The sequence below is a fragment of the Nitrincola sp. genome (genome assembly GCF_048264025.1).
GTDB lineage: Bacteria > Pseudomonadota > Gammaproteobacteria > Pseudomonadales > Balneatricaceae > Nitrincola.
In genome coordinates this window covers 115,344-173,014 of the sequence record NZ_JBLXDN010000004.1, presented here as the reverse complement: position 1 = coordinate 173,014, position 57,671 = coordinate 115,344, and the positions used below count along the sequence as shown (strand labels likewise).

Sequence of the window (57,671 nt, the reverse complement as noted above, 5' to 3'; positions counted from 1 at the left end):
CACGCGGTGAGCTGCCTTGGTTAGGTGAGTGGCTACCCGGCATCCTTAATCACCGGGGCTACACACTAGACCGTATTGCTGGCCAGCTGTATCTGGGCCAGGAAGGTATTTTTGGTCTCCCGCTGGGGGTTGCCGCCACCTTTGTGTTTATCTTCGTGTTATTTGGTGCGTTTCTGGAAGTTACCGGTGCAGGTAAGTTCTTTATTGACCTGGCGTTTGCCGGTACAGGACGTCAGCGCGGAGGACCGGCTAAAGCCGCAGTACTGGCATCAGCCAGCATGGGTTCGATCTCGGGGAGTTCGATTGCCAACGTGGTTACCACCGGTGCTTTCACCATTCCGCTAATGAAGCGCCTGGGCTACAAACCCGCACAGGCTGGGGGCATTGAAGCCGCCGCCAGTACCGGTGGCCAGATTATGCCACCGCTAATGGGGGCCGGTGCCTTCCTGATAGCGGAATACACCCGCGTACCCTATGTTGAAATCATAAAAGTCAGTGTGTTTCCGGCGCTGCTTTACTTCGCTACTGTCTATCTGTTTGTGCATATTATTGCGATCAAACAGGGCATGCACGGCATGGCCAAAAGTGAATTGCCGGTGCTGCGTGAAGTCATGAACCGTGGCTGGTTCTTCCTGCTTCCCTTGATCATGCTAGTGTATTTGCTGGTGACCGGCATTTCTCCCATGCGCGTGGGCTTCTATGCGGTAATGGGTATTATCGTGATCGCTGGCCTGAATGGACTATACCTGGCCTTCAAACGTGGCCAACAGAACAACAATTTATCTCAGGAACTGGTCGAAACAGCCAAATCCGGCGGACACAAAATGATGCTGGGTCTGGAGCTGGGTGCACGCAATGCAGTCTCCGTCAGTGTCGCCTGTGCTGTGGCCGGGATCGTTGTTGCTGTTGTCGGTCTGACAGGACTGGGGCTGAAGTTCTCCTCCATGATGATCGCTTTCTCTGGCGGTAATATTCTTCTGGCGTTGCTGCTGGTGATCATTGCCAGCTTGATTCTGGGCTTGGGTCTTCCGGTAACCGCCAGCTACATTGTCCTGATTGTATTGGTAGGCCCGGCGCTGACCAATGAGTTTGGCATTCCATTGCTGGTCGCACATCTGCTGGTGTTCTGGTACTCACAGGATTCCAATGTCACACCGCCGGTGGCATTGGCGGCATTTGCCGCCGCCGCCATAGCCGGGAGTAAAACCATGGAAACCAGTGTGCAATCCTGGAAATTTGCTAAAGGGCTGTACCTGATACCGCTGTACATGGTGTTTAATCCGGAAATCATCATGGGCGGCACCTGGCCGGTGCTGATCTGGAAAGGTGCCATGATTATCATCGCCCTGGTTGCCTTTGCCGCCGCGATTGAGGGCTTCCTGTTCACCTGGATAAAACACTGGATGCGCCTGATCCTGATAAGCTGTACCATTGCACTTTTCTTCCCGATTGCAATAGTCCAGGCAATCAGTGCCGCACTTGTGATCTTGCTGCTGTTGATCAATTACACACAGGAGCAACGTGCCACTGCTGTCAGCCAGCCACAATCGGGCTAAGCTATTACTGACAGAAGAGATGTTGATGAGCAAGGCACTGACAGCCGCTGAATTTCCGAAGCGCATGAAGCGCGCTGATCAAATCGTCGAGGCGGTCAAACGCTGGGTAGTCACCCAAGACATCCAGCCGGGTGACCGCCTACCGAACGAAAAGGCACTCACTGAACTCTTCGAATGCTCCAAGGGCACTGTCCGAGAAGCCCTGAAATCCCTCGAAGTTCAGGGGCTGATCACTGTACGCACCGGCCCCAACGGCGGTGCTATTCTGGCCGAAGTCCCCTACGGACATGCCTCGCAAATGCTGCGCAACTTCTTGCACTTCCAGCACACCAGTGGTCCGGATATTTATGGTCTACGCAAACTTATTGAGCCTGAAATTGCTGTACTGGCAACCGATAAACTCAACGAAGACGACCTGAACGAACTCCAACGCCTCACCGATCTTTGTGCCACCGCCCCCACAGATATCCAGCAACGCCTGGAACAACGCATGTCCGAACTGGACTTCCACATTCTGCTGGCTGATCGCTGCGGCAATCCGATTCTCGGCTTTATGGGTCGTTTTCTGAATGATCTGCTCAAGGATCTTGTGATATACAAGAAAGTACAACTGCCGGAGCAGATCGAGTTTTCAAAATCCAACCTCCAGTACCACCATGCACTGGTGAAGGCGTTCCACCAGCGTGATACCCAGCAGGTCCGCCAATTGATGCTGGAACACATGCAAGCGGCTGAAGCCTTCAACATAGAACTCGAAGCCCGGCTCTCAACACAATTTCTGTAGGAGCTCACTTGTAGGAGCTCGCTCCGCGAGCGAACATGAATCGCCCGGGGACCGGGCTCCTACAATAATAACACCCTGTAGGAGCTCCCACAGATCGAGCTCCCACAACCGGGCCCCTACAAAAATAACAATGGGATTCATCACCATGTTCGACCGCTTACCTATACGACTCAAAGGCTACCTGATCACCGGTGCCGGGGTTATCATGCTGTCCCCGGATGCCTTGATTGTTAAAGACACCCAGGTAGACATACCTGTGTTCGTGTTCTGGCGTGCGTTGCTAATGATCTGTGTACTGACCCTGCTGGCCTTCTGGCGCTATAAAACCCAGTTACCCGCCGCGATTAAACGCTGTGGCAGTGCACTGTGGATCTGCCCCTTGGCCATAGCGACCAGTTCCTGGGTATTTGTCGGCGCCAACCGGCTCACTGCCGCCGGAAACGTACTGGTCATCCAGAACATGGCGCCACTGATTGCCGGACTGCTGGGATTATTCTTCTTCCATCAGAAACTGCGGCTGCAAACCTGGATCGTTATCCTCCTATGTATTGCCGGTGCCATCATGATGCTGTCGGGTGAAATGGAAGCCGGTAACCCCATGGGCCTGCTGATCGCCGCCATCCTGCCCATATCCATGGCGATCAACACCACGGTCGCCAGTGCACAAAAGGGGATAGATACCACCGTACTCCTGCCTTTTGCTGGCATTGCTATGTTAGTTCCGGCCATTCTGATGGGTGGCGTGGCCATGCCCCCCTGGGACGACATGAAACGCATTCTACTGCTCGGGCTGATCTTTCTACCCGCGGCTTACTATTTGATTCAAAGCGGCCCTCGCTACATTACCGGCGCCGAAGTCAGCCTGATGCTGATCCTGGAAACCCTGCTCGGCACCCTGCTGGTCTGGTGGTGGGTCGGTGAATTACCAACGACCATGGCCTTCCTCGGTGGCGGCCTGATTCTGCTGGTACTCACCTCCAGCGCCCTGCTGGATCTCTACCGCATGAACCTGAAATCCCGACGAGGCGTGCCTGATCCCAGGGATCTGGAAAAACCCTCATAAAGCATCGGCATCACCCACCAGCTTTTGCAACAACCCCCTGGATCTTGGCAGCAATCCGACCTTTAGCCCCAGGGGTTTAAAAACTCGGTTCATAACCGTTAAGGTTAACTGTGCCTTATCACGCTCAATATCCGATAATGTACGACGACTGATACCTACCAGAGTCGCATACTGTTCCTGGGTCAGCCCAAGCACTTGCTTGCGTAACCGCTGCAATAACATGCCTTCTGTTATTTCATCCTTGTACAAGGCTTGTACCAACGCCAGCAAAAGCGCTTCTCGCTCATCGCCAGACAGGTTTTTCAAATTAACCTCCATCGCTTAAGTCGCGACTCAATACTTGCCATGCCCATAGCTGGAATAGTCAGTAATTGTTCTGAGACCCCACGTTTCTCCAGACGCTGTCGTAATCCAATAAGCTGTGCAGCCAGGCTACGAAGGTCATCCATAAGACGTTCAGGGTCTGCTATCGACTCCAACTCTGCAGTAATGCCGAGCCAGTTGAACTCCCCACCCTGCTCATAAGGCGCCCCCCATTTCATTGTCCTTATAATTCCTTCAGGATCAGCTTTCATGGGCGCAAAATCATAAACAGGTGCCAAGTTGATGCCATCTGGAGTCTTTAAAAAAGCGCTATTTCTGCCATGATTATCGGAGTTTGCAAATATCACATTTAGCAGATCACGTTGTAACCACTGACTGACAAAACGCTGCTGATCAAAGGGCTCTCCTCGTTCTACAACACGGTATTGGTCAACAAGCTTTGAAACCAACTGCTGCAGAACATCAAAATGATTTAAGAAGCTGCCGGCCTCTTTATTGAGTATTGAATAGACTGATTCCAGTCCAAACCGATGTATTTGCTTATTCTCAAACATCACATCAAAGCGGGGCAACCAAAGTGACGGATAGCGAGTACCCTCAATCAGACGCATCCCCTCGACTGAGATAGAATCCACTCCCAGTAATGCCAGTTCATGATAAAAATGAAACTCCGCACGAAGTATGTCGCAATCGATCAAGGACATCTTCCCTCTGGGAAACTTCACCAAATAGAAATTATCCGGCTGACCTGGATCATCTTGCCAAGTATCTATCCAGATTCTGTCATCCTTAGTGCAGCGCAAGATTAACTTGGGTGCCTCTCCCCCGGCCCCAGTTGCACCGCCACTTGCCGCCCCCATTTCCTGGGCATAATCGAGAAAATCGACCTGGCGCTCGACAACATCATCAATGTCAAATCGCCTATTTTCAAGCAAATCATAAGCTTCACGTGAGGGTAATGCATTACGAATACGCATATTGCCGACAGGTGCGATGGCGCCCTTTTCCAGCAACAAACTATCCTGCTCACCCCTAGATAAATGGCTTATTCCCAAACGCGTTATCCAATGCCGACGACTGGCCCCAGCCGGAACGATATCGTCCATAAACCCGAACCACCGATCAGCCGTATGGTGTAGCATCAACTCAACTGGCAGGTTCAGGCTGCAAGCATACTCATCATCCCTATACATCCAGTTAAGGGCATACACTTGATCATAAATTAACCTTACTGCGCCTTGGCGACCTTTATTGGCCTGTAACAGCTCTAATACTGCCGCCTGATGCCATTGACCAGAATGGTAAATTTCTATGTAAAGCTCCATCAGCCACCCTGTTTGAGTATATATTTGCTCAAAATATAGCAGAAGCCATGCATATTGTGAAATATTTTGCTCAAATCACATTTTTCACTACTTGGGCTGGCACTGACTTTAGAAAGAGCACCCCAAGAGAAAGCCAGGTAGTGCTATGGCTCCATTAAAAGAACTCGCCGAACGCAAGACTGAATCACACCGGCTTTCGTGGAGGCCTATTTCTTTGAGAGAATAAGGCTATGAAAAACTCTAACAGATACTCCCCCGAAGTTCGTGAGCGTGCCGTGCGTATGGTTCAAGAACACCTGAATGATTATCCATCTGAGTGGGCCGCTATTGAGTCCATTGCACCTAAGATTGGCTGTGTACCTCAGACCCTCCACGGCTGGTTACGCCGCCATCAGACGGATACAGGTCAGCGCTCTGGTCAAACCACTGATGAGCGTGAACGCATGAAAGCGCTTGAGCGTGAGAATCGAGAGCTGCGCAAAGCCAATGAAATTCTTCGACTAGCTAGTGCTTATTTTGCCAAGGCGGAGCTCGACCGCCGTACCAAACATTGATTGCTTTTGTTGATGAGTATCGTGACCAATACGGAGTCGAGCCGATCTGTCGAATCCTGCAGATTGCTCCGTCGGGTTACTACAAGCAGGTCGCCAGAGCTCGTGATCCTGAGTTGCGCCCTGACCGCAGTAAACGGGATGACCAGCTCTGTGTTGAAATCCAGCGTGTCTGGGATGACAACATGCAATGTTACGGTGTAGTCAAGGTCTGGAAGCAGCTTCTACGGGAGCAGGTTGAGGTGGCTCGATGCACCGTGAGGCGCCTGATGCAGCGTCTTGGCTTACAGGGTGTGCGTCGAGGCCAAGCTGTCCGCACCACGGTACCGGATGATAAAGCCGCCTACCCACAAGACAGGGTTCAGCGCTATTTCCATGCTGATCAGCCCAACCAGTTGTGGGTATCGGACTTCACGTATGTCTCGACCTGGCAGGGTTGGCTCTATGTGGCTTTTGTGATCGATGTCTTTGCACGTCGCATTGTGGGCTGGCGGGTCAGCAACCGTATGCAGACTGATTTCGTTCTGGATGCACTGGAGCAGGCCTTGCATGAACGTCAACCACATCGGGCCGGAGGGCTGATCCATCACAGTGACCGAGGTAGCCAGTATGTTTCCATCCGATACACTGAGCGCCTAGCCGAGGCCAATATAGAGCCTTCTGTGGGCAGTAAAGGAGACAGCTACGACAATGCATTGGCTGAGACCCTCAATGGCTTGTACAAGGCTGAGGTGATCCACCGCCAATCATGGAAGAGCCGTGAAGCCGTTGAGATGGCCACTCTGAAATGGGTGCATTGGTATAACCATCAGCGGCTACTGGGTTCGATTGGGTATATACCTCCAGCGGAAGCTGAGGCAAACTACTATCAGCACCAAACTGGTCAGGCTATAGCGGCCTGACTTAAAGCAAACTGCCTCCACAAAACCCGGTACGATTCACATACATGCTGTAGTAAAGAACGAGAACTTTCGTCATGTTGTTTCTCCTAAGGATTAACGTTGAGACAGATGAAGCTCAAGCTAGTCTGATGAACCGGTAGCGTCTGTATGTTATCGCACGGAGAGAGCCCGTAGGTTTATTTTTCATGATGCTGGTCAATATGGTCGGCACGCGATTTGGACGGCTGGTAGTCGGACCTACTGCTGGACCTGCTCAACCACCAGCGTTTACACTGCCAGCTTTTATAGAGTGCGGCGGAATAGCACATCATGGCCGGTGGTTTAATCAAAACAACGAATCAGTATGCATTGAAACAGGTCTCACTGGTTATCAAAATGGCTGGTCTGGGCTTGGTGATTGGTGTTACCGGAGCGATTCTGGCGATTGCTTTTGTAGCGGGTGTGCAGTGGTTAAATGATACGCTGCTGGTTGCTCTCCTGGGACAAGTAAAGGAAGAGTACAGCCTGTCTATTATTGTTGCAGCGACCATTGCGGTGCCCACGCTGGGTGGTCTACTGGTGGGAATTATACAGCAGTCACTTAAAGAGCATCGCTCACACACACCCGCGGATATCATTGCAGCGGTGCAAACCCGGCGTGGTCGCTTGCCTGCTCGGCCAGCCACCCTGTCCGGCCTTGCAGCACTGGTATCACTGGGCAGTGGTGCTTCAGTGGGTCAGTACGGCCCGTTGGTGCATATGGGCGGGTCTTTGGGATCAGTTTGGGCTCGGCTCTTTCGAGCCGATGTTACGCTGGATAATATAGCTATTGCTTGTGGTGTGGCTGTCGCAATTTCTACAGTTTTTAATGCACCAATTGCTGGCATTTTATTCGCCCATGAGGTGATTCTGCGTCACTATGCCTTGCGTGCTTTTGCTCCCGTTGCTGTTGCGTCTGTTGTCGGGTATTTGGCAACTAATGTTATGTTGCCACAACCTCCCCTGTTTTATATTGAAGCCGCTAGCGTGCTGCATCACTGGGAATATGGGCTGTTTCTGTTGCTGGGTGTTGCCAGTGCATTACTCGCCGTGGGTTATATGCAAGCGATACTCCTGGCCAGTCGTGTCGCGCAACACCTGTCCTTGCCCAGTGTATTTAAGCCCGCCTTCGCTGGGGCTTTGCTTGGATTGATGGCGCTATGGGTTCCCGAAATTCTAGGTGTCGGTGGCGAAACCTTGCGACTGATCTTTGTTGAAGGGTCTTTTGGTGCGGTTGATCTGCTGACCCTATTGGTGTTAAAGCTGATCGCTACCGCCTTGTGCCTGGGTTTTGGGTTTGCTGGCGGCGTGTTTAGCCCGGCTTTGCTCATTGGCAGTTTATTTGGTGCACTTTTTGCGACCTTGTTGGGTATGGTTTTGGGCGATACTCTTATGCTGTCGAGCCTTGCCGTCTATGCCATTTGTGGCATGATTGCGGTATCCGCTCCTGTTATTGGCGCCCCACTAACCACTGTAGTGATTGTTTTTGAACTGACAGGCAATTACGAATTAACTATCGCGGCCCTGGCCAGTGTCGCCTTAGCAAATCTGTTCGCTTCTCAATGGTTTGATAGGTCATTGTTTGACCGTCAGTTGCGTGATCGAGGCCTGGACTTGTCCGGCGGCCGCAGCAAGGCTTTGTTAATGTCACGTAGCATCCAGGACCTGACCAGTGATCACTATTTGTCATTACCTGAGCAAGTCACCGTGGGCGAAGCCTGTCGGTCTATGGCACAGTTTGGATCTTCCGATGCTTATATCGTCGATGCCAAGAAGTGTTATCAAGGTACCGTGCACCTGGCATCACTTACCGGCGTCGATTCCGAATTACTAGCCAAGTCCTTTGTTCAGGTTAAAGATTGTGCACTCCAGGCTGACACATCACTTTGGTCTGCCATGTATGTGCTACGTCACTTTATCGGTGAAGGTGTGCCGGTAATCGATGCGCAGCAGCATATAGTGGGCACCGTGTTTGAGTCGGACTTGATAAGTGCCTACCTGGACTTAATGGAAGAGATGCGCAAAGAAGAATATGCTACCCCTTAAGTTAATACCCTTAATGTGATGCAAGGAATAAATTTATGTCACTTATGCTTTGGTTATCGTTATTGCTGATCTGTGTACTGGGCGCCATGTCCCCGGGGCCCAGTCTTGCTGTAGTCTTGCGGCAGACGGTCAGCAATGGACGGGGGCACGGCATTGTTGCTGGCTGTGCTCATGCGTTGGGGGTTGGTGTTTGGGCAATTGCAACTGTCTGGGGGCTGGGTCTGCTGGTCAGCCAGCATCAGTTGGCTTATCAGTTGGTTAGCTGGCTGGGAGCCGGGTATCTGGCGTGGATTGGCTATAATGCGCTGCGTTATGCATCATCACCTACACTGGTGGCAGAAACCGGTGCCAGGGAAAGCTATTGGAAAGCGGCCGGATCCGGCGCGCTGATCTCATTACTTAATCCAAAACTGGCAGTGTTTTTTACTGCATTGTTTGCGCAATTCGTTAGTGTTGAACAGACCTTGCAGGATCAGATCATTATGGTGCTGACAGCAACACTGGTGGATGGCATTTGGTATTCACTTGTAGCAATGCTGTTCTCTCATGCTTACCTATTAACCTGGTTACGTCGGCACATGAAGCGTCTGGAACAACTGACGGGGGTGGTGTTGATTGGTCTTTCGATCCGGGTTGTGGCGGCTACCCAATAGTTGATAACACAACGACTGGGTAGGCTCGAAGACTAAATCAGCTGGTCAGAACAGGATAGCTTGTGTAACCCTCTGATCCGGATGCATAGAAGGTAGATGGATCAGGCGTATTCAGTTCAGCCTCATGCTCAAAGCGTGCTGGAAGATCCGGGTTGGCAATAAATGGCACACCAAAGGCTACGGCATCGGCTTTGCCAGAAGCGACCAAGTTTTCAGCGCTGGCTTTAGTCATGCCTTCATTAGCGATATACACCCCGCCAAAACAACTTTTCAACCAAGGGCCCAGGCTATCATCCCCTTCTGATTCACGTGCACAGATAAAGGCAATGTTACGCTCCCCCAGCTGTTTAGCCACGTAAGTGAAGGTTTCCTTGAGGTTGCTGTCAGACATATCATGTGCATTGGCGCGTGGAGACAAGTGCACACCAACACGATCAGCGCCCCATACTTCTACAACAGCATCAGTGACTTGCAACAGTAATTTTGCGCGGTTCTCCAAACTGCCACCATAGGCATCATCACGCTTGTTGGCACCGTCCAGCAGGAACTGCTCGAGCAAGTAGCCATTAGCTGCATGCACTTCCACGCCATCAAATCCGGCCTGTTTAGCATTGATTGCCGCCTGACGATAATCATCGATTACGCCGGATATTTCGGCGGTTTCAAGAGCGCGAGGTGTCACGAAAGGTTTTTCAGGACGTATCAGGCTGACATGCCCAGCCGGTGCAATAGCACTAGGAGCTACCGGTAATTTACCATCCAGGTACACAGGATCAGATACGCGACCCACATGCCAGAGCTGCAGCACAATCTGACCGCCCTCAGCATGTACGGTTTCAGTAATGCGTTTCCAGCCTAGGATTTGCGCTTCAGACCAAATGCCCGGTGTATTTGGATAACCCACGCCCATAGGCGTAATGGAGGTGGCTTCAGTCAGAATCATGCCGGCACTGACACGTTGACGATAGTATTCCAGCATTAACTCCCCTGGCACGCGGTCAGCTTCAGCGCGGCAGCGTGTTAAAGGCGCCATGATAATACGGTTTTTTAGTGTTAAAGCACCCACTTGAAGCGGGGTGAAAAGATTGCTCATACATAAACCCTTGCTGGTTATTAAATGTTACAGGGAACGACTGATGTAGTGCACAAATGCATCGATTACAGCTTCGTTACGTCGATAGTAGATCCACTGGCCAATGCGCTGAGTCGTGACTAAGTTAGCCCGTTGCAAGTTTGCCAGGTGCGCTGAAGTGGTTGACTGGGAAGATCCGGTCTTGCGATCAATCATCCCGGCACAGACGCCGTTATCCAGTGATGAGAGCTGATCAGAAAACCAGCGCTCAGGTTCCTTTAGCCAAGCCAGTATTTGCCGCCGCTGTGGGTGGCTAAGGGCTTTGACGATGGCATCTATATCAACTTGCTCAGACATGGGCACTCTCATTTCTATATATCGCGATATAACGAAATATATATCGTATTTTCACGATATGCAAGCAAGCAATAAAAAGGCTTAATACCATCCGGTTATTTACTGGTGTTTTTAACTACCCGAGAGATAGATACACAAGCACACAAATGTACTATTTAGTACATAATATGTATCGTGTATTAATATCTTGCACTAAACTCATCCCCCATGATCGGCTGATAAAATGGCATGATTACCAAAGGGTTTACGCCCTTCTCTTCCGGGTCTATGATTAATTCTGCAAAAGCCCATGGACCTTAAAAATGCCAACGCACTTAGATGACTTAACTCAGGGTGATAGCCTCTATAAAACCCTGCTGGAATCCACCAGAGCCATTCCCTGGAAAATTGACTGGGAAACACTGACCTTCGTCTACATTGGCCCGCAAATTGAAGAGCTTCTAGGCTGGAAACAAGACAGCTGGGTGGGCATTAATGATTGGGCTGAGCGTATGCATCCCGACGATCGTGAGCGTGTGGTAAATTTTTGCGTAGCACAATCCAAGGCAGGCGCCGATCATGAAGCTGACTATCGCGCCCTCACACCCGAAGGCGAATACATCTGGATTCGCGATGTGGTCCACGTGGTGCGCAACAGCGACGGGCAAGTGGAGTCACTGATAGGATTTATGTTCGACATCACTGAGCGTAAAAAGAATGAGCAAGAGTTGCTGCAGTTGCAGCAACAGCTGCAGGAGCTGTCCTTCAAGGATGCGCTCACCGGTATTGCCAATCGACGCATGTTTGATGAGCGTCTCGAAGCTGAATGGAGTGATGCTCAGCGTCATCAACAACCCTTGTCTTTGATTATGATAGATATAGATTTTTTTAAACAATACAATGATATATATGGCCATGTTAAAGGGGATTCTTGCCTTAAGAAAGTAGCCCAAACCCTGAACTCAGCGGCGTTACGTTCGGGTGATTTTCTTGCTAGATTCGGGGGCGAAGAGTTTGTCATGCTACTACCGAAAACAGATAATGATGCAGCAGCAAAGGTTGCTGAGCGCTGCCGTAAACTGATATTTAAGCAGCAGATTCCCCACCCTGCTTCTGATGCTAGTTCGGTTCTGACAATCAGTATCGGCGTTGGCACCCACACACCGGCGCGTACCGACCAGGCAAGTGATTTTATAGAAGCGGTTGATCGTCGCCTGTATCAATCCAAGCAGCAAGGTCGCAATTGCATAGTAAGGTAGCAGTTGCTATTCAGAGTGGGTCAGAAAGGACTGCCAACCCATAACCTTTTGCCACTGAATACTGTATTCTAGCGCACGAATAACTTCGTTTTAGAGCATCGCATGTCACAATTCTCAGAGCTTAACCTTTGTCCGGAGCTGCAGTTCACGCTGACGCAGATGGGCTATACCTCAGCCACCCCGATTCAGATGCAGGCTATCCCGCTGATTTTATCTGGAAAGGATCTGGTCGCCGAGGCTCAAACCGGCACAGGTAAAACCGCTGCCTTTGCCCTGCCCATGATTGAACGCCTGAAACAACCGGTGATTACCGAGGGTTATCATGCCATTCGTGGACTGGTACTGACGCCGACACGCGAGCTGGCCATTCAGGTGGGCGATAAAACCCTGGCCTATGGTGAGCATCTGGGTATGCGGGTAATCTCTATTTATGGCGGTGTTCGCTTTGACAATCAACTGCGTAAAATGAAATGTGGTGCCGACATACTGGTCGCTACGCCTGGGCGACTCCTGGACATGCTTAAACAGGGCAAGTTATCACTGGCACAGCTAGAGATACTAGTGCTGGATGAAGCTGATCGAATGCTTGATCTTGGCTTTATTGATGCCATTCGCCAACTAATGTCTTACATGCCCAGGCAGCGCCAAACCCTGCTGTTTTCTGCCACCCTGGATGCCTCTGTAGATGCATTGAGTGAAGCGCTACTGCAGTCGCCTGTACATATCAGCACCACGGAACGTAATAGTGCGGCAAAGTCTGTCCAGCAGCGCGCTTTTGCAGTAGATAATCAGGACAAATCCGATGTACTCAGCTACCTGATTGCTGGCTGTAACTGGTCACAAACCCTGGTATTCACCCGTACCCGCAAACGAGCCGACCTGGTGGCAGCCTATTTGAATCAGGAGAAGATCTCTGCGGTGGCAATTCACGGTGAAAAATTGCAACGGGAGCGCAATGCCGCCCTGGCTGCATTTACCCAGAACGAGGTGCGCGTCCTGGTGGCCACAGATGTAGCAGCGCGAGGGCTGGATATTGCCTCGCTGCCACAAGTAGTTAATTATGACCTGCCCAACCAGCCAGAAGCCTACATACATCGCATTGGGCGCACCGGACGTGCCGGCAAATCAGGACTCGCTCTTTCCTTGGTGGCACCCGATGAGCGCCGCTACCTGGATGCCATTTCCAGCTTGATCGGCAAGCTGATTGCACTAGAAGCCGTGCCAATGATTTCGCAGGGCAAGCTGCAGCAGGGCCGCAAAGCCAGCGCTCAGACTGATAAGCCGAGCAAAGCTGGGACTGGTAAGTCAGGCAAACACTCGGCGTCCTCAAAAAAAGCCGTAAGAGCGACCCCAGCCAAACAGCCAACCGGAAAAGCAGTTCGCCCCACTCCATCTCACGACAAGGCCGAGCCATCGGCAAAGGATAAGGCTGGGCGCGGCTCACTGTTTGGGCGTTAATAACGGGGACGTTAAAAAATAACCGGCAGACCCCCTGTGCGCTGGTTTTGCAGGCCTGTATACTAGTCGCCTTTTCGTTCCTGCGACATATTCGCACTCAGTCTGATAGGCCTGCCTTTGATCTCCACCGCTAATATTACCATGCAGTTTGGTGCCAAACCGCTATTTGAAAATGTCTCCGTGAAATTTGCTCAGGGCAATCGCTATGGTCTGATTGGCGCTAACGGCTGCGGAAAATCCACCTTTATGAAGATTCTTGGCGGTGATCTGGAACCCAGCGGCGGCCAGGTGATGCTGGATGCGCATGTGCGCCTGGGTAAGCTACGCCAGGATCAATTTGCCTATGAAGATTGCAGTGTCATTGATACAGTAATCATGGGGCATACCGAGCTGTGGAAGATCAAGGCTGAGCGTGATCGCATCTATAGTCTTGCCGACATGTCTGAAGCTGACGGCATGGCAGTTGCTGATCTGGAAGTGCAGTTTGCTGAACTGGACGGTTACACCGCTGAAGCACGTGCGGGTGAACTACTGCTAGGTCTGGATATTCCGATTGAGCAGCACTTTGGCCCGATGAGCGCATTAGCCCCAGGCTGGAAGCTTCGCGTACTACTGGCGCAAGCGCTGTTTTCTGATCCGGATGTATTACTTTTAGACGAACCGACTAACCACTTGGATATTAATACTATTCGCTGGTTGGAAAACATTCTGGTGTCACGTAACAGCACCATGATCATCATCTCCCATGACCGTCATTTCCTTAATCAGGTCTGTACCCACATGGCCGATCTGGACTATGGCGAGTTGCGCCTATTCCCTGGCAATTATGACGAATACATGACTGCTGCCACCCAGGCACGCGAACGACTACTGTCTGACAACGCCAAGAAAAAAGCCCAGATTGCTGAACTGCAAACCTTCGTCAGCCGCTTTTCGGCTAACGCATCTAAAGCCAAACAAGCCACCTCACGCGCAAAACAGATAGATAAAATTCAGCTAGCTGAAGTGAAACCTTCCAGCCGCGTGAGCCCCTTTATTCGTTTTGATCAACAGAAAAAACTGCACCGCCAAGCTGTTACCTTGAAAGAATTGACTAAAGGTTTCGATGGTATCCCACTGTTTAAGAAGCTTAATCTTCAGATTGAAGCGGGTGAGCGTGTCGCTATCATCGGCCCCAATGGTATAGGTAAAACCACCCTGCTGCAGTGTATGGCTGGCAACATGAAGCCTGACTCTGGCGAGGTTAAATGGACGGACAGCGCTGAAGTCGGCTACTTTGCTCAGGATCATTCGGATGACTTTGCCAACCCAGCCACGCTCATGGAATGGATGTCTCAGTGGACCCAGGGCGGTGAGCAGGTGATTCGCAGTGCACTCGGACGCATGCTATTTTCGGGTGACGAAATCAATAAGTCGGTCAAAGTGATTTCCGGTGGCGAACAAGGGCGCATGCTGTTTGGCAAACTGACACTAATCAAGCCCAATGTCATGCTGATGGATGAGCCAACCAACCATTTGGATATGGAGTCTATTGAAGCACTTAACCTGGCACTGGAAAACTATCCAGGCACGCTAATCTTTGTCAGCCACGACCGAGAATTTGTGTCGTCACTGGCTACGCGTATCGTTGAGCTAAGTGCTACAGGCATAACTGACTTCAGCGGCAGTTATGACGACTACCTGCGCAGCCAGGGTGTCGTATAAAAAATATAGAAGAATAGTTTAGAAAAGTAGCGTAAGTAGAAGCTGCTGACATCCGGTTAACGCGGTAACAAATAGCGATTTAACAGGGTGTCAGTACTGCGCCAATCCGGCATAAATTGCTCCACCAGCGCATGAAAGCGCCGGTTATGCAGGCGTTCCAGCAAATGCACCAACTCATGCAAAATAATATAGTCCAGACAGACTGGCGGTAATTTTACCAGTTCGGCATTCACCCAGATGCGCGCCGCACGAATATTACAGGTGCCCCAGCGTGTCTTCATCCGCTTGATACGCACCTCATTGGCACGCGTACCACTCACGACTTCCCAATAAGGCACCCGCTCTTCCAGGCGCTGCTGCAACTGTTGACGTAACCAGTTAGCCAGCAGCTTCTGTAACTGCTCGGGACTGCTATCTAGCCCACCAAAAACAACAACCTTCTCCTGATCAAACACCACCCTCGCCCGGCCACTGTGTGGATGTAATACCAAGGGATAGCGCTGCCCCCAGAGCAACACTTCGGTGGCACTAATATCCGAACCAGAAAGTTGGGATTTTTGTTGTAGCTGAGAACGCTTACGGACAATCCATTGCTGCTTACTCTGCAAAAAACGGGCTATGTCAGCATCACTCATTCGCTTGGGTGCCGACACCCTGACGCGTCCACCAGGCTGTTCGATACGTAGATAGAGGTGCTTGATTGCTTTACGCTCAACCACCAGATTGTCAATTGCCGCAATAGAAAAAGCACCGGTGTCTGGCAGGTGCTTTTCTTTTGAACCAAACAGAAAATTCCAGGTATCAGACCTGAACATCGATAATCTGCCCTACCGCACTGGTGGGGTCGGTTTTAACGCCGGCCGGATTATCAGGAATCAGGTTAAGAATCATCTCACCCTGTGTTTCAATCTGATCCAACACAACTTTATTCATTTTTGCGGCATGCTCTGTGTGAAAGCTTAATGCACTCAATGCTGTACCAGTTGCTGCTATATTCACATGGCCTCCTGTGAACCTGATTAAATCAGCTGAAAACTGTTTAAGGAAACCTATCTGGCAACCTATCTAAGCTTTCAACTTAGCCGTTAACCAGGATAATAGCATGATTAACGGCTGTTATTAAGGTCATCGGCCTTTAGGTAAAAATCTTTAATTAACTGCCACTACGGTTACCAAAAGGCGCTACGTAAGAAGCAACCCGCTGCGGCTGACAATTCAGAAACGCTGATGAATTAAGCCACTCCTGATCCGGATAGTAGGTAAACAGCAGCTGGCCACCCTTGAGGTTATCAACCACTAGCTCAACTACATCCTGACGCACGGCAGGACAGCCCTGGCTGCGACCAATACGCCCCTGCCGATCTACCCAGCTGGGATCAACATAGTCTGCTGCATGAATCACAATAGCTCGCTCGCGCGCTTTGTCGTTAACACCTGGTTCCAGGCCATCCATTCGTAGTGAATAGCCATGACGGCCTACATAACTCTCTTGTGTGCGGAACAATCCCAGACTGGACTGATGGCTACCGACTGTATTTGAAAAATCCGTGGCGAAATTGTCTCCGGAGCGATTACCATGCGCTACCAGATCTTCCAGTAACAAGCGCTGCTCATTGAGGTCAAAGATCCACAAACGCTTCTCTGAAGAAGGTAAGGAAAAATCAATCACCGCCAGACGCTCAGCACCTTCGAGGCCATTACTGGTAGCACACTGCATCGCAGCCAAAGCTTTGTTCAATACCTGCGGATTGAGGTCGGGAGCCTGGGCAAGGAGCCTATCAGATAAATTTGCAGGAAGAAGCTGGGCGTGAAGCGGTGAAGTGAGCGTGAGTAACGCGACGGCAACCAAGCCGATAAAACCGGTGGGATAACGCTTCATAGACTGTTCCTCATAGAAAACTCCTAGACATGGCGCACGAAATCGCTGTTACTGAGCGGCGATATGTCTATACTCAAATAAGTATTGAAAAATCAAATAGACGGAGTTTAGCAGGCAAATCATGGTAGGAAAACATCTGTATAAAAAAACATCAGTATATTTCACGTTTTTTTTCAGTCTACATGTGTTTATGGCGATTGATGTTTTGGCCGCAACCTCGATGGAGAGGCGCAACCTGTTGTCTGAATTTGAGCGACTTACTGCTGAAGCGCCACCCTGGCAAGACCTTGAGCGGCTGGAACGACTCTACTACAATCTGCAGGCCCTGGAAGATGATGGCCTGACACTCGCACATTACGACATTCCATTAGTCGCACAGCAAATACTGCATCTTGTTGATACAGAATCGCTTTATCCCGCCGTTCCAGATGAATCCGTTTTATCTGCCACTTACCTTAATGCGCTGATGGATCTGCACTTGGGACGCACCCACGGAAGCCGAGTAGAGAACTATTTAAATTATCGCCAGCAGACAGATGACCTACCGGCTTATATCATCAATTTAGCTATTGAAGGTCTAAGCGATATTGACCAGGCTTTCGAGCAGGCGCGCCCAGATACTCTCGCTTACACAAATCTTCGCAAAGCCTATCAGCAACTACGTAAACAAACAGCTGAGCAGACACCCTTGCCTCCAATTTATCCTGATCACCCTTCCCTCCGACCAGGCATGGTCGACGAGCGGGTACTGGTGTTACGCAAGCATTTAGCTTTAGCCATGCCAGAATTGGAACCGGCGCTCTACGATACGGAGGTAGAGGACGCAGTCAAAGCCTTTCAGCAAGCTGAAGGCCTACAAGCTGACGGTATCGCTGGACAGCAAACATTGCGCTATTTGAATCGCACACCACAGCAACGACTGGATCAGCTGCGGGTAAATCTGGAGCGCTGGCGTCGACTTGATAGGGTCCAGCAGGCAACACAGGTGATTGTTGATATAGCCGGAGCAACCTTGCGTTTTTACAATGAAGGGCAATTGATTCTGGATAAACGTACCCAGGTTGGACGATCTGACCGTCCAACTCCACTCATACTCAGTGACATAACCCATTTCACCTTTAATCCAACCTGGACCATTCCGCCGACTATTTATCGCAAGGATAAACTACCCGCAATACGTGCTAATCCAACTTATCTTGAATCCAATCGATTGAGTGTACTGGATCATCAGGGCAATCGGCTTGATCCGGAAAGCATCGATTGGAGTAACCCAGGCCCGATTTTGTTACGCCAGTCTTCCGGTCCTTATAATGCCCTGGGTCAAGTGGTCATCCGCTTTCCCAATCGTGAATCGATTTACCTGCATGACACCCCCAATAAACATCTTTTTGACCGAAATCAACGCTATTTCAGTTCAGGCTGTGTCAGAGTGGAAGATGCCACGAACCTGGTGGCCTTGCTATTACAATCAACCCATACTGAAGCGGCCAATCAGTTTGATCGCTTGATAAATTCAGGACACACCCGAAACGTAAACAGTCGTGTGCCTATAGCGATAATTCTAGGATACTGGACAGCTGAAGCCGATACACAAGGACAGGTGAATTATCATACTGACATATACAATCTCGATTCTGCGTTATTGCAGGAGTTAAATCGCTGATAATGAGTTAGATTGATATTCTACTCATGTACAACAAGCATTTAACTGAGCGTTAGAATCGGTTATTATTTGCCTTTTGCGCGGAGTTGGTGAGCTGTGAAGGAAGATGTCTGTACCAGTCGCAAAGCAGCCGAACTGCTTGGAGTCACTCCAAGAACCATTCAGTTATGGGCTGATGCGGGCATACTGGATAGCTGGAAAACACCGGGTGGCCATCGTCGCTTCTCTCTACAGACTGTAGAGCAACTCTCCTCCGATATTCTGAGTGGTCAGCATCAACAAGCTAATGATGGCTTGAACGGAACTCGCGCTAAAGCTACGTCAAAACCTTCTACAACCCTCAGTGTAGAACCGGTCCGGGTACTGGTTGTTGACGATGACAAAACCTTGCTGCGCCTCTATGAACTGACCCTGGCAAGTTGGGGATTGCCTGTTAACGTTGTGCTAGCCAATGATGGCTACCAGGGGTTAATTGAGGTGGGGCGCTTCAATCCGGAGTTACTGATTCTTGATCTGCAAATGCCCAACATTGATGGTTTTGCCGTCATAGAAGCTTTGCAGCAACAGAAGTTGCTGGATCAAATGTGTCTGATGGTTATTTCTGGCCTGGAAAGTGAAGAGATCAACCAGCGAATGTCTTTGCCCGAAAGCTGCACTCTAATCCAGAAGCCAATTCCCTTCTTGCGTATTCGTGACCAGGTAGAATCCATTTTACTGCAAAAATAGACCAATAATACCCAGGCCGAACAAGCCTATTGCATAGCCGCTAAACGGCTTTGTGCATAGGCTATTGCATTTGCAGGCACTTCACCCGGCGGCTGGTTTCTTAACCAGCGATTGATGCGCCCCACATCACCAATCGGCGTCCGGAGTCCCTGAGAGTCCAGCAGCACCATTGTCATCAGCTCACCGTCTATTTCCGCCACCATAATCAGACAACGCCCAGACTCGGACAAATAACCGGTCTTGCTCAACATGACTTTCCAGTTATCATTGCGTGTTAACGGGTTAGTATTAGTGTAAGCCAGCGAATAGCTCGGCGATCGGAAATGCATGTCAACCTTTCCCTGTGTAGACAGCTGCCGGATCAACGGGTACTGATACACCGCGGCACTGAGAATCAACAGATCCTGAGCGGTTGATAGATTATCCGGTGACAAGCCGGTCGGATCAGCAAAGCGGGTATTGCTCATACCCAGCAGCGCAGCCGTGGCATTCATTGCGCTGACAAACGCCGCTGAACCACCAGGGTAATTGGCAGCCAGGGTATAAGTCGCCAGGTTCTCAGAAGACATTAACGACATCTGCAGTAAATCCTGACGACTGACCCACGTTCCTGGCCGCAGTCGTGAGGGGGCGTTTTTGCCAAAGGTGTTACTGATACGGCTAACTTCCAGGCTCTCATCGAGAGGTAAGCCTGACTCCAGGATTACCAGTGCAGTCATTAATTTTGTCAGGGATGCGATAGGAACGACTTGTTCAGCATACTGACTGTAAATAGGCTCATCCGAGCCCAGTGGGGCTATGGCGACATAGATTGAAGCCAGAGGTAATTCCTGAGTAGGTCTTATATCAGCGAAAGAGGCTGAGCAAAATCCGAAAACAGCTAACAGCGATAACCCGATTAACACACGGCGCGCTGTTATAACGTAGATACATCTCATAAAAACTCTATCTGCACTTTAACGAGACCAGGCTTTGGCCTCTTTTAATAATCCGCTGATATCCAACCCTAAGGATTCCGCCAATTGTTCAGTACTATTATATCCAGGAGATACCGGCATTCTATAACCGTTGTTTTTTTCGGGCTGGGGTTGCTTTATAGCCGCCAGATGCTCTGACTGCTTATGTTTAGCGATGCTTTCAATCCTTTTTTCGACCTGACATAACTGGTCGTAGCTCAGCTGTCCCAGATAATCTGAAACGGGGTCTGTCATCTGTGGTTTTACCTCTGTAAACAACGAAATACGGCCAGGCTCTAAGATGAGCCTGTGCGCCAAAAAGACTATCTTTCGCGTGTATAGAAAAAATCTGCACCGCTGCCCATACTGCTGCTTTGCGTTTCGACTTTCCACATGGAAGAAAGACGATAGCTTAACGTTAATACATCCACCGATTCAAGCAAACTAACACCATAACGTATATAAAGTCTCGGGGTTAAATACTTACCGATGAAGAAAGCCGAATCGCCGGTGTCATCACTGGCAAAACCAAACTCATCAAGGCTTAACTCATCACGAAGCTGACCGGTGATGTTGTTGCCCCCCTGCATCGATAGCGACATGGCCGCCTGCAACATCATTGATTGTTCAGAGGCCGATGAGTCACCTGGACCACGACCCAGTACCAAATATGACATGATGCTGCTGTCAGGCATCGCCGGTGTTGAAAACAGTGTGAACTCAGGGACCTGTATCGTCCCCCCTATACGTGCACCGGCTACAACGGTATCAACTGTACGGGCAACACGCAGATCCAACCCCGGATTTTCAATCGGCCCCCCACTGAAAATAAGATTACCACGTTGGATAGTCATCTCCTGACCAAAGAGCCGGTAGTCGCCACTTTCCACCTGAATTGATCCTGAAGCTCTCGTTGCTGTAACGGCATCATCCTGTATCCGCAAACGACCCAACAGCCGGCCTTTAAAGCCAAAGGCGTCCACTCGCACTGAATCACCCAGAATAAGTTCTATATCAGTCAGTAGCGGCAAGTTTCGCTCTGTCAGAGGCTCATCCAGCTGATCGGTAAAGACCACATCATCAGAGGCCCTGACTACATTCTGCATCTGACTTCTGGGCGGGCTTATCAACGCATAAGGCACTGTTACACTTCCACCCACACGAATAGCATCATCGACGCGAATTGACAGGTCAGGTGATATCAGCAGTTGTATTTCTGTATTCATCGCCTGGAAGTCTTCACCCTGCAAGCTCAACTCTCCCTGCAAGCTCTCCAGGTTAAATTGCCCCTGCAGCTTTATTTCCCCCTCGCCCGATCCAACCAAACCCTCAAGCGTCAGTATTTCGGCCTGCTCACCCTCAGCCAGCAACTCGAACTGCAAGGGAGTCAGCGTAATGCCTTGTGCTGGCAAATCAACAGACCCATCATTCAATTGCAGCGAACCGCGCACAGCAGGATCAGGCAAGCTGCCACTGATAAACAGGCGCCCTTGCAAGTTGCCAGCAACGTTCTGGGCATTCGGTGCAAACACACTCACCAAGGTCAGATCATTGAGAGAAATATCCAACTCTCCATCCAGTAGCTGCTGCGACGACAATTGCTGAATGTTGAGATTCGCCAACACCCGCCCATCCATTTCACTAAAGTTAGCATTCAGATCGGCCCTCAGCTGATCTTTAGCCAAATTGACCCGTAACTCGATCGGATCCAGATCAAAATTCGGCTGATCATCTGCAGTCAGCAGGCGTCCAGCCGAAGTTGTAAGCAAAACCTCAGCTTCTGGATGTTGACTGCCCTGCTGAGAAAAACGTCCATTCAGACTCAACTCAGATTCAATCTGATTACCCTGTAGAAAGGGATCAAGCAAATCAAGTGAAAGCTGAGTGAGACTAAACTCGGCACTGAGTCGATCTGATGCATTGCGACTCACGCCTAAGCAGAGCTCAGCTGAACCGGCTTCTTGTAGAAGACAGGTTTGTGTCAGGCTGAATACTGGTGCTTCAAAGCTGATCTGGGACGCATCAGCTTGCGTCCAGCGTCCGGCTTCTTCACGAAAGATCTCCAGATCAGACAAGCGAGCCTGGTAACCTGGCTGCTCCCATGCACCACGCAAGGCCAATGATAAATCCAGCAGGTCACCCACTACATCAAGCCGAACATTGTGCGCTTCTGGACGACCACTTCCGCTGATCACTACACTATCAAGTGACTGACCTGCCAACATCAGATCATTTAGCTCCAGATCCAGCTCGGAAGCCTCGGAACCACTTAAGTCCGTACGTAGATGCCCTTCAAGCGTCAGCACACGATGCTGCTGAAAACGCAGATCGCGGCCCTCCAGGTCTGCACGGATGGCTGGCAGATTCATGGGTCCATTAACCTCTCCAGCTAAGTGAAATTCACCGGCGGCTTCAGGCAATAACAGGCTGAGGTCTGGCGCAGAAAGTTGCACACGCATCGCCAATTGTTCATTAATCAATGTGCCGTTGATTAGTGCTTGAGCACCACCCAATGAGACGTTTAGCTCATCAACCAGTATCTGCTCCGGGGTGTAGTTTACTCGACCCTGACCACTTAAAGACTGCTCACGCAACACGCCGTTAAGACTCAGTAGCTCGACACTGAGCGCAGGGCCTGATTCTGTCACTTTGCCCTGGCTTTGCAGTTCAAGGTTGATTAAGCCACTGAGCTCAGGATTAAAGAATTCAGGGTCAAAGTTACGCACCTCAATTCGGGTTTGCCATTCAGGCTGCTCCGACCAACCAGCCCGACCACTGACTTCAACCTCACCGCCGAGTAGGCTTGCTAACAGGTTTATATCCCGCATTGACTCGATATCACCTGTGGCGCTCATGGCCAGGTTCACATCGGGTAGATCAGCACCCTGTAAAACTGTGTCCAACTGCAAGGCGTAATCCGACAAACGACCCGCTAGCGTTATCTCGCCTTGTGGCGATGCAAACTGTGCCGGTTGCTCCTCTAGCAGAATGGGATAATGCAAATTATTCCAACCCAAGGTTAGCTCTAACTCAGGATCAGCCCAGTGTGCAACTTGACCGCTCAACAGGATAGCGGATTCGCTGTCAGGCAACGTCAACGCCAGACGTTCCAAGCTCAGCATTTCCCTGAAAGGCTGTACTTCAGCACGCAACTGAAGGGTTAGCGCACCGGTTATATCTGTGGCCGTTTGGGTATCTAGCGCCAGCTGCAAGTCTTGAAGACTGCCTGACAACCGTAATTGCCCGGTCACGGGCGCTGTCACAGGATGCGTTAATTCTTGATTTAATATTGTTTCAATATCAGTAAGTTCAATATGCCAGCTAATGTCAGATACAAGATTATAATCTGCGATAGGCTCGAGTTCGGCCTGCATCTCCAGCCGGGTATTACCCTGCAGCACCTGCAAGTCTTGCAGCACCAGCGTTTGATCCCGAGTAAATGCTGACGCAGAAAATTTTTCCAGATTGAACTGCTGTTCTCCTTGGTGCAATTCAATATCGGTAACCACCAGCGATTGTAACTCCAGTTGCACCGGCAGGGTAATTTCTGGCAACTCGGGCATGCCGGCTGAGGCTTCTTCACTGGTCTGCTGAGATGCAGGCAGTTGCACTGTTAGTTGATCGAGATGCAGGTTTTCTACGCATACTTTCATTTGCAACAGACAGGCAGGTTTCCAGTCCAGCGCCAACTGCTCCAGCGTTATGTGTGTTCCGTTCTGATCATAATCCACCTGCTCAACTCGCAGGTTGGTCAGGGCGCCAGAGACTGATCCGATTTTAACTGAGTCAGGCAGAAACCCCTGGCTTATCTTTAAACCCAGGCCTGCAACACCGGGTAGATACAATAAAGCCAGTAGCAGATAAACAATCAATAACACCACAAGCAGAGGGATCAGTAGCAGTCGTTTCAATCTCACAAATCTGGTCCTAAGGTAAAGTGAATCCTAAAGCCGCTATCACTGATGGGCTTGGCCAGATCCAGACGAATCGGGCCAACGGGCGACTGCCAACGTACACCCACACCCACACTGGTTTTGATCGGGTCACTGTAATCATCAAAGGCATTACCGGCATCGACAAAAGTTGCCAGTCTCCAGTCAGGACGAAACATATAGTCAGTCTCAAGACTACCGACCATAAGATATTGCCCCCCGACTACACTACCTTGATCACTGACGGGTCCGAGTTTTTGATAATCATAACCGCGTACACTGTTATCACCACCAGCATAAAAACGCAGACTGGCGGGTACCTGATCGAAACTACTACTGACCAGCGCACCCAAATCGAAACGTGATAATAACCGCCAATTCTCACCCATAGAGTCAACACGCTTGCCGCTCAATGTGAGCTGCAACAAGCTAACATCAGACAGCAAAGATTCCGATGCACCAGCAATTCCAAAGCTCAGGTTGTATCCTTTACGGGTATTAAAGCGGTCATCCGCCACCGTTTTGTTGAATTGAGCCCGCGGGATTAGTAACAGCTGGTCACGGGTTTCATCATCAAAGGTATATTGCTCCTGCTCCAGATCCAGAGACAGTACCCTCTCCCAATCACCAATCTGCTTCTGCCAGACACCACCAATAGCGTAGGTTCGTGACTCTATAGTGTCTGAATCCTCATCAGAATAACGACTGCGCAGCCCATACTGATCGTAGCGCGGATCTTCACCAGGAATCATGTAGCTCCCGGTCAGGTCGTTACGTATCTGAGACAGGCGCATACGCGCATCCATTTTGTGACCACGACTATTAACATAACGTCGCTCTACGCCCAGCTGCATTCTGGCACCGGTATCAGTACCAAAACCTATACCAGCCTGGTATAGGTTACGCGGTCGCGGAGTCAGTGAGATCTGAATAGGAATTTCACCCTCTTCAAGCTCATCAAGGAGCGGCAGAACCTCCACTTCGGCAAAATAATTGCTGTCTATCAGCGCACCCTGCAAATCGATGAGTCGTGCCACATTCACAGGATCACCTTCGCTGAAGCGAAGATAACGACGAAGCAGGTCTTCAGAAATTGGCGAGTCTGAAAAACGTATTTCACTGATTCGAGTACGTTGACCTGTAGCATAAGTGACTTCTACAACAGCGGTATTAGCCAGTCGATCTACGACGATACGCGAGCGTTCAAAAACAGCCCGGTAATAACCGCGCTCAGACGCAACAGATTGCAGGCGACCTTTCAAACTTTCATAGTCTGGATGGCGCAGCGGCGCTCCGGTTTGCAGTGGGGAGTTTTCGACCAAAGTCAGAAAAGCCGAGTCGCTAGCCCCCTCTCCAGTAATCTGAATATCAACGCGCTCTAGCTGTGTGCGTACACCGGCATCGACTTGATAGTGTGCTAACCAGTCACCGCCGGGTAGTTGTTCCAGCTCAGTTGTCACTGTCGGGTTGTAATAGCCAAAGGGCTCAAGTGATTGGCGCACCTCGTCTTCAGCACGACGATGCAGATAGCGCATACGGCTTTCATTGGTAATCGACTGGCTTTCCAGGGATCCGATACTTAGAAAGGCTTTAACATTACTGGCCAGATCCTCTGGAAGCCCTTCGATTTGCAGGGTTAATTCTGCACTCCAGACACGCGTAGCGCCCAGCAGTAAGCCAGCATAAAGCAACCCGCGAACGCGGCGTGAAAATCTATTCGATTGAATGGTGAAAATCTCCATACCTACACTGAACGGCTACCATCTAAGTAACCAAGTGTAAGAATGGCATAAAAGACCCTGAACGATCCAGCGAAGGACAGATAAAAACAGAAAAAGAAAGGCAGCCGAAGCTGCCTTGATCGATCCAGAGAGTAAATCAGCATATCAGGTTTTAGTAATCAACCCTTGCTGATTCATGATCTCTTCAATTTCCGAAAGGCTGGCTGGATCATCAATGGTTGAAGGTACAGTGTACTCTTTACCATCAGCAATCTGGCGCAGCAACTTACGGAGGATCTTTCCGGAGCGGGTCTTTGGCAGGCGCTGAACCACTATGGCACGGTTGAAACAGGCAATAGGACCTATCTCTTTACGAACCATTGCAATCAGCTCCTTTTCCAGTACCTCTTCTTCCGTTTCCACCCCATCTTTCAACAGAACCAGACCGATAGGAGCCTGTCCCTTGAGCGGATCGTTAACACCGATGACAGCACACTCGGCAACGGCCGGATGGGCTGCAACGATACCTTCCATTTCACCCGTCGATAAACGGTGTCCGGCCACGTTGATAACATCATCGGTACGCCCCATGATGAAGACATACCCTTCTTCATCCATGTAGCCGCCATCACCGGTGGTGTAATAACCAGGCGCCTCGGTCAGATAGCCAGTACGGAAGCGTTCAAAGTCTCCCCATACGGTTGCCAGACAACTGGGTGGCAGTGGAAGTTTAATCGCAATAGACCCCTGCTCACCCGGTGGCAGTTGATTACCTTCCGGATCAAGGATCTGAATGTTATAACCTGGAATCGGTAGTGTTGAAGAACCTGGCTTGGTGGGTTTAGGCTCAATCCCCATCAAATTACCGCAAATAGCCCAGCCGGTTTCAGTCTGCCACCAATGATCAACAACCGGCTTACCGGTTTTCTCAACAGTCCAATCGTAGGTAGGTGGATCCAGACGCTCACCCGCCATAAAGATAGTTTTCAGTGCCGAGGTGTCGTATTTTCCGAACTCAACCGCATCAGCATCTTCTTTCTTAATGGCACGGAAAGCGGTCGGTGCGGCAAACAGTGCTTTAACACCATAGTCCGCACACACACGCCAGAAAGCACCGGCATCCGGCGTGCGTACAGGCTTACCCTCGTAAACAACTGTGGTGCAACCCGCCAGCAGTGGCGCATAGACAATATAGGAGTGTCCCACTACCCAACCCACATCTGAAGCGGCCCAGAAGACTTCACCAGGGCTCATATCGTAAATGGCCTTCATGGAATATTTGAGTGCTACGGCATGGCCACCATTATCACGCTGCACTCCTTTAGGCTTTCCTGTCGTGCCCGAGGTATACAGAACATAGAGTGGATCAGTGCCTTTTACTGGCACACAATCAGCTGGCTCAGCCGTAGCCATGGCGTCATGCCAGTCGATATCCTGACCTTCAATCATTTCCGCTTTCGCTTGAGGGCGCTGCAGTATCACACAACACTCAGGTTTGTGTGCAGACAGACGCAAGGCTTCATCCAGCATGGGTTTGTATTCAATAACCTTTTTAACTTCCACACCACAGGAGGCCGAGACCACAACTTTAGGCTCGGCATCTTCAATGCGTACAGCCAGCTCATGCGGTGCAAACCCACCAAACACCACTGAGTGCACGGCACCCAATCTGGCTACGGCCAGCATGGCAATCAGTGCTTCCGGAACCATTGGCATGTAAAGAACAACACGATCGCCTTTTTCGACACCCTGCTGCTTAAGCACACCGGCAAATTTTGCCACCTGGTCACGCATCTCGCGGTAACTCAGCTTGCTGCGGGTATCCGTGACCGGGGAGTCGAAAATAACGGCGGCCTGATCGCCACGTCCCTGCTCTACGTGGTAATCCAGCGCCATATAGGCGGTATTCATCTCACCATCAGCAAACCAACGGTCGATACCGTTTTCATCCTTTGACAGAATCTGCTGTGGCTGCTTGTACCAGGGCAGGTCAGCCGCTTTTTCGGCCCAAAAGGTTTCCGGATTTTCGACAGATTTTGTGTATTCAGCATGATAGGACATAGAGCGGGTCCTTTGTATTGGGTTATTAAACGCGTTATTGAGGGGCTGGCCTTATTATTGTTGACACTTGGCCCTTACAAGAGTGCTCACTTTAACTAAACTTAACCATAATTTAACTAAGACAAAAGGATGATAAAGGCTATTAAATAGCAAAAAAGTGTCTATTTAGCCGTATTTACAGATAATAAATAAAATTACAAACAATCCAGGGTGTCGACAATCCTGGATGAAACACCCTTTAAACGATCGTTTGCAAACTTTATATTAATGCAGCAGAAGCACCTGCAACGTAAAAGTTTTTCATTCATACATGAATCAGACTCAGGCAAAACGGCATGAAATTCAGGTACAATCCTCTTCCCGCTTCAGGTTAATTTTCTAAGGCATATCCCGTGAGCAGATCCGCAGCATTTACATCTCTGGAACAGACCCTCAATCAGCGCATCATGATTCTGGATGGTGGTATGGGTACCATGATTCAGAATGAAAAGCTGGAAGAGGAGGATTACCGCGGTGAGCGATTCGCCGACTGGCACAGTGATGTTAAAGGCAACAATGATCTGCTGGTACTGTCTCAACCGGAGATGATCCGCCGCTTGCACACTGAGTACCTCAGAGCGGGCGCCGATATTATCGAAACCAACACTTTCAATGCGACTGTAATCGCTATGGCCGATTACGACATGCAAGCGCTCAGCCGCGAGATCAATGTTGCCGCGGCACGTCTTGCCCGAGAGGCCTGTGACGAGATCACCGCCGAAACACCTGATCGACCCCGTTATGTCGCCGGCGTTCTGGGACCAACCAACCGTACCGCTTCTATTTCACCTGACGTGAATGATCCGGGGTTTCGCAACGTTTCTTTTGATGAACTGGTGGAAGCCTATACCGAATCCATTGATGGCCTGATCGAAGGCGGCATAGATCTGATTCTGATCGAAACCATTTTTGATACCCTGAATGCCAAAGCGGCAATCTACGCGGTTGAGTTGTACTTTGATGAGCATCAACTGCGTCTGCCGGTGATGGTGTCTGGCACCATCACCGATGCTTCTGGCCGCACCCTGTCTGGCCAGACGACAGAAGCCTTCTGGAACTCCGTACGCCATGCCCGCCCGATTACTATCGGCCTTAACTGCGCACTGGGGCCTAAAGAACTGCGCCAGTATGTAGAAGAACTATCACGTATATCTGAAACCTATGTATCAGTTCACCCTAACGCCGGCCTGCCCAACGCCTTTGGCGAATACGATGAAACGCCGGAACAGATGGCAGCTGAAATCAAGGAATGGGCTGAGTCAGGGTTCGTCAATATAGTCGGTGGTTGCTGCGGCACCACACCGGAGCATATCCGGGTCATCCGTGAAGCTATAGAACACTGCGCCCCTCGCCCACTGCCGGAGATTCGCGTCGAATGCCGACTGGCCGGTCTGGAACCTTTGAACATCGGTGCCGAAACCCTGTTCGTCAACGTTGGCGAGCGCACCAACGTCACCGGCTCGGCGCGCTTTCGTCGCCTGATCAAGGAAGGTGATTACGAAACCGCTCTGGATGTTGCCCGACAGCAGGTAGAATCCGGCGCACAGATTATCGACATCAATATGGACGAAGGCATGCTCGATGCCGAAGCGGCGATGATCCGCTTCCTCAATCTGATCGCTTCCGAGCCGGATATCTCCCGGGTGCCGATCATGCTCGATTCATCCAAGTGGGAAATTCTTGAACAAGGCCTGAAGCGTATTCAGGGTAAAGGCATCGTCAATTCCATCAGCCTGAAAGAAGGTGAAGCGAACTTCATCGAACAGGCACGCAAGATCCGCCGCTATGGCGCCGCTGTGGTGGTGATGGCGTTTGATGAAACCGGTCAGGCCGATACTTATCAGCGCAAAATCGAAATCTGCGAACGCTCCTACAAGGTGCTCACCGAAGAGGTTGGCTTTCCACCGGAAGATATTATCTTCGATCCCAATATCTTCGCTATTGCCACCGGCATAGAAGAACACGACAACTACGCTGTCGACTTTATTCAGGCGACCCACTGGATCAAGCAGCACCTGCCCTACGCTATGGTATCGGGTGGTGTCTCTAACGTGTCCTTCTCTTTCCGCGGCAACGACAAGGTGCGTGAAGCCATCCATTGTGTGTTTCTCTATCACACCATTAAAAATGGTATGGACATGGGAATAGTGAACGCAGGGCAACTGGCGATCTATGACGATCTGCCAGACGAGCTACGTGAACATGTCCTGGACATCGTGCTTAACCGCCGTGCCGACGGTACCGAGCGTATGCTGGAGCTGGCAGAAAAATACCGGGGTGATGGCTCCGTCGCCGTTTCCACTCAGGATTTGGCCTGGCGCGAATTGAGTGTTGAGGAGCGTCTTGCACATGCCCTGGTTAAAGGCATTACCGATTACATTGATGAGGATGTCGAAGAATGCCGACAGAAGTTTGATCGACCCATTCAGGTAATTGAAGGCCCACTGATGGACGGCATGGGTATCGTTGGCGACCTGTTTGGCGCTGGCAAGATGTTCCTGCCGCAAGTGGTCAAGTCAGCGCGGGTGATGAAAAAAGCCGTCGCCTACCTGATGCCCTATATTGAAGCCGCCAAGGCCGACAATGCCAGCAGCTCGGCAGGCAAAGTGATCATGGCCACAGTGAAGGGTGATGTTCACGATATCGGTAAGAACATTGTTGGCGTGGTACTGCAGTGTAATAACTTTGAAGTGATCGATCTGGGCGTGATGGTGCCCTGCGAAACCATTCTAAGAACGGCGCGCGAACAACAAGCGGATATTATCGGTTTGTCCGGTTTGATTACGCCCTCACTGGATGAGATGGTGCATGTCGCCAAAGAGATGCAACGTCAGGACTTTCATATCCCACTGATGATCGGGGGTGCCACCACCTCCAAAGCCCATACCGCCGTCAAGATTGAGGCCCACTACAAAAACCATCAAGTGGTGCACGTTACCAATGCTTCACGCTCTGTAGGTGTGGCGTCTTCGCTGCTATCAAAAGAAAAGAAAGATAATTTTATCAAAGAGATAAAAGAAGAATATCAGGCGGTGCGCGAAAGACATGCCGAGCGTCAAAGTGATACACGCCGCATCACCCTGGAAGCGGCCCGCGCTAATCACTTTCCGATTGACTGGCAAGACTACACCCCACCCACCCCTTTGCAGCCCGGTATCCAGGTATTTGATAATTACGATCTGAACCGACTGCGGGAATATATCGACTGGACCCCCTTCTTCCAGGCCTGGGAACTGGCTGGACGTTTCCCCCGTATTCTCGATGATGCCGTTGTGGGTGTTGAAGCACGCAAACTGTTTATCGATGCTCAAGCGATGTTAACCGACCTGATCGACAATAAACGCCTGACCGCCCGCGCTGTCATCGGCCTGTTTCCGGCAAATCAGGTGGGTCACGATGATATTGAGCTCTACACGGACTCATCCCGTGAACAAGTATTGATGCGCACTCATCACCTGCGACAGCAGATGCAAAAAATTCCCGGCAAGGCCAACATGTGCCTGGCTGATTTTGTGGCACCCAAGGCCTCAGGCAAACAGGACTGGATTGGCGGCTTTGCGGTCTCCACCGGTTTTGGCACTGATGAACTGGTTGAGCAGTATGAAGCACAGCAGGACATCTACAACAGCATTATGGTCAAAGCCTTGGCCGACCGTCTGGCAGAAGCCTTTGCTGAGCACCTGCATGCCCGCATCAGACGTGAATTCTGGGGCTATGCAGCGGATGAGCAACTGGATAATGAGGCGCTGATCAAAGAAAAGTATCAGGGTATCCGGCCCGCACCCGGCTACCCGGCCTGCCCGGAGCACACCGAAAAAGGTCAGCTTTGGCAACTGCTCAATGTTGAAGAAAATATCGGCATTACCCTGACTGACAGTTACGCCATGCTACCCACGGCAGCCGTAAGTGGCTGGTACTTCAGCCACCCGGACTCACAGTACTTTGGTGTGGCCAAAGTCAGTGAAGACCAGGTCGAGAGCTATGCCAAACGCAAAGGCTGGTCCATGCAAGAAGCTGAACGCTGGCTGGCGCCAAACCTGGGTTATGAACCTGAGCAGAAATAAGCGTTGGTATTTTGCTGGGATATGACAAGAATTAAATTGTTTAAATAGATTATCTGGACTCAGGACTCATCAACTATGGAACATAAATTCTGGAATGATCGCTGGGAGCTGAATCAGATCGGCTTTCACCAGGAAGAGATTAATACCTATCTGGAAAGTCACTGGCAGGAACTCGGCCTGGGTGATAATGCACCGGTATTTGTGCCCTTGTGCGGCAAAAGTCTTGATATGCTTTGGTTACGTGAACAAGGCCACGCTGTTCTGGGAATCGAACTGAGTGAGATAGCGTTAGCGCAGTTTTTCACCGAAAACCAACTCCCCTTCACGCGTCAGCAACAGGGAGACTTTGTTTGCTTCCAAGCGGAACAATTGCGCTTACTTGCCGGTGACTTTTTTAAATTAACGCCAGCCGACATAGCACCGATAGACGCCGTCTACGACCGTGCTTCCTTAATCGCTCTCCCACCCGAAATGCGGGTCGATTATGCCCATCATATGGCGCGTCTACTGCCAGAAGGGGCTCACATCTTATTAATTTCATTGGAATATGAAGATGGAATGCTAAAAGGCCCTCCATTTTGCGTGCGCGAAGCAGAAGTGCAGCAACTATTTTCCGAATGGTTCGATGTGACACGAAAAGGCCGCTTTGAAGGGGTGTGGGCGAAGAAAAAACCGGCAACAGAGGTGGTGTATACCCTTACCCGAAACTCCGCTTACCCCGAAGCATAATCACCGCCGCCAAACACACTATTGCAATACCAATAAAGGTGAGCAGATTCACCACTTCCTGCCAGAGCAGCCACCCCATCAGCGTAGCAAAAATCACCGACGCATAGGTAAAGGGTCCGAGCTGACCCGCTGGTGCCAGTCCATAGGCACGAGTAAGCAGTAGCTGTGCCAGGGTCGATGTGGCCGCAAGGCCGAACAACCAAGCAAAATGTTCAGCGCTCGGCATCACCCAATTCAATGCAGCGGGAATAGCCGCTAACAAAGAACCAAAGAAGGCAAAGTAAAACACTATTTTTTGCGGTGACTCACTGCCGCGCATCGAACGAATGCTGACTTTAGCTAACGCACCCAGCATCGCCCCGAATAACCCGACAAAGACAGCAAGGTGCAGCACACCTTGATCAGGTTGAAGAATCAGTGCCACACCGGTAAAACCGACCAAAATAGCCACCTTAACTCGGTTCGATATGGGCTCTTTCAGCCACCAGAGTGCAATGAGGGGTAAAAAGAATGGCGCCGTTTGTTTCAGCATGGCCGCCTGCCCTAGTGGCAGATGGGCCCAGGAGTAAAACAGACAGCTCATGGCCGACACGCCAATCAAGGCACGGATGAAGTGCAGATGGATACGTTGTGTGGGTAGCTGCCGTTTACCATATCTTAGTATCCACGGCAGCATTAACACCAGGCTGAGCAAATTGCGCATCAGCACAATCACCTCAGTCGGCAGGTCTGCACTCACCTGCCGAATGATCATACCACTCCCTACCAGAAATATTTCTGACACAACAATAAGCAACGCACCACGCGTTAATGGAGTCATAAGATAGACGCTGATTATATTTCTATACGCTGATAATCATCCGATAACTCCGTAGATAGCTTGCTACTGGAAACCACCGCTACACTTTGCTTATCAGGGTTAAGCCAGGTTCTGGCCACACGCTGCAGATCTTCCTCTGTGACGGTCAAAATACGCTGACGAAAATGCAGACGCTCTTCCTGAGTACGGCCAAACAGGTTGGCGTGATAATCTTTTTTCGCTTCACCTGCAGGCGATCCTGGTTTATCTATAGAGCTGACCACACCCAGAATAGCTTCTTCCACTTTGGCCTTTTCCGGCAGGGTATTCAGCACCCAGTCTTTGGCCGCAAGGAAGTCCTGCAAGGTGGCTTCCAATCGCGGATCTCGGTAAGAGAAAAAGCGGAATACGGCATTGCCGTTATCCTGACCGGCACCGGCACCATAAGCCCCGCCCTGTTCACGTATGGCGCGGTGTAAAAAACCATTACGCAGATAATCACCCAACACCGTTAGCGCGGCCGCATCTGGATGCTGAGTCGGTACTGTCGGAAATGCCATGGCACAGAAATTTACTTGCGTATCCACCAACCAGACTTGCTTAACACCTTCACGCGTCTGAGGTAACTGCAAGGCACTGAAATTTTCAGCCTGTTCCGGCACGCCCTGCCAGATCTGTCGGCATACCTTATCCATCGACGCCTCAAACTCAGCCTCACCTACCAACAGAAAGTGTCGCGGTGCAACCCGAATCAAATCATGCAGGGTTTGTAACTGCTGTGCCAGATCCAACAGTGCTGCTTCATCGCCCATGGCTTTATCCAGCGCCTTCAAACGACGAATACCTTCCAGGCCAGTGGTTATGTGTGCCAAATTGCCAGCTGGGCTCAGTGCCGCACAAGCAGCCTGCATGGCCAGTCCGTGACCTCGGCCAGTAATTCCACTGACACGGCGTGAACGCATCTGCGCCACTATTTCTTTTATCCGCTTATGTTCATCAAAACGTGCTGAGGTTAGTGTTTCCGCCAAAAGTGCTGTGAGTTTTTCCTGATTCACAGCCAGCGCCTTGGCTGACAATACCAGATAACCGGTTACTTGCTGTTCATCATCTGGCGCACCCCGCACGCTTGTAGAGGCTGAAACACTACCGGAAATTTCACTTTGATAAGCCTGATTCTCTTTGTAGTCGCGCTCACCACAACCCAACTCAGTCAAGCAGTGACTATAGAGTGGCAGGAGCGCAAGCTGCGCTTCAGTCAGCTGTGGCAGGCCAACAATCACTTGCTGGTAGGATAAGCCATTGGTACCGGTTGAATACCAGCAGCCTTTACCCGCCAGTGATGGCAGACTAGAGGACTGGGGCAGATTCAAGGCTAAAGGCACATCTTCCAGGGTGACACAGGGAAGAATGCTGTCGTCATCCACCTGCAGTTGACGCGCCTCCAGTGCTTGAGCCTGTATCACTAATGCCTCAGCGTCGGCATCAGATAGTCCTGCCTTGATACTGGCCAACTTAGCCGCTTCTGCTGCATTTCGACGCTCTGCCAACTCAGCATCTGGGCGTAATGTCAGTCTGACACGGTGTGGATTATCCAATAACCAGCGATGAATCAGTTCAGGAATAAAATCCGGACTTTTAATTTTTTCGCGCAAGGCTTCCAGCGCCGGATCAATATTCAGCGCTTCTAACGGATCACCGCGATGAATTCCGGCAGATAAGCCAGCCAGAATCAACTGCAGACCAAAAGGCATGCCATCACCAGTAATTTCACGCTGAGACAGCTCTAATTGGTGTAGCTGAGCCTCAACCATGCGCGGGTCCACACCCTGTTCAGCAATCTGCTGCAGGGTTGTCAGCACCAGATTTTCAAAAGCTTCGGCCCGTTCTGGTTCACTGCCTTCAATGCCACACAAAAAACTCATTTCGCGATTGGAATCTTCCAGACCGCATAAGGGTGATGGACCACTGCCAAGCTCACTGGACTCCAACACGGAACGCAGCGGTGAGCTGGAATTGTCCAGCAGCACCTGAGTAAGAAGATGCGCTTCCATTAAGGCATTAGTATCAATAGAGCGAGGCAGCAACCACCCCATGACATGATGCGTATGCCCTTCCAGCGTCGGCTGATCACAGGCATAGGCTTCTTCAACACACATGGGTGCGAAATAACGCTTTTCATCTTTGACCTGAAGCTGCAGTCCACTGCGCTCAAAGCGTGACAAGGCCAGCGTATCCATACGCTCCTGCAACTCAGATGGAGGCAGATTGCCGAAGGTCATAAACACGGCATTACTGGGGTGATAGTGGCTTTTGTAAAAACTCAACAGCTGCTCATAGCTCAGATCAGGGATACAGCCAGGTTCACCGCCACTATTGTGGTGATAAGTGGTTTGCGGAAACAGATAGCAAGACAGGCTCTGCCAGAGGGTTGAAACAGTGGAGCTCATTGCCCCTTTCATCTCGTTGTACACCACCCCTTTATAGGTCAGCTCGGATGCAGGATTAGAAGCTTCGGTAAACTCCATCCGATGACCTTCCTGGGCAAAATCCAGCGGATCAAGACGGGAGAAAAATACCGCATCCAAGTATACATCCAGCAGATTGAAATAATCCTTGCGGTTCTGACTGGCAAATGGATAGGCCGTCCAGTCACTACTGGTAAAGGCATTCATGAAGGTGTTTAGCGAACGCCGTGTCATCATAAAAAACGGATCGCGTACCGGGTAACGCTCACTGCCGCAAAGCACGGTGTGTTCCAGAATATGTGCCACACCAGAGGAATCTTCCGGCATAGTTCTCAAGGCTACAAGAAATACATTTTCATCACTATCAGCATGAATATGATAATGTTTTGCGCCGGTTTTAATGTGCTCGAACTCACTAACCTCTACCGCCAATGACTGAATCCACTGGCAACGATTAAATTTAAAACTGGTATGAGCTTGCATAATAGGTGTAAATCCTGACACTGATCATTATTTAAGCAACACTTGTATGTTACTCTAGTGAGTCAATTGTACCTGTTCAATGTACGAATTTCTCTGCCTGTAACCTGCAATCCAGTGCTTAAGACGATAAACCTTCAAATCTAAAAACAATTGACAGAAATTAAAAGCGAAACTACATTAGCTTTAGTTGTTGCAATGCACAAATAATTCTCTCTTGAGGTGACCCCATGTACGATCAAATGAAAAGCTCCATGAAACCAATGATGGATATGGCTGAAATTAATAAAAAAACCGCCGAGAAGTTGATTACATTACAATCTCAGTATGTCAGCGAGTTTGTTAGCAGCAGCCTGTCACAAATGAAGTCCCTATCTGAAATTAAAGACCCTAAAACAGCCATCGAGGCACAAATTCGCTACATGAAAGAAATCGAAGCTAAAGCATCTGATGTTGCTCAGCAGGAAATTTCCGCATTGAGCGAAGCTAAGGCCCAATTGTCACTACTGATGGAAAAAACCCTGGAAGAAATGGGTGAAAGTGATTATCTGGCTGAAGTTCAGAAAATGATGCAGACCTACAAAAAGCAGTAAAGCCTTCATTGTTCAGTGCATAGGATTGCTTGACAACCTCTAGTCTTTGCTGTAGAAAGGGACAAATGCTGCACTGCACAATAAATTTAATTGATGCCTCGAGGAATAAATCATGACAGATCCAATGAAAGACCTGAAAAAAAGCTTTGAAGAAGCTATGAAGCCAGTTGCTGACAGCTTCACAGAAGCCATGAAGCCAATGACTGAAATGTCAGAAACGATGATGAAGAAAGCCGAAGAGCAGTTTGAGCCGGTTAAAGAAAAGTTTGCACCGGCGCTGGAAATGGCTGAAGTAAACCGCACCACAGCTGAAAAACTGATGGCAATCCAGGCTGAATACGTGTCTGACTTTGTTAATGCCAGTCTGGCACAGTTCAAGTCACTGGTAGACGCAAAAGATCCTAAAGAAGCCGTCAAGCTTCAGGTAGAGTTTCTAAAAACTCTGGATTCCAAGTTCACTGATGTTGCCGAGAAAGAACTGGCAACTCTGACCGATGCCAAAGACAAAATCACCGAGATCGTTGAAAAAAGCATGTCAGAGCTGGGTGATGCTCCGTTTATGTCTGAGTTCAAACAGTTTGATTTGAGTAAGTTTGATCTATCCAAACTGATTCCAGGAAACACCACAGCCAAGCCTAAAGCGGCTAGCAAGCCAGCTGCCACAGCGTCGGCTGCCGCAACAAAACCTGCCAGCAAGCCAGCAGCCAAACCCGCCACGGCGCGTAAAGCGGCTGCTCCAGCTGCAAAACCAGCAGTTCCAGCGAAACCAGCCGCAACCACCCCTGCCAAGCAAGAAGCGGCAGCTCCGGCGGCGACAAAACCTGCAGCTAAGCCAGCCGCTAAACCAGCTGACAAAGCCTGATTCTGTTGTAATTCAGCAGGGGCATTGGTCTTCGTGCGATTCTATCGCCGAGGGCCAGGCCCCTCTAGCTACCCTGCCTCACCTTACCTGCTTTTTTTACTACTTTCATAGTCATACTATCTGATAGGCTTCAATGCAGATCAGACTCTCGTTTGTGTTCGCTATTTAATAAAAACTTCACATTGGTTAAATATGATCTAATCTTGATGGATAACTCTACGTTTAATTAACATCAGGAACTTGCCATGACAGTCTCACGACGCAAATTTTTGAAAGGTGCGGCGGCTGCCGGCACCTTAGCAGCGGCTTCTCCGTTTTTTATTAACACCAGTCTGGCCGCGGCGAAAGAGCTGCGCATTTATGCCTGGGCTGGATATATTACTGACGAGATGCTCGCCGACTTTAAACAAAAAACCGGTATCAACGCTACCTTTACCCCCTACGGCACTAACGATGAGCTGATGAACTCACTGCGCGCTACTGATGGCACAGGCTTTGATATCATTATGCCAACGGTTGACCGAGTTCCTGGCTATGTTGAATATGATCTGGTTCAACCCTTGGATACCAGTCGTGTCAACTGGAATGGCGCACTGGACAGTGCCATTGAAGGCTCTGAGGTGGGTGGCATTGTCGATGGGAAACGCTACTTTGCTCCCTCTGACTGGGGCACTGAGGCCATCTGCTACAATAAAGAGCTAACCAGCATTGATCGTAACAACCTGAGCTATGGTGACCTTTGGACACCTGAACATGCGGATGGTGTAACGGTTCGCGGCCACTCGGCACTGGTCGGCATTGGTCTGTGGCTGGAAAAAGCAGGCAAGCTCCCCTTCCCGCTGCTGGACTCCTACAAAAACGAACAGGCTATGCGTGCCAACTTTGACGTGATCCTTAAAGTGGCTACCGAGCACAAACACATGATTGCGCAGTTCTGGTCTACCGAGAACGAAGCGCAAGGTGCCTTCCTGGCTAACGGTGCGGTGATTGGTCAGACCTGGGATAGCACAGCGTTTAATCTGATCAAAGAAGGCGAACCTATGGGTTATGCGGCCCCTAAAGAAGGCGCTATGGCCTGGATGGAAGGCTTCGTCATTCCGAAAAATGCCAATAATGTGGATGCCGTTTACGAATTCATTAACTGGTATTACACACCAGAAGCGGGTGCCATGTTTGTTAAAGCTACTGGCTATAATTCAACCTCCAAAGGAGCGTCTGATTTACTGCCAGAGGAAACCAAGCAGTTCTTCCTGGACTCTTACACAGAGCAGGATCTGAACAACCTCTGGTGGTGGCCGATTCAGGAGCCTTGGTACGTTGCCCTGCGCAATGAATACCAGGACCGCTACCTTTCCGCCTGATGCTAATCTGATCCCTCTGACGCATGACCCAGCACTGGGTCATGCGCACCGACTCACTGTGAGACTTTATGGATAGTAGTGTTCATCTTGATAATGTGATGATGCGATTTGATAACCTGGTCGCCGTTCAACCCACTGACTTGAAAATCGAATCGGGTGAATTTTTCAGTTTTCTCGGCCCATCAGGCTGCGGTAAAACGACCCTACTCAACATGATCAGTGGTTTTCTTGACCCGACTGAAGGTACGGTTCGTATCGGCGGTGAAGACATGCGCAAGGTGCCCGCCAACAAACGGCCAACTTCAATGATCTTTCAGAATCTGGCCCTGTTTCCATTAATGACTGTTGCAGAGAACATTGAATTTGGTCTGGAAGTCCGAGGAGTTAAAAAAGCGCAGCGCAAAAAGGTGTCGGATCGTCTGCTCAATCTGGTGGCCCTGCCTGAATGCCGTGATAAGCGCATCGCTGATCTCTCCGGCGGTCAGAAGCAGCGCATTGCCATTGCGCGCGCCCTTGCCGTTGAGCCCAGGGTGCTGCTGCTGGATGAACCCCTCTCCGCACTGGATCTGAAGCTGCGTCAGCACATGCGCACAGAGTTAAAAGCGATCCAGCGTAAAACCGGCATTACCTTTATCTACATTACCCATGATCAAGGTGAAGCACTGACCATGTCGGATCGAGTCGGCGTGATGTCCGCGGGCAAACTACAACAAGTGGCCGACCCCGTCACCCTCTATAGAGCCCCAACAACCCCCTTTACTGCATCCTTCGTCGGTGAGAATAACCGTATTGAGGGCAAGGTGGTCAGTCTTGCTGGCAACCAAGCCACCCTGGATTGTGGCGAGATGGGCTGGTTATCGGGCATACGAGTCGACGAGTTATCTATAGGCGAGCACGCCCTACTGTTTATCCGACCTGAGCTGCTGAACCGTCGTACCAGCAGCAGCGACAATTGTTTTACCGCACAGGTTCAGGAGCTTAGCTTTGAAGGCGCTTACCTGATGATGGAAGCCACATTGCTCAACAGCCAAAGTAGCATCCGCGCACAACTTCTCAGCGATGTGAATATTGGCGATCTGGCCATAGGTAATCAGGTTATCTTTGGGTTTAACCCCCAGGATGCCATCATCATGGCGGCAAAACGCGATGTATAAACAACTTTCAGACCGCTTCGGCCCTCTGGTTACGATCGGCATTCTACTGGTTATGCTGTTGTGGCTTGTGCTGTTAGTTATCCTGCCCCAGATTCTGATGATCGATTATTCATTGAAACCTAATCTGCCGCCAAGTCAGCTGGGTGGAATCAATGATAACTACACCCTAAGCAATTATGCGACCCTGCTTGATAACCAGATCCATCAGAGCATTTTTTTTAAGACTATCTGGTCAAGTGTACTGGTCACCGCCTGCACCCTGATGCTCTGCTATCCCTTGGCCTATTACCTGGCCAAGGTTGCCACACCCCGGCAAGCAGCTCTCTGCGTACTACTACTGATTATTCCGTTCTGGATCAATGAAATTCTGCGTACCTTTTCCTGGTTCATTATTCTTTCATATCGCGGCCCATTAAATGCCATGTTACTCGGTATAGGCTTGATTGATCGTCCGATACGCTTTTTATCTGGTGACGGTGGCGTCATCATCGGTATGGTTTACGCCTACATTTTGTTTATGGTATTCCCGCTTTATAATGCCATAGAAAGCCTGGACAGCAACCAGATCAAAGCGGCCAGAAATCTGGGTTCTGGTTGGATCAGAACGCATTATCGCATCATTATTCCGCATGCTAAGCCGGGTATCGCAACTGGTTGCATCATGGTGTTTATGCTCTCTGCGGGTAGCTATGCCGTCCCCGCATTGTTAGGCTCACCCGGCAGCCGATGGTTCACGCAAATTATCTACAATTGGTTCTTTGAAGGCGGTGACTGGAATCAGGGTGCTGCCTATGCCTTTATTTTATTGTTGCTCTGCATTGGCTTTATTGTCCTGGTGATGCGCCTGTTCAAGGTCGGTTTGGGAGATATCGCACGATGACCTCCAACACTATTCTAAAATGGGGTATTCGCTTCTATATCACCCTGTTTTTTCTTTATCTGTTTACCCCTCTGATTATCATGTCAGCAGCCACCTTTAATGACAGTCGCTTTCCCACCATCTCACCTTGGCGAGGTACCACCCTTAAATGGTTTGAGGAGCTCTGGAGCGACTCGGGTATGTGGCAAGCTTTGAGCAACAGCGCTGTGATTGCTGCAGGTGTTCTAGTGATTGCGGTTCCTATCGGCGTGGCCTGTGCGCTGTTTCTATCCACCTACCGTGGTGGTGGCAAGAATTTTATCTATGGCCTGATGCTGTCTCCCTTGCTCACACCCGGTGTTATTATCGGCATATCCACACTGATTTTTTGGCGCAGCCTAGGCGTCAGTGGTGGTATTTTTCTTACCATCATTGCCCAAACCACCTTCATTGCGGCCTATGTCATGTTGATGATTCTGGCACGCATGCAGCGTTTTGACCGAACCTTGGAGAATGCCGCCTTCAGCCTGGGTGCCAGCCACCTGCAAGTATTCAGACGCATTACCCTGCCCTACCTGATGCCAGCCATACTCTCAGCTGGTGTTATCGCTTTTTTACAGTCGTTTGAAAATTACAATACAACCCTGTTTGTTAAGGGTCATGATACAACGCTCACTGTCTATATCGCCTCTAAAGTCAGAACAGGCCTCACCCCCTCTGTTAATGCGCTGGGATTAGTCCTGATTGTCATTACTATTCTGCTCGCGGCAGCTTATGAGCTCAGGCGTCGACACGAAGTCAGAGTGGCTGAACAAGCCGCTTTACAGGTTGCACAAGACAACTGATATTCGATTAACTTGATGATCTACCTTTAGGAATCTCTATGCTCGCTAGTCGTTTAATTGCTCACCGTGGTTGCTCCTTGCTGGCACCTGAAAACACCTTAGCGGCCATGACGCTAAGCAAAAATCTCGGTATAGGCTGGGTCGAGCTGGATGCAAACCTCATGGGTGATGGAACCCTGGTGGTTTTTCATGATGACCGGCTTGAGCGCCTGACCAACGGTCAGGGCAATCTGATGGATCTAGGCGCCCAAGATTTAGCCGGTCTGGATGCCGGTAGCCATTTTTCAGCGGCTTACCAAGGGGAAACTATCCCGACACTGGAGCAGATGCTCAAACAGCTCGACCGGGATCAAATGGGACTGAACCTGGAAATCAAACGCTATCCAAGCTTCACGGCTGAGCAGATTGTTCTGCCTGTTATTGCATCGCTTGAGCGTCACTGGAAAGTGTTTGATCGTCTAATTATTTCCTGTTTTGATACAGAGGTGCTAGCCCTGATCCGCCAGCAAAAACCGGACTGGCCGCTAGGTCAGTTATGGGAAGAGTTACCCAGTGACTGGCAAACAACAGTAGAACAACTCAATGCGGTCAGTGTCCATCTGGATCATACATCCTTAACCAACACGCAAGCCAAAGCGATTAAACAAGCCGGCCTGGATTTATACGTCTATACCGTGAATGATAAAGCCACAGCAGAGCGCTTATTTGACATGGGCGTAGATGGTATTTTTACAGACGATCCCACCCTATTTTAGTTAACTATCTTTTCAGCAAGCCTGGTTGGAGCACAAATGCATGAATGAAAAAATTCATGATCTGGTGGTGATCGGCGGTGGTATCAATGGTGTAGGTATTGCGGCAGATGCAGCTGGACGTGGGCTGTCAGTGGCATTACTGGAGGCCGATGACCTTGCCAGCGGCACCTCATCCTGGAGCTCTAAGCTTATCCATGGGGGATTGCGCTACCTTGAATATTATCAATTTCGTTTGGTTAAGGAATCTTTGGCAGAGCGTGAAGTACTGCTAAAAATGGCGCCACACTTGGTGACACCACTGAGATTCAAAATGCCTCATCATCCGGGTCTACGTCCAGCCTGGATGATCAGTGCCGGTTTGTTTTTGTATGACCATTTAAGTAAACGGGTTTCTCTGCCAGGGTCTAAGCGTATTCATTTTTCAGCTGATAGCTGTCTTCAACCCGAGTTCAAGATCGGTTTTGAATACAGCGATTGTCGTGTAGATGACGCCCGTTTAGTAGTGATGAACGCCAAACTTGCTGAGCAGAAAGGAGCGTTAATCCTCACTCGCTGCCTAGTAACTGGCGCTGAACGTGACAACGGTATTTGGCTGATTTCAGTTACGACTGCTAAGGGTGAAACATCGACATTACAAGCCAAAACACTGGTGAATGCAGCAGGCCCTTGGGTAAGTCAGGTATTGAAACAAATACCTGATGGAAAAAGTCAGCATCAGGTGCGCTTAGTAAAAGGCAGCCACCTGGTTGTGCCGCGTATTCATGATGATCCAGCGGCGTATATCCTTCAGAACAACGATGGGCGTATTGTCTTTGTCATCCCCTATCTGGATGATTACTCACTCATCGGTACAACCGATGTTGATTATGCCGGTGATCCACGCACGCCGGAAATCGATGAGGCTGAAATTGATTATCTGATCAAGGTAACCACGGATTATTTTCGCTGTACCCTAACCCGCGAAGCGATTGTCTGGACCTACTCCGGTGTACGCCCATTAATGCAAGGTGAGCACGAAGCCCATCAATCTGCCACAAAAATTACGCGGGATTATCAACTTGAACTTGATGTACAGGCGGGTCAGGCACCGTTGTTATCAGTCTACGGCGGCAAGCTGACTACCTATCGTAAGCTGTCCGAGTCGGTACTTAACAAGCTACGCCCCTACTTGCCCGCCATGGGTGATGTCTGGACAGCCTCGGCAATCTTACCTGGCGGTGAAGGCATAATCTCGCCGCAAGCCTATGCGCAGGAACTTGCGGAGCATTATCCGTTTTTGGATCGGCAGCAAGCACGCCGCCTGGCACTTACCTATGGGCGGCAGTGTGAAATTTGGCTGGCTGGTGCAACTTCACTGAATGACTTAGGCACTCGCTATGGGGTTCTGTTTGAGCGAGAAGTGAAATATCTGATCGATGAAGAGTGGGCAAAGAGTTGCGATGACATCATTTGGCGTCGCACTAAAGTCGGCATCAGCCTGCCAAAGGCCGACGCGCAATCCCTTGAGAAATTTGTTAGCGCCTACTGTGCAAAATGATTGTAACCCTACAGCAGACGGATAAGATCACTTAACGTCTTGGAGATTTTGGCTTTGCCGACACAGGCCTAACCTTTCCCTTTGCCGTAGTTGGCTTTTTGGAGGCCGATTTCAAGCCGGGGCGTGCCGCTTTACTCTGATTAGCACGTGAATCACTTCGTCCGCGCGCACCGGCAGCAGAGCCAGAGCTTCGCGACTTAGGCTGGCCTGTGGAGACTGGCTTGCGCGATTTACTAGACGTTTTTTTAGCAGCGATCGATGTTTTAGTGGTTTTTTTAGCGGTGGATGACGCATGAGTATCAGACTGAGCTGTGAGCTTGGCGATAGTGTCAATTTCAGCGGTTGTTAAATCACGCCAGTCCCCAAGCGCCAAACCTTTTAACGACACATTCATAATGCGCACACGCTCCAGGCGGTTGACCTGATAGCCAAAATGCTCGCACATACGTCTGATCTGGCGATTAAGCCCCTGAACCAAAATGATTTTAAAAACAAAGGTCGAAACCTTTTCAATTTTACACTTTTTGGTTACCTGCCCCAGAATCGGCACGCCACCCATCATACCCTGCAGAAAAGTATCCGTTATCGGTTTGTTAACCGTAACCAGGTATTCTTTTTCATGATTATTACTGGCCCGAAGTATCTTATTGACCAGATCACCATTGTTCGTCAGGAAAATCAGCCCTTGCGAATCTTTATCCAGGCGCCCAATCGGAAAAATACGCACGCCATGATTGACAAAATCGACAATATTGCCTTTTTCGGATGCCTCAGTCGTACTGACAATACCCACGGGCTTGTTCAGCGCAATAAACACCAGATCGTCCGCTTCGTAGGGTTCCAGCGTCTGGCCATTCACCTTGACAATATTGCCAGGAAAAACCTGATCACCGGTTGCCGCCCGCTTCCCATCAATAAACACATTACCCTGCTCAATATAGCGATCAGCTTCACGGCGTGAACACATGCCACTTTCGCTGATGTACTTATTGATACGAGTTGATGTTTTAAAAACCATAATACCTTCCGAATGGGCGTATCACTTCACATGCACCGCTCCTGCGCATCCATGCGCCCGCGGCATACTGTACATAACCAAAAACGGGCCACTAGGGCCCGTTTTTTTATAGCGTTGCTGAACCCAGGGTTCAGATCGCTACGATGTTTTCTGCCTGAGGACCTTTCTGGCCCTGAGTCACAGCAAACTGTACTTGCTGACCTTCGGTCAGGGTTTTGAAACCTGAACCAGAGATAGCGCTGAAATGGGCGAAGACGTCCGGTCCAGACTGCTGTTCAATAAAACCGAAACCTTTAGCTTCGTTGAACCATTTGACGGTACCAGTAGTGACGTTTGACATAATATTAATCTCGATCAAAATATAAAAATTGTGAATCAATCAGCAAAATGCCAGAAGGATTCGGTCATGCTTTAAGTAATGTTGGAACTTATGGTTTCAGAACGAGGGTCATACTATGATGCAGGACGTCGAAATGGTGCATAAATACAAGCTACTTTAAAAACAAGTTAAGTATACACCCTATTTTGTTGTTGTCAAAGCTTTATTTAACTATCACTTAAGATAGTCGCGCTATCTTTCTTTAGCCCATAACAATGAAACCCAAGACCACTTGCTCTCCTGTGCTAATGGGCCGAATCTGTCTGACTCGCCGTGAACACATCCCTGTGGGCTCCAGCGCGCCATCCATGGCGCACAGGGTCAGCCAGATCCGATCCCATCAGCCCCCACCACCTGGGTGCCAACGTAAGGTTAGTTTGCTAGCAGTATCGGCGAAGCATCTTTGCCATACTGACAAATCCCAAGCCGAATACTGCGATCTATGCAACGAACACGCAGTTTATCTTTGGACTGGCAGAGGACTTCGGGCGGGGTGGTGGTATCACTTTGGAGTGACCGTCTGCCGCCAGGGAAGGCGGCAGCCGAGCGGCCAGGACGGCGAAAAGCGTGTCGCGCCAAAGTGATACCACCACCCCAGCTAAGCACCAACCAAAGTGATACCACCACCCCAGCTAAGCACCAACCAAAGTGATACCACCACCCCAACATGACACCAAAATCAACTTAACGGCTTACCAACCCTGTCCAGGTACTCACCATAACCCGCCTCTTCCATCTCCTCCACAGGAATGAAACGCAAGGAAGCCGAGTTCATGCAATAACGCAATCCAGTAGGATCAGGGCCATCATTAAACACATGCCCCAGGTGTGAATCCGCCGTACGACTGCGGATTTCGGTACGTGCTGCAAACAAGGATTGATCTTCTTTCTCGATTACAGCATCACTAACAACCGGTCTTACAAAACTGGGCCAGCCGCTACCCGATTCAAATTTATCCGCTGAAGAGAACAGTGCTTCACCAGAAACAACATCCACATACAGTCCTACTGCCTTGTTATCCCAATACGCATTATCAAAAGGACGCTCAGTGGCATCCTCCTGGGTGACTTGGTACTGCAAGGGAGTCAGTCGTGTTTTAAGGTCTTCGTTATCAGTCATAGCCGGGCCTCATAATGTAAGTTTACGCCGATGCAAAGGCTTATACGGCACGACGCGCCAATTCGGGCACCGGCCCCTCAAGACCCATGGCAAAGCGGGTAACCCGCGGTTTGGCAAACGGCAGGCGTTCCGCCAAACCCAGGCCAAGATTGCGAATGATCTTTAAGGGTAGCAGGTTATTGCTGAACACACGGTAGAACATATCCATCGACTGCATCATTAGCAGGTTTTGGTTGCGCCGTGCCTGTTCGTAACGGGCCAGAGTCGCTTGACTGTAGAACGCATCGCCCTGGTCCTGCACATCCAGCAGCACCTCGGCCAACATAGCGGCATCCATAAAGCCAATATTAACCCCCTGCCCGGCTAACGGATGGATCATATGGGCTGCATCGCCAGCCAGCGCGACGCCCTCTTGTACATAGGTCAATGCATGTTGACGGCGTAGCGGGAAAAAGCCGCGCTCAAGCACCTGATTGATCTGACCCAGACAGTCAGGGAAGGTCTTATGCAGCTCTTGTAGAAAATCAGTGTCGGACAGACTGAGTAAACGTTTCACCTCATCGGGGGTGTTGTACCACACCACTGAGCCCTGATTACCTGTCAGCGGCAGAAAGGCCAAGGGACCGGTGGGGGTAAACTGCTGCCAGGTAATATCCTGCTGCGGATAGTCAGTCACTACTGAGGCAACCAGTGCGTGCTGGTTGTAGTCCCACTTATGAATACCGATACCGGCCGCCTGGCGTACTCTGGATTCCCCACCGTCGGCACCGATCAGCAAACGTGCGACTAACTCACGCCCACCTTCGAGCTGAACCAGACTGGAACCCGGCGAGTAATCAATCGCTTGCACCTTAGCAGGACAGATCAAGTCGATATTATCAAAGCGCTTCAGGGTTTCCAGCAGCGCCAGCTGGGTGATACGATTTTCGACGATATTGCCCAGCCAGGGCTCCCCGACTTCGTCGGACTTGAACTCAGTTGAAGCCATGGACTCGCTGGATTCCCATACCTTCATGCGCTGATAAGGGCAGAGTCGACGCGAGGTAATCCCTTCCCAGGCACCCAGGTTACGTAACAGGTTTTCTGACGCCACACTAATCGCAGACACGCGAAGATCCTGCGGTTGTGAGAACTCGAATGCCTCAGGATACTCGTGCTCTATCACCGCGACCTGATAGCGACTATTGCCCAGCGCACAGGCGATGGCCGAACCGACCATACCGCCCCCAACAATCACGATATCGTAGTGTGTCTTCATCTGTTAGCCCCTGTTAAACATGGGTAATGCCGCCCATATACGGCAACAGCACATCTGGTACCCGAATCTTGCCATCAGCCTGCTGATAGTTTTCCATCACCGCGACTAGCGTACGACCGACAGCCAGGCCTGAACCATTCAATGTGTGCAGCAGTTCGGGCTTGCCGGTTTCAGGATTACGCCAGCGCGCCAGCATTCTACGTGCCTGAAAATCGCCCATGTTGGAGCAAGAGGATATTTCCCGGTACTTCTGCTGCCCTGGCAGCCAGACTTCAATATCGTAGGTTTTAGTGGCGCCAAAACCCATATCCCCGCCGCAGAGGTTCACGACGCGGTAAGGCAACACCAGTAATTGTAAAATACGTTCAGCGTGTGCCGTTAGCTCTTCAAGCGCTTGCATAGAGCTTGATGGCTCCACCATATTAACCAGTTCAACTTTTTCAAACTGATGCTGACGAATCATGCCACGGGTGTCACGCCCAGAGGCACCCGCTTCGGAGCGGAAGCAAGGCGTATGCGCGACAAATTTCAGTGGCAGTGCGGCTGCATCAACAATTTGATCACGAACCAGATTGGTGACGGGCACTTCCGCTGTTGGAATCAGGTAGTAAGAGCGATCACCAAAGGGCAGCTTGAACAGGTCTTCTTCAAACTTGGGTAGCTGGCCGGTACCCGTCAGTGAATCGGCATTCACCATAAACGGCACATTCACTTCGGTATAACCGTGGCTGGCTGTGTGGGTGTCCAGCATAAACTGCGCCAGGGCACGGTGCAGGCGTGCCAGTGAACCCCGCATAACGGCAAAGCGAGAGCCGGTCAGCTTGGCCGCCGTTTCAAAGTCCAGTTGGGTATCACGCTCACCCAGGGATACATGGTCCTGCGGATCAAAGTCAAAGCTGGGTAACGTGCCCCAAAGACGGACTTCAACATTATCCTCTTCAGAGGCTCCTTCAGGGACGCTTTCATCCGGCAAATTGGGAATACCCAACAGCAGATCATCCAGTTCGGCCTGAAGTGTTTGCAGGGCCGCTTTGGCCTGATCCAGTTTGTCACCTAACTGCCCGACTTCAGCCAGCAAGGGTGCGATGTCTTCACCCGATGCCTTGGCCTTACCGATGCTTTTTGAGCGGGTATTGCGCTCATTTTGCAGACTTTCGGTATCTACTTGCAGTTTACGGCGCTGCTCTTCCAACGCACTGAAACGCTCAAGCGGAAATTCAAAACCTTTTTTCTTCAATAGCCGGGTAATTTCTTCCGGGTTCGCACGAACAATTTTCGGATCAAGCATGCAAGACTCTTCCTGTCACAGTATGAATCTGTCGGGTTAAAAGAATAAACGGGTAAACCACAGGCCAAGATAAAGGGCCGTTATGCAAAGGATAACACTCAATAAGATATAAATCAGCGCTGCACCAAGGTGCCCTTCATTCAGTAGCGTAACGGCTTCCAGCGAGAAGGTAGAGAAGGTAGTGAAACCGCCCAGCAAGCCGGTCATTAGCAAGGGGCGCATCTCAGGAGACAGGCGGGCTTTTTCCATAATCAGCACAAACGCCACGCCCATTAGTAATGAGCCCAACAGGTTAACACTCAGTGTGCCTAATGGCAGGCGTGAATCACTGGTGTTAAGCCAGGATGACAGCCAGTAACGTGCCGAAGCACCCAGTGCGCCTCCCAGGGCTACCGCTAACACATGCATCATACGGGACTCTCTATTAGTAGCGTTCTATCGGTAACGTTGTTTTGAACTCTGCTGATCCTGAGCTTTCAGATAACGCAGTTTTTCGGCTATCTTGATTTCCAACCCTCGTGGCGCCGGGTCGTAATACACCCGATCCTGAATCGCTTCCGGCAGGTAATTTTCACCTGCCGCATAGGCTTCAGGTTCATTGTGCGCGTAACGGTATTCATCGCCATAGCCCTGGGCTTTCATTAACGCCGTGGGCGCGTTGCGCAGATGTACAGGTACCTCGTGTGAGGCTTCCTGCCGGACATCAGCACGGCATTGATTGTAGGCCTGATACAGCGCATTACTTTTAGGTGCACAAGCACAATAGACGGCCGCCTGCGCTATCGCACGCTCACCTTCGGCAGGCCCGACACGCTCAAAGGCATCCCAGGCCGCAATCGCCACCTGCATCGCACGAGGGTCGGCATTACCAATATCCTCAGAGGCGATGGCAACCAGTCGCCTGGCAACATAGAGCGGATCACATCCGCCTTCGAGCATACGGCAATACCAATACAGCGCACCGTCAGGGGACGAGCCACGCACCGATTTATGGAACGCTGAAATCATATCGTAAAACAGATCCCCGCCTTTATCAAAGCGGCGGCCACCCGACTGCATCACTTCATCCAGCGCGGCGGCAGTGATGTTTTCGCTATCGCCATCATCGCCAGCGGGTTCGGCCAGATCGGTTGCCAGCTCCAGTAAATTAAGCGCTCGTCGAGCATCGCCATCGGCCGCCAGTACCAGCTGATCCATGACGCCCGCCTCAAAGTTAAAGCGCCGCTGACCCAGTCCACGCTGCGCATCAGACAGGGCGCGTGCTATCACCTGCTGAATATCGCTGCTTTCCAGTCCACGTAACAGATACACCCTTGCTCGCGAGAGTAAGGCGTTATTCAACTCAAATGACGGGTTTTCGGTGGTTGCACCGATAAAAACTACGGTGCCATCTTCGACATAGGGCAGGAACGCATCCTGCTGGGATTTATTGAATCTATGTACTTCATCAACAAACAGCAGGGTTTTGCGCCCGCACTGGGCACGTATCTGCTTGGCTTCCTCTACCGCCTGACGTATATCCTTTACCCCGGACAGCACCGCTGACAGAGTAATAAAATGGGCATCACTTTGATGCGCGATCAGCCGCGCCAAGGTGGTTTTACCCACACCTGGCGGCCCCCACAGGATCATGGAGTGCACGTACCCCTGCTCTATTGCTTTGCGCAAGGGCTTGCCGGGTGCCAACAGGTGTGTTTGCCCCGCGTACTCATCCAGAGTCAGGGGCCGCATTCGGGCCGCAAGAGGCTGGTAACCTGCAGGCTCACTGTCAGCAAAAAGATCGGTCATCAGAAGGCTGTGTCCAGAATCACATCAACACCTTCAGGTGGATCAAACTGGAACAGGGCTTCATCCAATTCAGGATTGAGCTGCTGTGATGACAACTGAATCACAGAGCGCTGACCCAGGGTATCATCCAGCATCAACTCTGACAGCACCGCATCCTTAAACAATAACCTTACCCGCGAAAACAGTGCATCCTGCGTTGCTTTAGGTAGCAGCTCAAACACCCGAATATCATCATAGCTTTGCGTTAAGCTAACGTCATAGCGCTTTTCCAACTCATGGATACGTCCATTCAGAATCAATGCCGGCGCACTATCGGTATTGGCTTCAGCCGGTTTCCGCGTGGCCTGCTCCAGATCAGGATCATAGATCCAGATATACTCTCCGTCTGAGACAATGTCCTGCGGGAAAGGCGTCAGGGTTTTCCAGATAAACTTGTCCGGACGAGAAATGGCAAAATACCCGCTGGAGCTTTCGCCAGCAGCACCCTGCTCATTGGTTATGGACTGATCGAAATCAGCCTGAAAACGATCATATCCAGATAGCAGCGAAGCCAGCTCATCCAGAGGTTGTGCACTGACAGGTAACGCCAGTGATAAGCAAAGCAGAGCAATCAGTTTTCGCATCAAGGTTCCTTATTAATCTCTTGGGGGTGGCGGTGCCAGCACTTCACGCTGCCCATTACTACCCGCTGTTGAAACAACACCCGCCGCTTCCATGGTTTCAATCATGCGCGCTGCACGGTTGTAACCAATTTTAAGCCTGCGCTGTACCGCCGATATTGAAGCTTTTCGACTGTCTGTAACGAAGGCAACGGCTTCGTCATAGAGCTCGTCCTGTTCATCATCAAACATGCCAGCTGAACCTCCGCCGAACGCACCACCTTCATCACCGCCATCTGACATAATCTCATCCAGATAGTTCGGGGGGCCCATCTGCTTCCAGGCCTCCACAGTACGATGCACTTCATCATCGCTGACAAACGCGCCATGTACACGGTTAGGAATACTGGTCCCGGCCGGTAGATACAGCATATCGCCGTAACCCAGCAGGTTTTCAGCACCAGACTGATCCAGAATCGTGCGTGAGTCGATTTTTGACGACACCTGGAAAGCTATACGGGTCGGTACGTTCGCCTTGATCAGACCGGTAATAACATCAACAGAGGGCCGCTGTGTCGCCAGGATCAAGTGGATGCCGGCGGCACGGGCCTTCTGGGCAATACGCGCAATCAATTCCTCTACTTTTTTACCCACCACCATGATCATATCGGCGAACTCGTCGATCACCACAACGATGTAAGGCAGCGTGGTTAAGGGCGGTGGTGGCTCATCGGCTGGCAAGCCGTAGTCTTCGGCTTTCCATAACGGGTCTTTTAGCGGTTGCCCGGCGGCTTCGGCTTCCAGCACCTTGTCATTGTAGCCGCCGATGTTTCTCACCCCCATTTTCGCCATCAATCGATAGCGCCGTTCCATTTCACCCACACACCAACGCAAGCCACCTGCGGCCTCTTTCATATCAGTGATGACCGGTGTCAGAAGATGCGGAATACCCTCGTAAATCGACAGTTCCAACATCTTCGGGTCAACCAGTATTAAGCGCACCTCTTCAGGTGTGGCCTTGAATAGCAAACTCAGCAGCATGGCATTCACGCCGACGGATTTACCAGAACCGGTGGTACCCGCCACTAATAAATGCGGCATTTTTGCCAGATTGGTCACAACCGGGTTACCGCCAATATCATTCCCCAGTGCTATAGTCAGTTTTGAACGTGCCTCAGAGAAGGGTTTGGAGTTGAGCACTTCACTCAGGTGTACGATCTGGCGCGATTCATTGGGTATTTCGATACCCACCACGGACTTACCTGGAATAACTTCCACTACACGCACGCTGGACACGGTCATAGAACGCGCCAGATCTTTAGCCAGATTGCTGATTTTACTGGCTTTAACACCCGGAGCTGGTTGAATTTCAAAGCGTGTAATCACCGGCCCCGGATTCACCTCAACCACTTCAGCAATTACGCCGAAATCCTTGAGTTTGTCTTCAAGCAAACGCGACATGCTTTCCAGCTGTTCTTCACTGTAACCCTGTGTCTGCTGCAACTCGGGTGCATCCAGCAGATCCAATGAGGGTAGTCTCATCGGTTTTTTAACCACGACTGCTGCCGTTGAACTGGTTTCAGCCGCATTATCGGCTTCCTCCAGCGGCTTATGCGTTTCCGATAAAGGCACAATTTTCAGATGGCGACGTTGCTCAACTTGTTGCGCCGTCTCAGCCACCGGGGGTTGAGCGGCTTTAGGTATATTTGTAGCCTTGGGCGTTGTTTCTGCTGACGACTCCCAGAGGGGTGTCTCAGCCATAGGTGCTTCCGGCGCCCTTACACGCGCCACCATCGACTCAAGACGTGGTTCGCGACGCTCGCTTGCGGGTGACGGGGTTCCGGTCGCTTTACTTGGCGAAGTCTCTATCGGTTTCTTAACTGGCAGTTTGATACTCGGTAGTTTTAGCGATGGCATACTGACATCTGAAGCGCGGCTCAACAGTTTTGGCACAGCCAACAGCATACGACCAGTGAAATCAATCAACGCCAACCAGGAAATTTCCATAAACAAGGTCAGACCTGACAAGAGCAACACCCAGGCCAGCAAGGTTGTGCCCGGTACACTGAGCACCGCCACGCTCAAATCGGATAAAGCATGTCCCACCAATCCACCCGCCGTAAAGGGTAAGTTAAGCGACTGATTGGAAATGTGGATTGACAACAGCATTGCCAAACCCAGCAGCAATACCAGCGCGCCGGTAAAACGCAACATCAGATAGGGAATAGCATCTAACATGCCAACCTTACGACGCCACAGAAAGCGCAGGGCTGGCCAGAGCAACAACAAGGGAATAATCCAGGCAGTCAGTCCGGTAAACGAAATCAGCAAATCGGCCAACCAGGCACCAGCCAGCCCGGCCCAGTTTGACACAGTCGGCTGATAGCCAGCATGTGACCAACCTGGATCAGCTGAATCATAGCTCCATACAGCCAGGCACAGGAACAAGGCTACACCCAGGATCACAATCAGACCCGCCTCCTTGAATACGCGCGCCAGATGTTGGCTCAGGGGTAACGGACGGGACACTCCGCGTTCACTCACATTTTTATCCTTACGCATTTATATCGGAACATTATTCAATAACAGGAGTCATATTGTGCCACAAACCACCCTCAAGACAGGAGTGGCAACAGGTTACTATTATCACGCTATTTGTTTATCATCATCGATAAATTTCCACCGAGCCGTTTTTGATAGGACATTTTAATACCATGAGCACGAACAAACACCATAGACTGATCATTCTCGGCTCCGGCCCTGCCGGTTACACTGCCGCCGTTTACGCGGCCCGCGCCAACCTTAATCCGGTCGTCATCACCGGCATGCAAGCTGGGGGTCAGTTGACCACCACAACCGACGTTGATAACTGGCCGGGTGATGCCGAGGGTGTGCAAGGGCCCGAGTTAATGCAGCGCATGCAAAATCATGCAGAACGCTTTAATACTGAAGTAATATTTGACCACATTCATACCGCAGAGTTGCAACAAAAGCCTTTCAAGCTGATTGGCGACATGGGCATATACACCTGTGATGCCCTGATCATTGCAACCGGCGCCTCTGCACAGTACTTAGGCCTTGAGTCTGAAGAGGCGTTCAAAGGCAAGGGTGTTAGTGCCTGCGCTACCTGTGACGGTTTCTTTTACCGCGGTCAAAAAGTCGCTGTTATCGGTGGCGGCAACACCGCTGTTGAAGAAGCGCTCTATCTATCTAACATTGCCGCTGAAGTCACACTTGTTCACCGTCGTGATTCATTACGCAGTGAAAAAATTCTGCAGGACAAGCTGTTTGAACGTGCCGAAAATGGCAACGTACGTCTGCTCTGGAATCATCAACTGGATGAAGTCCTGGGTGATGAAATGGGCGTGACCGGCATGCGGGTCAAAAGCACAGAAACTGGCGAGACACAAGAGATTGATTTGCAAGGCGTCTTTGTAGCGATAGGCCACAAACCTAACACAGAGTTATTTACTGACCAACTGGACATGCACAATGGCTATCTGAAGATTCGCTCAGGCCTGGATGGCAATGCCACCATGACCAGCATCGAAGGTGTTTTTGCAGCCGGTGACGTATCCGATCACGTCTATCGCCAGGCTGTTACATCGGCAGGTTTTGGCTGCATGGCGGCACTGGATGCTGAGCGCTACCTCGATGATCTAAAAATATAATTTAAGGTCATACCGCCATGATTGTCTGGCTGGACAATGCGGATACTCCCTTTCCTCCTCCCGAGCAGGCTCTGGAACACCCAGACGGCTTGCTTGCGGCAGGCGGCGGACTATCCCCGCAACGCCTGCTGAGTGCTTACCGTCAGGGTATCTTTCCCTGGTACAATCCTGGCGAGCCGATACTCTGGTGGAGCCCCAATCCGCGCTGCACCATTCGACCAACTGATCTGCATATTTCACGCAGCCTACGCAAGCAACTACTGCGTGAAGACTACTCAGTCACCTTCGATCGCGCCTTTGTTGCCGTGATTAAAGCCTGTGCTGCCACTCGCTCACAACAGTCAGGCACCTGGATAAGTACCGAGATCATGGCGGCTTATACTCGCCTGCATCAACTCGGCATTGCGCATTCTGTTGAAGTCTGGCGTGATGGCAGCTTAATTGGTGGCCTGTATGGCCTAGGAATAGGTTCGTTGTTTTTTGGCGAATCCATGTTTAGTCGGGCCGATAATGCCTCAAAAATCGCTTTCAGCTATCTTTGTGTACAATTACAACAGTGGCAATTTCAACTAATTGATTGTCAGGTCTACAATAGTCACTTAGAAAGTCTTGGTGCCGGACTCATGCCTCGCGATGAATTTCTTGGTTTGCTTGCCTGCCACCTGGATGATCCGGAACCGCAAACATGGCAGTTCAATGTAAATGCTCGCCAGGTAGCAGGTAAATCTTTATGAGCGATATGCATACGTTACGTTTTTATGTAACCCCTTCTCACAATTGCAGCTACCTGCCTGACCGGCAGGCTAAAACTCTATTTGTCGATCCGCAAATAGAGATCACCAGCGACACCTACAGCCAACTGTCTGAACTGGGGTTCCGACGTAGCGGTAGTCATGTCTATCGTCCACACTGCGAAGGTTGCCAGGCCTGTCAGTCGATCCGCATTCCAGTGGATTTTTTCAAGCCCAATAAAACCCAAAAACGACTGATCAATATGAATCGCGACCTGAAGGTCATACGCAAGGCTCCCAGCATGGAACGGGAATATTTTGCGCTGTACAAAGAATATATTGACGCACGCCACTCCGATGGCGATATGTATCCACCGACACCGGAGCAGTTCCATCAATTTCTGATCGACGGCGCACTGGACAGTTGGTTTTATGAGTTTCGTGATCCGAATGACCGACTGGTCTGCCTTGCAGTGACTGACCATCTACACCAATCCATGTCAGCGCTTTACACCTTCTTCGATCCCATTGAAACCCGTCGCAGCTTGGGCACCTATGCCATTTTGTGGCAGTTACAGGAAGCCAGCCGTCGAAATATGCAGTATCTGTATTTAGGCTACTGGGTTAGAGACTGCCGTAAAATGAGTTATAAAACCGCATTCAAACCGCTGGAAATGCTCATTGATGGTCATTGGACGCATTTTCGACAAGAATCATTTTGAATCAGACACTTTTTCAGGTAGAATCTGCGCCTTTGAAACCGGACAGGGTTTTAATCAACCAGTCTCAGAGGTAATCACTGAATGGCGAAAGAAGATTCATTTGAAATGGAAGGGACTGTTATAGACACCCTCCCAAATACTATGTTCCGCGTTGAGTTGGAAAATGGCCATGTTGTCACGGCTCACATTTCCGGCAAGATGCGCAAGCATTACATCCGTATCCTGACAGGCGACAAGGTTAAGGTTGAACTCACTCCCTATGACCTGAGCAAAGGGCGTATCACTTATCGCGCACGCTGAAAAACGGCGGTTCTTTTAACTACACCGCCGCTTTTCATTCTGGCAGACGATAAGCAGCCCTCAGGCTGCTACCGTCTCGCAGGTCAGGAGAATATCACCGTCATCGGCTGATATTTCCACCTCCCCACCACGCTCTGCAAGCTCTCCGAAGAGTATCATTTCAGCCAACGGCTTCTTGATTTTCTCCTGAATCAACCGTCGCATCGGGCGTGCACCCATTTTTTCGTCATAGCCATGCTCAGCTAACCAGTTACGAGCCGACTCGG

General features: G+C 50.4%; 48 protein-coding genes, 3 pseudogenes and 1 other annotated feature (2 of these 52 cut by a window edge). Of the genes and pseudogenes, 25 read left to right on the top strand and 26 right to left on the bottom strand.

Annotated features, from left to right (window positions below; all coding sequences use genetic code 11):
* The 3 genes from ACN0R1_RS05175 to ACN0R1_RS05165 all read left to right on the top strand — a co-directional run.
* Positions 1–1,556 carry the 3' portion of a TRAP transporter permease gene (locus ACN0R1_RS05175; protein ID WP_417580614.1) on the top strand. Its footprint begins 466 nt before the window's first position, so the window shows 1,556 of its 2,022 coding nt (coding positions 467–2,022); its start codon lies off the left edge, out of view; the stop codon is at positions 1,554–1,556.
* Positions 1,522–2,340: a FadR/GntR family transcriptional regulator gene (locus tag ACN0R1_RS05170; protein ID WP_417580612.1), complete on the top strand. Its 819-nt coding sequence runs from the start codon at positions 1,522–1,524 to the stop codon at positions 2,338–2,340. Before ACN0R1_RS05175 ends, ACN0R1_RS05170 begins: the two co-directional genes overlap by 35 nt.
* Before the next feature lie 145 nt (positions 2,341–2,485).
* Positions 2,486–3,403, top strand: a complete 918-nt coding sequence (locus tag ACN0R1_RS05165; protein WP_417580610.1) for a DMT family transporter — start codon at positions 2,486–2,488, stop codon at positions 3,401–3,403.
* Here ACN0R1_RS05165 and ACN0R1_RS05160 read toward each other — a convergent pair.
* Positions 3,398–3,709 (bottom strand): helix-turn-helix transcriptional regulator, encoded by a 312-nt coding sequence (locus ACN0R1_RS05160; protein ID WP_417580608.1) that lies wholly within the window; start codon positions 3,707–3,709, stop codon positions 3,398–3,400. The genes ACN0R1_RS05165 and ACN0R1_RS05160 overlap by 6 nt on opposite strands.
* The gene (locus ACN0R1_RS05155) at positions 3,706–5,055 is read right to left on the bottom strand and encodes a type II toxin-antitoxin system HipA family toxin (RefSeq protein WP_417580634.1); all 1,350 of its coding nucleotides are present in this window, start codon (positions 5,053–5,055) and stop codon (positions 3,706–3,708) included. The genes ACN0R1_RS05160 and ACN0R1_RS05155 overlap by 4 nt, the downstream gene beginning before the upstream one ends.
* A 227-nt stretch (positions 5,056–5,282) precedes the next feature.
* Between ACN0R1_RS05155 and ACN0R1_RS05150 the strand changes: the two genes are divergently transcribed.
* From ACN0R1_RS05150 to ACN0R1_RS05140, 3 genes are all read left to right on the top strand, one after another.
* Positions 5,283–6,505 (top strand): IS3 family transposase gene (locus ACN0R1_RS05150; protein WP_417579281.1). Its coding sequence is split into 2 segments (ribosomal slippage): positions 5,283–5,571 and positions 5,571–6,505, totalling 1,224 coding nucleotides; the frame shifts between segments, so codons are not numbered across the junction.
* Positions 5,561–5,677: a sequence feature (AL1L pseudoknot), on the top strand. Its footprint overlaps the gene before it by 117 nt.
* Positions 6,506–6,814: 309 nt before the next feature.
* On the top strand, positions 6,815–8,569 hold the full coding sequence (locus ACN0R1_RS05145; RefSeq protein WP_417580606.1) for a chloride channel protein: 1,755 nt from the start codon (positions 6,815–6,817) through the stop codon (positions 8,567–8,569).
* A gap of 35 nt (positions 8,570–8,604) precedes the next feature.
* Complete coding sequence (locus ACN0R1_RS05140) at positions 8,605–9,222, top strand: LysE family translocator (protein ID WP_417580604.1); 618 nt, start codon at positions 8,605–8,607, stop codon at positions 9,220–9,222.
* A 37-nt stretch (positions 9,223–9,259) separates the two neighbouring features.
* Here ACN0R1_RS05140 and ACN0R1_RS05135 read toward each other — a convergent pair whose 3' ends face one another.
* Positions 9,260–10,315, bottom strand: coding sequence for an alkene reductase (locus tag ACN0R1_RS05135; protein WP_417580602.1), 1,056 nt, complete (start codon positions 10,313–10,315; stop codon positions 9,260–9,262).
* A 27-nt stretch (positions 10,316–10,342) separates the two neighbouring features.
* Positions 10,343–10,651 carry an ArsR/SmtB family transcription factor gene (locus ACN0R1_RS05130; protein ID WP_417580600.1) on the bottom strand — a complete coding sequence of 103 codons (309 nt, stop codon included), beginning with the start codon at positions 10,649–10,651 and terminating at the stop codon, positions 10,343–10,345.
* A 302-nt stretch (positions 10,652–10,953) separates the two neighbouring features.
* Between ACN0R1_RS05130 and ACN0R1_RS05125 the strand changes: the two genes are divergently transcribed.
* The 3 genes from ACN0R1_RS05125 to ACN0R1_RS05115 all read left to right on the top strand — a co-directional run bounded on the left by ACN0R1_RS05125 (position 10,954) and on the right by ACN0R1_RS05115 (position 15,051).
* A complete protein-coding gene (locus tag ACN0R1_RS05125; RefSeq protein WP_417580598.1) occupies positions 10,954–11,889 on the top strand; it encodes a sensor domain-containing diguanylate cyclase in 936 nt (311 codons plus the stop codon).
* 102 nt (positions 11,890–11,991) lie between these two features.
* A complete protein-coding gene (locus ACN0R1_RS05120) occupies positions 11,992–13,347 on the top strand; it encodes a DEAD/DEAH box helicase (protein ID WP_417580596.1) in 1,356 nt (451 codons plus the stop codon).
* Positions 13,348–13,464: 117 nt separating this feature from the next.
* Positions 13,465–15,051, top strand: a complete 1,587-nt coding sequence (locus ACN0R1_RS05115) for an ABC-F family ATPase (RefSeq protein WP_417580594.1) — start codon at positions 13,465–13,467, stop codon at positions 15,049–15,051.
* Positions 15,052–15,107: 56 nt separating this feature from the next.
* Here ACN0R1_RS05115 and ACN0R1_RS05110 read toward each other — a convergent pair whose 3' ends face one another.
* The 3 genes from ACN0R1_RS05110 to ACN0R1_RS05100 form a co-directional block, all read right to left on the bottom strand.
* A complete protein-coding gene (locus tag ACN0R1_RS05110) occupies positions 15,108–15,866 on the bottom strand; it encodes a M48 family metallopeptidase (RefSeq protein WP_417580592.1) in 759 nt (252 codons plus the stop codon).
* On the bottom strand, positions 15,853–16,050 hold the full coding sequence (locus ACN0R1_RS05105; RefSeq protein ID WP_417580590.1) for a hypothetical protein: 198 nt from the start codon (positions 16,048–16,050) through the stop codon (positions 15,853–15,855). The genes ACN0R1_RS05110 and ACN0R1_RS05105 overlap by 14 nt, the downstream gene beginning before the upstream one ends.
* Before the next feature lie 154 nt (positions 16,051–16,204).
* Entirely contained in the window at positions 16,205–16,930 is a 726-nt protein-coding gene (locus tag ACN0R1_RS05100; RefSeq protein WP_417580588.1) for a murein L,D-transpeptidase catalytic domain family protein, read from the bottom strand.
* Between the two features lie 190 nt (positions 16,931–17,120).
* Between ACN0R1_RS05100 and ACN0R1_RS05095 the strand changes: the two genes are divergently transcribed.
* Together ACN0R1_RS05095 and ACN0R1_RS05090 are read left to right on the top strand one after the other, a co-directional pair.
* Positions 17,121–18,593 (top strand): L,D-transpeptidase family protein, encoded by a 1,473-nt coding sequence (locus ACN0R1_RS05095; protein WP_417580586.1) that lies wholly within the window; start codon positions 17,121–17,123, stop codon positions 18,591–18,593.
* 96 nt (positions 18,594–18,689) lie between these two features.
* On the top strand, positions 18,690–19,319 hold the full coding sequence (locus tag ACN0R1_RS05090; RefSeq protein WP_417580585.1) for a response regulator: 630 nt from the start codon (positions 18,690–18,692) through the stop codon (positions 19,317–19,319).
* Between the two features lie 26 nt (positions 19,320–19,345).
* On the opposite strand, the gene ACN0R1_RS05085 is transcribed toward ACN0R1_RS05090, so the two are convergent.
* From ACN0R1_RS05085 to ACN0R1_RS05065, 5 genes are all read right to left on the bottom strand, one after another.
* Entirely contained in the window at positions 19,346–20,257 is a 912-nt protein-coding gene (locus tag ACN0R1_RS05085; RefSeq protein ID WP_417580584.1) for a serine hydrolase, read from the bottom strand.
* A gap of 18 nt (positions 20,258–20,275) precedes the next feature.
* On the bottom strand, positions 20,276–20,530 hold the full coding sequence (locus tag ACN0R1_RS05080) for a hypothetical protein (protein ID WP_417580583.1): 255 nt from the start codon (positions 20,528–20,530) through the stop codon (positions 20,276–20,278).
* A gap of 68 nt (positions 20,531–20,598) precedes the next feature.
* Positions 20,599–24,192 (bottom strand): translocation/assembly module TamB domain-containing protein, encoded by a 3,594-nt coding sequence (locus tag ACN0R1_RS05075; protein WP_417580581.1) that lies wholly within the window; start codon positions 24,190–24,192, stop codon positions 20,599–20,601.
* Positions 24,189–25,949, bottom strand: coding sequence for an autotransporter assembly complex protein TamA (locus ACN0R1_RS05070; RefSeq protein WP_417580579.1), 1,761 nt, complete (start codon positions 25,947–25,949; stop codon positions 24,189–24,191). The genes ACN0R1_RS05075 and ACN0R1_RS05070 overlap by 4 nt, the downstream gene beginning before the upstream one ends.
* Before the next feature lie 144 nt (positions 25,950–26,093).
* Positions 26,094–27,989: a propionyl-CoA synthetase gene (locus ACN0R1_RS05065; protein WP_417580577.1), complete on the bottom strand. Its 1,896-nt coding sequence runs from the start codon at positions 27,987–27,989 to the stop codon at positions 26,094–26,096.
* 392 nt (positions 27,990–28,381) lie between these two features.
* Between ACN0R1_RS05065 and metH the strand changes: the two genes are divergently transcribed.
* Positions 28,382–32,092 carry a methionine synthase gene (metH, locus tag ACN0R1_RS05060; RefSeq protein WP_417580575.1) on the top strand — a complete coding sequence of 1,237 codons (3,711 nt, stop codon included), beginning with the start codon at positions 28,382–28,384 and terminating at the stop codon, positions 32,090–32,092.
* A 75-nt stretch (positions 32,093–32,167) separates the two neighbouring features.
* Positions 32,168–32,821 (top strand): thiopurine S-methyltransferase, encoded by a 654-nt coding sequence (locus tag ACN0R1_RS05055; protein WP_417580573.1) that lies wholly within the window; start codon positions 32,168–32,170, stop codon positions 32,819–32,821.
* Here the strand turns inward: ACN0R1_RS05055 and ACN0R1_RS05050 are convergent.
* Entirely contained in the window at positions 32,790–33,641 is an 852-nt protein-coding gene (locus ACN0R1_RS05050; protein WP_417580571.1) for a DMT family transporter, read from the bottom strand. The two genes, ACN0R1_RS05055 and ACN0R1_RS05050, sit on opposite strands and share 32 nt — an antisense overlap.
* A gap of 14 nt (positions 33,642–33,655) precedes the next feature.
* Entirely contained in the window at positions 33,656–36,568 is a 2,913-nt protein-coding gene (locus ACN0R1_RS05045; protein WP_417580569.1) for an insulinase family protein, read from the bottom strand.
* Between the two features lie 227 nt (positions 36,569–36,795).
* On the opposite strand from ACN0R1_RS05045, the gene ACN0R1_RS05040 reads away from it, so the two are divergent.
* The 8 genes from ACN0R1_RS05040 (at position 36,796) to glpD (ending at position 44,531) form a co-directional block, all read left to right on the top strand.
* Entirely contained in the window at positions 36,796–37,158 is a 363-nt protein-coding gene (locus ACN0R1_RS05040) for a phasin family protein (protein ID WP_417580567.1), read from the top strand.
* Positions 37,159–37,270: 112 nt separating this feature from the next.
* A complete protein-coding gene (locus tag ACN0R1_RS05035; protein WP_417580565.1) occupies positions 37,271–38,020 on the top strand; it encodes a phasin family protein in 750 nt (249 codons plus the stop codon).
* 245 nt (positions 38,021–38,265) lie between these two features.
* Complete coding sequence (locus tag ACN0R1_RS05030; RefSeq protein ID WP_417580563.1) at positions 38,266–39,381, top strand: extracellular solute-binding protein; 1,116 nt, start codon at positions 38,266–38,268, stop codon at positions 39,379–39,381.
* A 68-nt stretch (positions 39,382–39,449) separates the two neighbouring features.
* Entirely contained in the window at positions 39,450–40,535 is a 1,086-nt protein-coding gene (locus ACN0R1_RS05025) for an ABC transporter ATP-binding protein (RefSeq protein ID WP_417580561.1), read from the top strand.
* A complete protein-coding gene (locus ACN0R1_RS05020; protein WP_417580559.1) occupies positions 40,528–41,415 on the top strand; it encodes an ABC transporter permease in 888 nt (295 codons plus the stop codon). Before ACN0R1_RS05025 ends, ACN0R1_RS05020 begins: the two co-directional genes overlap by 8 nt.
* Complete coding sequence (locus tag ACN0R1_RS05015) at positions 41,412–42,239, top strand: ABC transporter permease (RefSeq protein ID WP_417580557.1); 828 nt, start codon at positions 41,412–41,414, stop codon at positions 42,237–42,239. Before ACN0R1_RS05020 ends, ACN0R1_RS05015 begins: the two co-directional genes overlap by 4 nt.
* A 38-nt stretch (positions 42,240–42,277) precedes the next feature.
* Positions 42,278–42,994, top strand: a complete 717-nt coding sequence (locus tag ACN0R1_RS05010; protein ID WP_417580555.1) for a glycerophosphoryl diester phosphodiesterase — start codon at positions 42,278–42,280, stop codon at positions 42,992–42,994.
* 40 nt (positions 42,995–43,034) lie between these two features.
* On the top strand, positions 43,035–44,531 hold the full coding sequence (gene glpD, locus ACN0R1_RS05005) for a glycerol-3-phosphate dehydrogenase (RefSeq protein ID WP_417580553.1): 1,497 nt from the start codon (positions 43,035–43,037) through the stop codon (positions 44,529–44,531).
* A 31-nt stretch (positions 44,532–44,562) separates the two neighbouring features.
* Here the strand turns inward: glpD and rluF are convergent, their stop codons facing one another.
* The 11 genes and pseudogenes from rluF to ACN0R1_RS04950 all read right to left on the bottom strand — a co-directional run.
* The gene (gene rluF, locus ACN0R1_RS05000) at positions 44,563–45,549 is read right to left on the bottom strand and encodes a 23S rRNA pseudouridine(2604) synthase RluF (protein WP_417580551.1); all 987 of its coding nucleotides are present in this window, start codon (positions 45,547–45,549) and stop codon (positions 44,563–44,565) included.
* A 130-nt stretch (positions 45,550–45,679) separates the two neighbouring features.
* Entirely contained in the window at positions 45,680–45,889 is a 210-nt protein-coding gene (locus ACN0R1_RS04995) for a cold-shock protein (protein WP_036520797.1), read from the bottom strand.
* Between the two features lie 411 nt (positions 45,890–46,300).
* Positions 46,301–46,597, bottom strand: a complete 297-nt coding sequence (locus ACN0R1_RS04990) for a hypothetical protein (RefSeq protein WP_417580549.1) — start codon at positions 46,595–46,597, stop codon at positions 46,301–46,303.
* A 10-nt stretch (positions 46,598–46,607) separates the two neighbouring features.
* Positions 46,608–47,042: pseudogene (gene msrB, locus ACN0R1_RS04985) on the bottom strand (peptide-methionine (R)-S-oxide reductase MsrB); the annotation flags it as partial.
* 46 nt (positions 47,043–47,088) lie between these two features.
* Positions 47,089–48,306, bottom strand: a complete 1,218-nt coding sequence (locus ACN0R1_RS04980) for a UbiH/UbiF/VisC/COQ6 family ubiquinone biosynthesis hydroxylase (RefSeq protein WP_417580547.1) — start codon at positions 48,304–48,306, stop codon at positions 47,089–47,091.
* Positions 48,307–48,319: 13 nt separating this feature from the next.
* Complete coding sequence (serS, locus tag ACN0R1_RS04975) at positions 48,320–49,594, bottom strand: serine--tRNA ligase (RefSeq protein WP_417580545.1); 1,275 nt, start codon at positions 49,592–49,594, stop codon at positions 48,320–48,322.
* 36 nt (positions 49,595–49,630) lie between these two features.
* Positions 49,631–50,005 (bottom strand): fluoride efflux transporter CrcB, encoded by a 375-nt coding sequence (gene crcB / locus ACN0R1_RS04970; protein WP_417580543.1) that lies wholly within the window; start codon positions 50,003–50,005, stop codon positions 49,631–49,633.
* A gap of 24 nt (positions 50,006–50,029) precedes the next feature.
* Complete coding sequence (locus ACN0R1_RS04965) at positions 50,030–51,382, bottom strand: replication-associated recombination protein A (RefSeq protein WP_417580541.1); 1,353 nt, start codon at positions 51,380–51,382, stop codon at positions 50,030–50,032.
* A complete protein-coding gene (gene lolA / locus ACN0R1_RS04960) occupies positions 51,382–52,005 on the bottom strand; it encodes an outer membrane lipoprotein chaperone LolA (protein ID WP_417580539.1) in 624 nt (207 codons plus the stop codon). The genes ACN0R1_RS04965 and lolA overlap by 1 nt, the downstream gene beginning before the upstream one ends.
* Positions 52,006–52,017: 12 nt before the next feature.
* Positions 52,018–53,517 (bottom strand): annotated as a pseudogene (locus ACN0R1_RS04955) (DNA translocase FtsK); the annotation flags it as partial.
* 453 nt (positions 53,518–53,970) lie between these two features.
* Positions 53,971–54,543: pseudogene (locus ACN0R1_RS04950) on the bottom strand (DNA translocase FtsK 4TM domain-containing protein); the annotation flags it as partial.
* 152 nt (positions 54,544–54,695) lie between these two features.
* Between ACN0R1_RS04950 and trxB the strand changes: the two are divergent.
* From trxB to infA, 4 genes are all read left to right on the top strand, one after another.
* Complete coding sequence (gene trxB / locus ACN0R1_RS04945) at positions 54,696–55,652, top strand: thioredoxin-disulfide reductase (protein WP_417580537.1); 957 nt, start codon at positions 54,696–54,698, stop codon at positions 55,650–55,652.
* A 17-nt stretch (positions 55,653–55,669) separates the two neighbouring features.
* Complete coding sequence (aat, locus tag ACN0R1_RS04940) at positions 55,670–56,386, top strand: leucyl/phenylalanyl-tRNA--protein transferase (protein WP_417580535.1); 717 nt, start codon at positions 55,670–55,672, stop codon at positions 56,384–56,386.
* A complete protein-coding gene (locus tag ACN0R1_RS04935; RefSeq protein ID WP_417580533.1) occupies positions 56,383–57,105 on the top strand; it encodes an arginyltransferase in 723 nt (240 codons plus the stop codon). The genes aat and ACN0R1_RS04935 overlap by 4 nt, the downstream gene beginning before the upstream one ends.
* An 81-nt stretch (positions 57,106–57,186) precedes the next feature.
* A complete protein-coding gene (gene infA / locus ACN0R1_RS04930) occupies positions 57,187–57,405 on the top strand; it encodes a translation initiation factor IF-1 (RefSeq protein ID WP_036522914.1) in 219 nt (72 codons plus the stop codon).
* A 60-nt stretch (positions 57,406–57,465) separates the two neighbouring features.
* Here infA and clpA read toward each other — a convergent pair whose 3' ends face one another.
* Positions 57,466–57,671: the final stretch of an ATP-dependent Clp protease ATP-binding subunit ClpA gene (gene clpA / locus ACN0R1_RS04925; protein WP_417580531.1), read on the bottom strand. The gene runs 2,053 nt beyond the window's last position; only the last 206 of its 2,259 coding nucleotides appear in the window; its start codon lies beyond the right edge, outside the window — the gene reads right to left on this strand; the stop codon is at positions 57,466–57,468.

Bases quoted from the DNA above. Each gene is read 5' to 3' on its own strand.
- ACN0R1_RS04995 (WP_036520797.1), bottom strand. From the start codon at position 45,889: ATGTCAAACGTCACTACTGGTACCGTCAAATGGTTCAACGAAGCTAAA.
- crcB (WP_417580543.1), bottom strand. From the start codon at position 50,005: ATGATGCATGTGTTAGCGGTAGCCCTGGGAGGCGCACTGGGTGCTTCG.
- ACN0R1_RS05050 (WP_417580571.1), bottom strand. From the start codon at position 33,641: ATGACTCCATTAACGCGTGGTGCGTTGCTTATTGTTGTGTCAGAAATA.
- ACN0R1_RS04980 (WP_417580547.1), bottom strand. From the start codon at position 48,306: ATGAAGACACACTACGATATCGTGATTGTTGGGGGCGGTATGGTCGGT.
- lolA (WP_417580539.1), bottom strand. From the start codon at position 52,005: ATGCGAAAACTGATTGCTCTGCTTTGCTTATCACTGGCGTTACCTGTC.
- ACN0R1_RS05015 (WP_417580557.1), top strand. From the start codon at position 41,412: ATGACCTCCAACACTATTCTAAAATGGGGTATTCGCTTCTATATCACC.
- ACN0R1_RS05130 (WP_417580600.1), bottom strand. From the start codon at position 10,651: ATGTCTGAGCAAGTTGATATAGATGCCATCGTCAAAGCCCTTAGCCAC.
- ACN0R1_RS05070 (WP_417580579.1), bottom strand. From the start codon at position 25,949: ATGGAGATTTTCACCATTCAATCGAATAGATTTTCACGCCGCGTTCGC.
- ACN0R1_RS05020 (WP_417580559.1), top strand. From the start codon at position 40,528: ATGTATAAACAACTTTCAGACCGCTTCGGCCCTCTGGTTACGATCGGC.
- ACN0R1_RS05100 (WP_417580588.1), bottom strand. From the start codon at position 16,930: ATGAAGCGTTATCCCACCGGTTTTATCGGCTTGGTTGCCGTCGCGTTA.
- ACN0R1_RS05055 (WP_417580573.1), top strand. From the start codon at position 32,168: ATGGAACATAAATTCTGGAATGATCGCTGGGAGCTGAATCAGATCGGC.
- ACN0R1_RS05045 (WP_417580569.1), bottom strand. From the start codon at position 36,568: ATGCAAGCTCATACCAGTTTTAAATTTAATCGTTGCCAGTGGATTCAG.
- ACN0R1_RS05140 (WP_417580604.1), top strand. From the start codon at position 8,605: ATGTCACTTATGCTTTGGTTATCGTTATTGCTGATCTGTGTACTGGGC.
- ACN0R1_RS05010 (WP_417580555.1), top strand. From the start codon at position 42,278: ATGCTCGCTAGTCGTTTAATTGCTCACCGTGGTTGCTCCTTGCTGGCA.
- ACN0R1_RS05025 (WP_417580561.1), top strand. From the start codon at position 39,450: ATGGATAGTAGTGTTCATCTTGATAATGTGATGATGCGATTTGATAAC.
- serS (WP_417580545.1), bottom strand. From the start codon at position 49,594: ATGCTTGATCCGAAAATTGTTCGTGCGAACCCGGAAGAAATTACCCGG.
- rluF (WP_417580551.1), bottom strand. From the start codon at position 45,549: ATGGTTTTTAAAACATCAACTCGTATCAATAAGTACATCAGCGAAAGT.
- trxB (WP_417580537.1), top strand. From the start codon at position 54,696: ATGAGCACGAACAAACACCATAGACTGATCATTCTCGGCTCCGGCCCT.
- infA (WP_036522914.1), top strand. From the start codon at position 57,187: ATGGCGAAAGAAGATTCATTTGAAATGGAAGGGACTGTTATAGACACC.
- ACN0R1_RS05120 (WP_417580596.1), top strand. From the start codon at position 11,992: ATGTCACAATTCTCAGAGCTTAACCTTTGTCCGGAGCTGCAGTTCACG.
- ACN0R1_RS05135 (WP_417580602.1), bottom strand. From the start codon at position 10,315: ATGAGCAATCTTTTCACCCCGCTTCAAGTGGGTGCTTTAACACTAAAA.
- ACN0R1_RS05110 (WP_417580592.1), bottom strand. From the start codon at position 15,866: ATGTTCAGGTCTGATACCTGGAATTTTCTGTTTGGTTCAAAAGAAAAG.
- ACN0R1_RS05145 (WP_417580606.1), top strand. From the start codon at position 6,815: ATGGCCGGTGGTTTAATCAAAACAACGAATCAGTATGCATTGAAACAG.
- ACN0R1_RS05065 (WP_417580577.1), bottom strand. From the start codon at position 27,989: ATGTCCTATCATGCTGAATACACAAAATCTGTCGAAAATCCGGAAACC.
- ACN0R1_RS05030 (WP_417580563.1), top strand. From the start codon at position 38,266: ATGACAGTCTCACGACGCAAATTTTTGAAAGGTGCGGCGGCTGCCGGC.
- ACN0R1_RS04935 (WP_417580533.1), top strand. From the start codon at position 56,383: ATGAGCGATATGCATACGTTACGTTTTTATGTAACCCCTTCTCACAAT.
- ACN0R1_RS04965 (WP_417580541.1), bottom strand. From the start codon at position 51,382: ATGACCGATCTTTTTGCTGACAGTGAGCCTGCAGGTTACCAGCCTCTT.
- glpD (WP_417580553.1), top strand. From the start codon at position 43,035: ATGAATGAAAAAATTCATGATCTGGTGGTGATCGGCGGTGGTATCAAT.
- ACN0R1_RS05085 (WP_417580584.1), bottom strand. From the start codon at position 20,257: ATGAGATGTATCTACGTTATAACAGCGCGCCGTGTGTTAATCGGGTTA.
- ACN0R1_RS04990 (WP_417580549.1), bottom strand. From the start codon at position 46,597: ATGTTGGGGTGGTGGTATCACTTTGGTTGGTGCTTAGCTGGGGTGGTG.
- ACN0R1_RS05125 (WP_417580598.1), top strand. From the start codon at position 10,954: ATGCCAACGCACTTAGATGACTTAACTCAGGGTGATAGCCTCTATAAA.
- ACN0R1_RS05080 (WP_417580583.1), bottom strand. From the start codon at position 20,530: ATGACAGACCCCGTTTCAGATTATCTGGGACAGCTGAGCTACGACCAG.
- ACN0R1_RS05095 (WP_417580586.1), top strand. From the start codon at position 17,121: ATGGCGATTGATGTTTTGGCCGCAACCTCGATGGAGAGGCGCAACCTG.
- ACN0R1_RS05040 (WP_417580567.1), top strand. From the start codon at position 36,796: ATGTACGATCAAATGAAAAGCTCCATGAAACCAATGATGGATATGGCT.
- ACN0R1_RS05035 (WP_417580565.1), top strand. From the start codon at position 37,271: ATGACAGATCCAATGAAAGACCTGAAAAAAAGCTTTGAAGAAGCTATG.
- ACN0R1_RS05165 (WP_417580610.1), top strand. From the start codon at position 2,486: ATGTTCGACCGCTTACCTATACGACTCAAAGGCTACCTGATCACCGGT.
- aat (WP_417580535.1), top strand. From the start codon at position 55,670: ATGATTGTCTGGCTGGACAATGCGGATACTCCCTTTCCTCCTCCCGAG.